This window comes from Micromonospora sediminicola, assembly GCF_900089585.1.
Classification (GTDB): Bacteria; Actinomycetota; Actinomycetes; order Mycobacteriales; family Micromonosporaceae; genus Micromonospora; species Micromonospora sediminicola.
Genome location: NZ_FLRH01000005.1, coordinates 1 through 42455 on the forward strand (window position 1 = coordinate 1; position 42455 = coordinate 42455).

Here is a 42455-nt window from a genome sequence, read left to right on the forward strand (position 1 = left end):
CCGAGGTACAGCGCCCCACGGGCCGCCTCTCGGGCACCGGTGGCGAAGGTCCGCAGTTTGGTGGCCAGTTCCCGGGCCTGCTCCGGGGTGTGCTGGGCGGTGTAGGGCTGCCAGAAGTCGGCGGCGGGGTCTTCGTCGCCTTCCACACCGGTGACGGCGACCCGGGTCGCGCCGTCGTGGTCGACCAGGTCCATCCACAGCGTCCCGGTGTCCCCGCCGGCCTCCCGCATCGCTGTGGTGGCCACGTGGCGGCGGGTCGCCGGTCCGGCGGCGGGCTGCTTGTCGCGCAGCAGCCCCAGGAGGTTCCGCACGGTGACCGGCAGCTCGTCGTCGACGACGGTCACCTTCTCCCGGGCCAGGTCGGCGTCGCCGGCGAGAAGGTGCTCCAGCCGGTCGGCGGCCCGGCTCCACTTGGTGGGCTTCGCCGGGAGGTGGCCGGCCTCGGCGAGGTCGGCCAGCTCGTCGAGGTGCGCGGCGGCGGTCTCCGCCTCGGCCGGGTCCAGGTGCGGGGCGGCGTAGCCCGTCGGCTGCCCGCTGTCGACGTCCTCGGCGTTGGTGACTGGGTTCCAGCGGTGTGGGGAGGTGCCGACCGCGACGTACCGGCCGCCGTCCCACGAGGCGCCGCCGTCGCCGTAGTCCATCAGGGCGAGGGTGGTGGCGGGGCCGGCCGCGGCGGGCACCTGGTCGGTGCCGTGGCAGGTGTCGCCGTCGGCGTAGCCGAGCAGGTCGCCCACGGCGGCCGGCGGGCCGTACGCCGTGGTGGTGTCCGGGCCGGTGGGGCTCGTCGACGCGGTCGGGGTGGAGCCGTCGCCCATCAGGATCTCCTTGCTCGCCAGGGTGCCGGCGTCAGTGACCGTGTCGGCCACCTGTCCGTCGTGGTTGTTGAAGTCGGCCAGGGCGGCGCGCAGCTGCTCGGCGGCGGTGGCCACGGCCGCCTGGGCGGTGCCGCAGGCCCGGCCCGCGTCGCGCAGGTGTTCCACGGTGGATGCCTGCATGTCCAGCGCCTCGTACCGGTCGGCGGCCTCGCCCAGGACGCCGGCGATACCGCCGATCTCGTCGACCCGCTCCCCGGCGGTGGCGATCGCCGCGGCGAACGCGGCCCGGATCTGCTCCGGGCCGCTCGCGTCGAGGATCATCGCCACTCCTCGCGGGGCGGGTCGACGAGCAGCACGTCGGCCTGCCGGTCGCGCGGGATCACCACCGTCTTCTCCACGCCGTCGTGGCTGCGGATGGTGATGGCGTCGCCGTCACGGTCAAGGACAGTCCAGGCAGTGCCCCGCGGCGGCCGGGTATGCCAACTGTGGTCCCAGCCGCGGACCCGGCCGTCCGGGCCGGCCGCCCACGTCGACCCGATCGCCGGGCTGACCCACGTGTCGCCGGCGGCGAGGTCGAGCATGGGCGCCTCGCGCAGCTGCTCCCAGCCGATGCCGTGACCCTGCTCGGCCATGTCAGCACTCCCCGGTCAGGTCGGCCACGTACTCAAGCGTCGCGCCGGCGGCGCGGGCGGTCCAGCCGTGGCAGACCACGTCGGCGTCGGCCAGCACCGCGCTGGCCCACCGGCACGCCTGCTCGACGCCGGCGGCGGTCAGCGCGTCGTGGTCGGCGTGGGGCTTGTCATCCGCGAGGAGCAGCCACGCGTCGTCGACCGGGTCGAACAGCAGCCGCCACTCCCCCACCGGCCCGGGTCCACCGGCCGCCGCGGTGGGGTCGCCGGCGTGCACGGCGAGGTACGCCGGCCGGCCGGGCAGGAGCTGCCCGTCGGTCCAGCCGGTCACCTCGATGCCGTGCCGGTCAGCCAGGACCTCGGCGGCCCACGCCTGGGCGGCGTCGACGGCGTCGGGGTCGGTGAGGGGCTCGGCGTACGCGGCGGCCTGGTCGACCTGCAGGTCGTAGTGCAGCAGCCAGCAGCACGCGTCGTCGCTGTCGAAGGACAGCGAGATCCGCTGCGGCACCGCATGCCGCTCCCCGACGTCGGGCTCGCCCGCGGCGGTGTCGTCGGCGGGCGGGTCGATGGCGGCCAGGCGGGCCTGCTCCCACTCGCTCGGGGTGTAGCCGGCCTCCGTGGTGAGGCGGTGCAGCCACGCCGCGTCGCTGTGCGTCCAGGACCGGTAGGTGGCGCGGGCCTGAACCTCGCGGCGAGCCAGGGCCAGGGCGTGCGCGGCGTGCACGCGGGTGTGCCAGCCGGCGCGGCGGACCTTCTCCCACCACGTGTAGTTGGGTAGGGCCGGATCCGGGCCGACCTCGGCGGCAAGCAGCCACTTGTGGGCGAGTTGCGCGCACTCGCTGCCCGGGGCGAACAGCCACGCGTCGACGATGTCTGCCGCCGCCGGCGGCAGCTTCGGCGCCCGGGCGGCCAGCACCGCGGCGGCCTCCGCGCGGGCGGTCATGGCCTTGCGGCGTTCCCGGTCGTCGGTGATCCGCTTCTGCTCGGACTCGCTGCGGTTGTCGGCCTTCTTCGGCTTGGCGGTGCTGTAGTAGACCAGGCCGCCGTCGGTGATGGTGGCGACCAGGGTGCCGGCGTCGCGGGCCTTCGCGATCGCCTTCTTGCCCTCCAGCCGGTGGTCCCAGTAGGCGCCGCCGAACGTCTTGTACGGGTCGTCGATCAGGGTGAGGCCCTGCTCGGTGGCCTTGCGGGTCAGCGCCTGGCGGGCGATGCCGCGCTCCCGTTCCCGGCGGACCTCGTTGGCCGCCTGCGGCACCGTCCAGGTCCGGCCCGGCGGCTTCGACCGGAACTCATAGGTCGCCAGCATCACCTCCTGGTCGCCGCGGGCCGCGTCGACGTAGGCCATCGCCTCGCCGACCTCCAACGTGCGCGCGTCCACCGCGGCCGCCATCGTCTCGGGCAGGTCCAGCAGCTTCAACCGCTTCGACACGTTGGCCTGCGAGCAGCCCATCCGCGCGGCGATCTCCCGCTGCGACCGGCCAGCGGCGCGCTGGGCGGCGAACGCGCGGGCTTCCTCCATCGGGGTCAGCGGCGAGCGGGCGGTGTTCTCCGCCGTCATCACGTCCAGCTGGCCGCCCGGGTCGTCGGCGATCGCGTCCTCGCGCAGCAGCACGTTCAGCGTCGCGTCCGGGTCGCCGGCCCAGACCCGGCCGGCGGCGGTACGCCGGCGGGCGCCCATCAGCACCACCCACTCGGCGCCGGCCAGCTCGGCCGCGTACTGCGGCCACGCGCCCGCGACCCGGGCCGCGGGCAGCACCACCGGCGGCTGCAACACGCCCAGCTCCCGGATCGACTCCTCCAGCTCGGTCAGGTCGCCCAGGTCGCGGCGCGGGTTCGCCGGATGGGTCACCACACTGGCCAGCGACACCTGGCGGGCCTGCATCGGCACCGCGGCCGCCGGTTCGGGCGGCGCGTAGTCGGTGGCCGCCGATTCCACGGAATCCGTCATGATGGTGCGAGCTCCTTCACGGGAGTTGAGGGCGTGGGGCGGTCCGGGCTTGGTCGTCAGGGGCCGCCCCCGTCGCTGGTGATCAGTCCAGGTGCTTGAGCACCCGACCGAGGGCGGTCTGCGTGCTCGCCAGCTTGGTCCGCAGCTCTTCCAGGGCCTGTTTGAGCGCCGCGGTGTCCCCCGGCGCCGACGGCAAGGCCGTGACGAAGGTGCCGCGCCCCTGAACCGGGTTGAGCAGCCCCTCCTCGGCGAGCAGACCCTGCGCCTGGCGGATCGTGTTCAGCCCGGCGACGTTGTACTCCTCCTGCAACTCACTGATCCCGGGCAACGTCGAACCGACCGGCCACTCACCGGCGGCGAGCCGCCGACGCAGGTCATCGGCGATCTCCTGGTAACGCGGACTCCTTGCCATGCCGACACTATAAGACCTCTGGAACTCATAGGCAATTCTGCGCCACCAAAACGGCCAGCCAATACGCCTATGGCCGGACGCGTCGTGGTTTTCGGCACGCGTACTTGCCTGCTCTCCTGCCAGCGGAAATGCTGTCGCCCAACAACCAGGAAGAAGGGTGGGTGCGAGGTGGACGTCTACGAGCTGCTGCGCGGCCTCAGCGAGAACGAGGTCGAACTGCGGTGGAAACCAACGCGCGGCGGCCCGGTGATCCTCGCGATCTTCAGCGAGAAGGGCGGCGTCGGGAAGACCGGCCTCACCAACGGTCTGGCCGCGGTGGCAGCCAAGCATGGGCTGCGGGTGCTGGTCATCGACCTCGACCCGCGCGCTACTGCCACCAGCGAGTTGGGCGTGGAGAAGCCGGAATACTCGATCAACGACCTGCTCTACATCGACGCCAGCGACCCCAACCCTGTCGATCCGCGCGGACTGGCCGCAGACGCCATCCTTCCCGCCGGCGAGGGCTGGCCGGATAACGTGCACGTGCTCGCCGCCGAGCGCGCCCTCGGCAACCGGGAGTTCGACAACACCTCCGGCATGGAACAGCGGCTCAGGCTGTCACTGGACGGCGTCGCCGAGAACTACGACCTGGTTCTGATCGACGTGCCGCCGCGCCCCGGCGGCAAGCTGATGACCGCGGCCGCGCTCACCGCCACGCACGCTCTCCTGCCGGCGACGCTCGACGAAGACGGCTACATCGGAGTACACGACGGCCTGATCTCCCTGCGACGCGCCCGGATGAACCACGGGCTGCCGCCGCTGATCGTCGTCGGCGTCCTACGCAACATCGTGGACCGCCGCCGCAGCGGCCTCGCGGAGACTTTTGACGAGAAACTCGCCCAGGAGTACCCGCCACACTCCCCCGACGGCCCGCGGCTCCTGGACGCCGCCGTCCCGAAGTACGTCATCCGCCAGGAGTCCCGCAGCGCCCGCGTGCCGTTCACGGTGGCGGGCACCACGGAGGCCACGCTGCTCGAACGCGCATACTGCCGGACCCTCAACTGCGTCGCGGAGGTGGCCTGACCATGAGCAAGCTCCTGGGACAAGCACGCGGGCGAGCCCTCCAGCGCGCCGGTGACGCGGAACGAGACCCCGCCGAAACTGCTGTCACCACCGCCAGCAAGCCGACAAGCACTACCGCAAGCCAAGTGGGCAGCGAACAGGCGAGCGTTAAGGCTGCCTCTAAGGCAAGCAACACAGAAGGCCAGTTAGACAGCAAAGAAGCCGGCGTTATAGACAGCGTCTCGGCAAGCTATAGCGCGAGCGTAAATACCAGCAATTTCGCTAGCGGGAAAGCTGGCAACAGTGCCAGCGATTCCGGCAGCAATGCCGCTGGCGTAGCCGCTGGCCAAGATGCAATACGTTCAGCAAGCACCACAGCTAGCGCATCCGCCAGCGCACCCGCCAGCGCCGATGCAAGCAGCGAACACTGGACCGCCCACACCGGAGCCAGCACCAGTGCAAGCCGCAGCGCTGGCAAAACCGCCAGCCTTTCCGCCAGCAGAAAGGAGCGGCCAGGGCGCCGACGTGGCCGCCCACGCGGCCCGCAACGGGTAGCTCTTTCCGTACGGATCCTGACCGAGGTTGACGACGCGCTAACTCTGGCAGTGGAACGCAGCGGCCTGGGACCGCAAGAGATCGTCGAATCCGCTCTCACTGAGTGGATGAGCCGCCACGGCTACAACCGGGCCGGCTAAGCGCGATCGAGGCCAGGCGGAAGGCCGGCGCCGGGCTGGGTGACCTCGGGCCAGTCGCACTCGGCCGCCGCGACGTCGAGTAGTGCGGCCCGCTCGACGCGGCGCAGGTGCCCGGAGGTGCGGGCGCGGATCGCGGCGAGCGCGGCCTCGGCGGCCGGGCTGCGCCGTCCTGGCCAGGCCGCCTCCCACGCGCGATCGTCGTCGCCGGCGCGGGCGGCGTCCTGGTGCTCGCGCTGCGCGGCGGCCTGCGCGGCGACCAGTGCCCGCCGGTGCTCGGCGTGCCGGCGGGCCGGGTACGGCGGCGCGGCCGGGCCGGTCAGCGTTTCCTCGAGCACCGCCCGCAGGTACGCCACCGGGTCACGCGGCTGGGCCAGCAACGGCCGCGACCGGACCTGGCGGACCCAGGCGTCGAACGCCTCGGCCGTCCAGTCGCGGCCGAGCGCGCCGCCCAGCGTCGCCGCGATCCGGGGCAGGGAAGCCGAGCGCAGCCAGACCCACCGGTCCTGGAAGGCCCGTGCGAGCTCGTACGCCCACCCGGCCCACTCTGGACGTGGCCGGGGCGGTCGTGACGCGCCACGCGCCCTCTCGGGCGGCCTAGGACGCCGCACAGAGCGCGGCCCGGCGAATCCGCGATCGACTCCGGTTCTCGTTGATGAGCGCGAAGCGCCGCCTTCCCTCCGGCTTTGCCGGCCGTTCGACGGGGCGAACGTGATCGACGGTGAGATCAGCAGACCCCGAGACAAGCTGGAGTAAACACTCATAGTTGAAGACACCGTGTGGGGGGTGCGGAAATTCGTGGCCTGGTCACGGGCGTGATCGCGGGCGGCGGCGACCGCTTGGCGCATCTGCTGGCGGCGTACCCGCTCGCGGTAGTCGACCCAGCCGCCGGCGCGAGCCTCGAGTGCGTCGACGCGCTCCTGGGCGGCGGCGAGCAGACCGCGGGCGTGCTCCAGCAGGTCGGCCAGGACGTCCAGGGCGTCGGCGAGGTGCGCGGTTTGGGCGGCCGGGTTGCCGCGGTGCAGCGGGGTGATGTCGAAGACGGCGCGCGCCTGGGCGCGGCCGGTGGCGCACCGCTCGGCGTAGGACAGCCGGCGGCCCTGCTCGGTGCGGGTGCACCAGCCGAGGGCCTCGGCGCGGCGCCAGGCGTCGGTGACCGGGCGGGTGGAGTCGCAGCCGGCCAGCTCCGCGGTCGCGGCGCGGCCGGGCATGGCGCGGCGCCCGGAGCGGCGGTCGGCGTTGACGGCCATGACGGCGGTGACCCGGCCCAGCGCGGAGCGGCGCCCGCGGCGGCTGACGCGGGCGGCGCTGTCGCGGGCAAGCAGGTCCGCCAGCAGCCACACCGGCCGGCCCCAGCTGTCGCCGGCGTGAAACGCGGCCAGGGTCTCGGTGAGCCGGTCAATCCAGGCGGTCAGCTCGTCGACGCGCTCGCGGGCCTCGGCCGTCTCGGCGAGCTGCGTGAACCGCACCGCGACGGCGGCGGCCTCCAGTACCTGGGCGTGCTCGTGGTCGATGCGGGGCTGCGCCAGCCACGAGTACCCGCACAACCAGCACGTCGGCACGGGCTCCGGCTCGCCGCACGCCGCGCACCCGTCCGGCTCGTCGACGTCCAGGCGCTCGCGCAGCTCGGCCACCAGCCGGCGGCGTCGCGCAGCCTCACCGCGGTCGGTGCGGGCTCGCCAGCACGACCAGCACAGCGCGTCGGAGTCCGCGCCCTCGCGGGGCAGGCCCTGCTTGTCGCGGCCGGCGGCGGCGCAGGACACGCACGGGGTCTGCACACCGGTGGGGTAGACGGGCCGGCGACGGGCACCGGGTGGGGCGGCCAGGCGGGTCTGCCCGGCGCGGGTGGTCTCCACGAGCAGCCGCTCGTCGACCAGGTGCGTGCGGCAGCGGCGCTGTCCGGCGACCACGAGCGCGACCGCGCCGGTGGCGTAGCAGTCGGGGCAGTACCCGAGCGCCGCCACCCGGTCGGCGGACAACGCGCTCTGGTGCGGTGCCGTGATCATCGCGGCACCGTCGCAGACCGGACGGGCTTACGCCCCGCGCCAAGATCAACGACAGCGGGTCGCCCCGCCGAACGGCGGAAAGGCAACCCTGTGTGTCGGGGTGAGGTGCGTAGGGTCACCGGACCACCGCCGGTGGTTGGTGACGTGGGGGGCCGGCTGGGCGCAAGCAGGCGCCGTCGCGACACGCGGTAAACGAGTCGAGAGACAAGAGTGCACCCAGCCCGAAGGTGGGTGCTATGGTGTCCTCCGAGCTTGGTAAGAGCCTCAGACCCTCCACTCGCGGCCAAACGAAAGAGGGGTTTGGGGCTCTCTTGCTGTCTGCAGTTAGGGGTTGAGCGCGGGCGCTCCCTCAAGATCGAATTCGGCGCGGTAGGCGCGTGACCCGTGGATCTTACGGTGACTTTCGCGCCGGCAGGGGTCCCAACACGCGTGGCCGCCGTTAGTCCTGTGTGGATCTCGAACAGGATTGGACACATATCGGGATGAGTCGGGCTACCTTGCTCGGAACGGGTTTTCGGGCACGGGCGTGGTGACGGGCGGCCCGGTGCGGCGGGCCGCCCGTACGCGTCGTGAAGGGCTCTCACGCGGGCAGGTGGATGGTGTCGCAGTGCACGGCGGTGCCGTCGCCGTCGTGGGCGTACAGCTCGCCGTAGCGGTCGGCGGGGCCGTCGACGGCGGCGAGCAGTCGGGCGGCCTGGTGGCAGGCGGCGTCGACGTCGGCGGCGGTGAAGTAGGTAACGGCCCGCGGGTTGTCGGGCTCGGGGTCGGTGACGACGTCGAGGCGGTACTCGTCGGTGGTGCCGGTGACGTAGGTGGTGAACGGGCGGCGGGTCATCGGGTCGCCGCCGGGGTGTGTGGGGCGTAGCCGGTGGTGAAGGGCCCGTCGGCGTGCGAGACGGTCCAGCGCAGTCGGCGGGCGGTGAGCCAGGAGCCGGTGCGGCTGGCGAGGTCGCGGTGCCAGCGCCGGGTGCCCGGGTCGCCGCCGTCGGTGGTGAAGGCGAGCAGGAGGTAGCCGCCGGGGATGCCGGCGTCGGGGTCGCCGGGGTGCCGGCCGCCGGTGAGCGGGAAGTGCACGGAGGCGAGCGCGCCGACGCCCTGCTCGGGCAGGGTTTGCAGCATGTGGACGCGGCCGTGGTCGACCAGGTGCCAGCGGCCGTCGCGGGGCAGGCCGAGCACGTCGCGGGCGACGGCGAACAGCTCGTAGGCGTCGACCGGGTCGTCGACGACGATCGTGGTGGTCACCATGGGCGCGCCTCACCGGCCCCAGATCGCGAGGGCGGCGGTGGCGGCCGCGCCGGCGTAGCCGGCGAGCAGCAGCGGCACCGCGCGGGCGATCGCGGTGTATTTGGCGCGGGTGGCGCGGGAGAGCCACCACAGTTCGCGGGCGCGGGTCAGCGGGGTCATCTGCGCGACCTGGTCGGTGTCGCCGCCGGCGACGCGGGCCAGGACGTCGGTGGGGGTGTCGGCGTCGGCGTAGGCGACGAAGCCGAAGTCCCCGCCCAGGCGGGGTCGGGAGGACAACATCAGCAGCACCACGGCGGCGAGGACCACCACGGCGGTCACCGCACCGGCGGCGAGGGCGGCGGCCGGGAGGCGGCCGTCGGCTGCGGCGCTGCCGAGCACGGCCAGGCCGGCGCCGAGCAGCACCCCGGCGGTCTGCAGGTAGCCGCCCGCCTTGGGGTCGATGCGCAGCAGCTCGCCGCGCACGGTGGTGACCTCGGCGTCCAGGGCGGCGGTGACGGTGCCCCGGCCGCAGGCGGCGGCGTGCGCGCCGGCGCGGGCGAGGATCTCCAGGTCGGAGAAGTCGCGGTCGGTGTGCCCGCAGCCGGTGCACCGGGAGGCGCTGTCGGCGAGGCTGGTGGAGATCTCCACGAGCACGGCGTGGGCTCCGGCGGTGGGGATCTGGAAGTGGCGGCGCTGGCGGCGGGGGTCGTGGTCGCTGGCGTAGGCCGCGCCGAGGTAGGTCGGGTCACCCGGATCGGGCACCATAGTGGGTAGCTCCTTCGTCTGATGCGGACAGGGGAGTGGCGGGCGGCCCGGCTTTGCAGAGCAGGGGGCCGCCCGCGCGGCGTTACTGGCTGGTCGAGTAGGTGGGGGAGTCCGGGCGCGGGTACGCCTCGGCCCGGCAGAAGTGGTCGTAGCCGCACCAGTCCCAGATCGCCATGCCGGGGCGCAGCGGCCGGGTGCGCTCGTCGGCGACGATCTGCTCGGCGTCGGCGGTCCAGTCGACGCCGGTGGCGATCGCGGCGACGGCGGCCTGGTCGACGTGCCGGGCGCACAGCCGGCGGGCGAGGGCCTGGCCGCTGGGCAGGTGGGTCAGGCTGTAGCGGCCGTCCAGGCGCTGCCCGTTGTCGTCGAGGGTGACGTTGATGGCCAGGCCCGGGGCGACGGGCCAGCCGGTGACCACGACGGACCGGATGTAGGGGTCTTCGGGGTCGTTGTCGCTGACGTACAGCCGCACCGGGACCGTCGAGACGGTGGCCTTGGTCGTCGGGGTGGTCGTGGTGGTCATAACTCCTCCTCAATGAGTGCTATCGGCGGGTCGGCGGAAAAGGGGGCGCGGCGGCCGGGTTCGGTCAGTACGTGGTGTCGGCGGCCGCGCGGCGGGCGCGGCGGTCGGTGAGGCTGTCCAGGACGTCGCCGAGGGAGACTCGGCGGGTGGCGGTGTAGGCGAGCAGGGACAGGGTCAGCCACACCACGGCGGTGAGCCCGGCCGCGGCGGGGCCGGCGCCGGCGGGGGCGCCGAGGTAGGCGGCGGTGCCGGTGAGGGCGCCGATGGCGGCCCAGCCGATGCGGCCGTAGGTGGATCCAGTCACGGCGGCGGCGTAGAGCACGCCGACGGCGACCAGCCAGGCGATCCAGGCGTCGCGGCCGCCGGCGGGCAGGCCGGTGGTGTGCGCGTCGAGGTAGGCGCGTACCGGGTCGGAGATCGATCGGGTGATCGGCCCGTCGGTGATCCAGCCGCCGAGGGCGGGGGCGGCGTCGCCGACGGCGGTGGCGGCCGCGCCGAGCCCGGCCAGCAGCCCGGCGATGACGACCCAGAGCAGCCACAGCAGGCCGCCGGTCACGGCCAGGGCGAGCAGCGCGGCCACGCCGAGCGGCCAGTTGTCGCGCACGAACAGCGCGGCGCGGTTGTCGCGCCACCAGTCGGTCAGCGCCCGCCAGCGGCCGGTGCCGGCCTCGGTGGCGCGGATGTGGTCGATGGGAGCGAGGTCGAGGTCCTGCTCGCCGGAGGTGGGGGTGTGCACTGAGGTCTCTCCTTCGTCGTGGTGGAACCGGTCAAGCGGGTCGGGTGGGGGTCGGGTCAGCGGCGGGCGCCGCCGCGGGGGAACGCCAGCACGGTCGCGCCGGCGTCGTCGTCGGTGTTGGCGGGTTGGTCGCCGAGGGCGGTAAGCAGGTCGGGCAACTCGTCGACGGTCACGAGGACGTCGCGGGCTTTGGAGCCTTCGGAGGGGCCGACCACGCGCAGCTCGTGGAGGGTGTCCATGAGGCGGCCGGCTTTGGCGAAGCCGATGCGCAGCTTGCGTTGCAGCATCGAGGTGGACCCGAACTGGCTGGTGACGATCAGGTCGGCGGCCTCGCGCAGCAGGGCCCGCTCGTCGTCGTCGAGCCCGTCGATGACCTCGGGGTCGACGGCCGGGTCGGCCGGGGCCTTGGCGGGCGGCGTCATGACGGCGGCCGGCGCGGCGGGTCGCGGCCCGGCGGTGGCCTGGGCGCGCCAGTGGTCGACGACGGCGCTGATTTCGGCTTCGGACACCCATGCGCCCTGGATGCGGGTGGGTCGGCCGGCGCCCATGGGCAGGAACAGGCCGTCGCCTTGGCCGAGGAGCTTCTCCGCGCCGGGCTGGTCGAGGATCACCCGGGAGTCGGGCAGGGAGGCGGTGGCGAACGCGAGCCGGGACGGCACGTTGGCCTTGATCAGCCCGGTGACCACGTCCACCGAGGGCCGCTGAGTCGCGAGGACGAGGTGGATGCCGGCGGCGCGGGCGAGCTGGGTGATCCGCACGACCGAGTCCTCGACGTCGCGGGGCGCGACCATCATCAGGTCGGCCAGCTCGTCGACGACGACCACCAGGTACGGGTACGGCTCGCACGTGCGCTGGCTGCCGGCGGGGGCGGTGATCTGCCCGGTGCGGACCTTGCGGTTGTACTCGTCGACGTGGCGCACGCCGTGGGCGGCCATGTCGTCGTAGCGCATGTCCATCTCCCGCACCACCCACTCCAGCGAGTCGGCCGCCTTGCGCGCGTTGGTGACGACGGGGGTGACCAGGTGGGGGATGCCCTCGTAGGCGGTCAGCTCGACGCGCTTGGGGTCGATCAGCAGCAGCCGCACCTCGGCCGGTGTCGCCCTCGTGAGCAGCGACACGAGCAGGGTGTTGAGGCAGCCGGACTTCCCGGATCCGGTGGCGCCGCCCAGGAGCAGGTGCGGCATGGTCGCGAGGTTCGCGGTGACCGGCTTGCCGTCGATGTCCTTGCCCAGGCCGACCAGCAGCCGGTGCCCGTCGCGGGCGGCGCGGGAGCGGATGACGTCGCCGAGGGTCACCGTCTCGCGGTGGGCGTTGGGCACCTCCACGCCGATGGCGCTCTTGCCCGGGACGGTGGCGACGATCGGCACGGTCTCGGTGCCCAGGGCGTAGCCGAAGTTGCGGGCTAGGCCGGTGATCCGCTCGACCTTCACGCCGGGGCCGATGGTGATGTCGTGGCGGGTCACGGCCGGGCCGCGGCGGTGGCCGCTGACGCGGGCGTTGAGTTTGAAGTCGGTCAGCACGCCCTGCAGGGCCGTGGCCGCCGCGGCCGTGGCCGCCGCGCCGTCGGCGGGCCGTACGCCGGCGGCGAGCAGGTCCAGCGGCGGCAGCTGGTAGCCGCCCGCCGTCACCGGCGACGCGGCGGCCGCGGCCTCGGGCGTGGTGGCCACGGTGGGCTGGCGGCGCGGCAGCGGCGGGCGGGCCGCGGATTCCGCGGAATCAGCCGCCGGGGCCGGGCCGGCCGCGGCGGCGGCGGGCGGGTGCGGGGCGGGCGGCGCGTCGAGTGCGTCGTCCTGGTCGACGTCGTCGGGCCCGTCGAGGTCTTCGTCGGCGGGCAGGGCGGGGCGGCGGCGGGCGGCGGCGATAGTGGTGACCACGGCGACCGGGGTGATGCCGGTGGCGGCGGTGAGCCCGGCGGCGACCAGGCCGAGCAGCACCGGGACCGCGCCCCATCCGCTGAGCACCGCGTCGAGTGCGCCGGTGAGCCGGCCGAGTAGGCCGCCCGCGCCGGTGGTGGCCAGGTCGAGCAGGCCGGCGAGGCCGGCGGCGGTGAGCAGGGTGCCGGCGGCCTGGGCGAGGATCCGCACGGTGTGGGTGCCGGCGGGGTGGCGCATCGCCTGCACGGCGAGCCAGATCAACGGCGCCGGCGCGGCGAGGGCGAGGTGACCGAGCAGCCCCTCGGCGATGCCGGCGGGGACGTCGAGGAGCTGGCCGGGCCAGCCGGCGGGGTGGGTCCACACGGCGGCCGCGGTGACCAGGCCGGTGATCAGCAGCGCGAGGCCGGCGGTGTCGTGCCCGGGCGCGTCGACGTCGGGGGTGCGGTGGGGGCTGGGCAGCTTGCGGGCGGCCCGGCCGGCGCCGCGGGCGGTGCCGTGCCAGGCCGTACGGGCGGCCAGGCCGGCACGGCGGGCGAACTCGGCGCCATGGTCGACCTCGGGCTGCTTTTTGCTGGGGCGGCGGCGGGCGGTGCTGGCCATCAGGGGTCTCCTTGTCCGGACCGGGCGTACGGCAGGGGGTCGGGGTGGGCTTGGCGGCCGCCGCGACAGCCGACCCTGTGGTCGGCTGTCACGGTGGCGGTCAGGCCGAGATGGTGAACGGGCCGCCGCGCTGCGCGGGCGGGGTGATCCGGCCGGTGTCCTTGAGCCGGCCGAGCAGGGCGTAGAGCTGCGACTGCTCGACGGGGCAGTCCGGCCGGTCGAGCAGCGCCTGCGCGGAGGCCGGGCCGCGGCGCAGGCACGCCAGGACCCACTCGGCGGGAGTCTGCGGGGCGATCTGCTCCACCACCGTGGTGGTCTTGCGGCCGGCGCCGAACGCGGCGCGCAGCTTGTCCACCGCGCTACCGCCACCGGTGACCGCGGTCGCCTTCGCGTCGGGGGAGCGCTGGCCGGGCAGCACGATCTTGCTGGCCGGGTCGATCTCGGGGACGTTCCAGCGCACCGGGACCCGGGGGGCGGCCGCGGCGGCGGCGGCCTCGTCGAGGTGCGGGACGCGGCAGAGCATGCCGACGCGGGCGCCGGTGCGCAGGTAGCCCATGCCGGCGGTGGTCTTGCCGTCGATCTCCGGCTGCAGGGCGAACGGGTTGCCGACGAAGTCGTCGGGCAGGATCGTCGAGCCCGACCCCCGGTTGGACAGGCGCAGCACGAGGGCGTTGCCCGCGACCAGGGCGTCACGCAGGCGGATCGACCCGCCGAGGGAGCGCATCTGCGGAAGCTGGGTGGCCAGCACGAAGAAGACGCCGGTCTTGCGCATCGTCTCGGCGGCCTGCTCGGCCAGGGCCACGATCGGGGTGTTCGGGATCAGCACGAGCTGGCACTCGTCGACGATGACCCCGAAGATGCGCAGGCCGAGGGCCTTCACGCGAGGGTCGTTCTCGTCGAAGGCCTCGACGCCGGCGTCAGCCAGGAGCTTCGAGCGGCGCATGATCTCGGCGTGCACCCGCCGGAACAGCAGCGCGGTCTTCTCCGCGCCGGAGTGGTACTCGACGGCGTCTTTCCACGCCGGCAGGGACTGCCCGTTCTGCGGGTCGCCCACGGCGACCTGAATGCCGGCGTCGAGCAGGTTCGCGATGAGCGCCCCCAGTGCCCGGGACTTGCCGGTGCCGATGGAGCCGACGACCAGACCACCAACCACCCCGGCGCCGGGTCGGGACACCACCCAGTGGCCGGGGGAGCCGTCGGTGAACCGGGCGAGCTCCAGACGGCCATTGGCGTAGGTGGGGCCGGTCCACGGCACGCCGTCGGCGATGTAGGACCGCTCGACCAGGACCACCCGCACCCACGCCCGCTTGCCGGTGGAGCGCCAGCCGACCGCGCCCTCGTTGAGGTCCAGGGCGACCTCCACGTCCGGGCCGGACTTGAACAGCGGGCCGGGCTTCGTGCCCGGCGTGAGACGCACCAGGGCCTCGGTGACCCCGGGGCGCGGCTCGACCACCTGAACGACGGTGGTGCCCTCGCACACCTTCGCCGCGATCACCTCGTACTCCCAGCGGCGCTGCCAGTGCGCGGTCAGCGGGTCGATCACCTCGGCGGCCGGTTCGGCGGCCAGCACCGGCGCCGGAGCCTGCTCGGGAGCGCGGTGGCGCAGGTGGTGCCACCACGGCCAGCCCAACACCACCCCGAGCAGGGTCGGCACCGCGATCGTGAGGGTGGGGTGCGCGGCCATCGCGGCCTGCCCGCCAGCGGCGACCGTCGCGACGGCGTACCCGCCGAGCACGATCGCGATCGCGGCCCGCCACGCCCGCACCGTGCGGGAACGGGCCCGCCACCCGGCCGCGGTGGCGGCGATCGCGAGGGCGAGGATCCCCACGGTCTGCCACGACAGTCCGAGCGGGCCGGCGACCCACGCCACGGCCAGCTCGGCGGCGACCCAGTAGAAGGGAAACAGCCGGCGCCAGCTGCGCTTGACCAGGGTGGCCACGGCGTAGGCGGTGACGGCGAACAGGGCGGTCAACGCGCGGCCGAGCTTGGCCAGGCGGTCCGCGCGGATCTCGTCAGCGGTCCGGGTCGACATCGCAGGGCTCCTTCACATCAGGGGGACGGGGGGTTCGTTCGGGTACTGGCGCTCTCCGCGGTCCGCCGACGCGCCTTCACGCGCCGACGGGCCACGGACGCCGTCAGACCTTTGGTCAGCCGACCAGGACTTCCTTGCTGGCGACGTTGCCGCCGGCGTCGGCGACCACGTCGGCGACCTGGCCGTCCTTGCTGTTGAAGTCGCCCAGGGCGGCCTGCAGCTCCTCCTGGGCGCTGTTGAGCGCCGCGTGCGCGGCGGCGAACTGCTCGGCGGCGTCCCGCAGGTGCCCGACCGTCGACGCGGCCATCTCCAGGCCCTCGTAGCGGTCGGCGGCCTCGGTCAGCACGCCGGCGATCCCGCCGATCTGCTCCGCCTGCTCCCCGGCGGACTCGGCCGCCTGGGTGAACGCCGCGCGGATCTCCTCCGGACCAGTGGCTTCCAGGTTCACGGTCAACTCCCTCAATCGTTCGGTGGTGCTGGACGTGGTGCCGGTCGCCGGGTCGGCGGCCGGGTGGTGCTGCTCATCCCCGGCGTCGCCGCCGGTGCTCGTGGTGTCCGCGTCGCTCGCGGAGTCGGTGGCGCACCGGTGGCCCACCGATGCCTCCTCCGCGGCCTCGAACGACGCGAAGCCCTCGGATCGCTCGCCGCAGCGGCCGCACCGCCACCCGAACCGCGGCCGGAGGCGGGGTGCCGTGCAGGTGGGGCCGCACGGGGTCAGGCAGTAGGGGTGCTGGTCGGTGTGGACCACCCCCGGCGCCGACTCCCCGCGGTCTCCGCCGGCCGGTTCGCCGGCGGCAGCCACGGGGGCCGGGTCGGTGGCGTCCTGGGCGCCGCCGGGGATCACCCGCAGCGCCGGCCGCCGCGGCCCCTGCTCGCCGTCGGTGGGGGTGGCGGCTGATTCGGCGGAATCGGTGTCGGCGGCCGGGGCCGGCTCGGCACCGGTGTACTGCTCGGGATGCTCGGTGCGGGTGTGCTCCCGGCCGGCGCCCTGGGCGTTGGCCTCGATCCGGTACGGCCGGCTCGCCCACCCGCACAGGTCGCAGTCGGCGTACCAGCGGCCGTCGTCGTCGACGTCGGTGACGACCCCGTCGACGGCCTGGGCGCCGCGCTTGCGAGCCAGCGCCCGGCGGCGGCGGGCGCGGGCCTTCTCGGTGGCGTCCTCGATCAGCCCGGCGAGGTAGCCGTCCGCGGCGGCCACCGCACCGCCACCGGCCCGGCCGGGGCCGGCCGAGGCGCTCGCCCCGGCCGACCCGTCGGCGGTGGCCTTCTGGGCGGCGGCCTGCTGGCGGGCGCGGGCCTGCCGGCGCGGGGACTGCTTGCCCCGCACCGCGTAGGCGGCGTCCTCGAACAACAGCACGGCGATCTTCGCCACCGCCAGGTAAACCAGAACGTCGAAGAAGATCACTGGACCACGTCCCGGATCGTCTCGCCGAGACCGCCGAGGACCATCGGCAGCAGCAGCGCGCAGGCCAGCGCGACGTGCGGCAGGTGCTTCTTGAAGCCGCCGCCGCCGCCACCGCCAGCGCCCTTGCCGCCGGCGGCGCCCTTACCGGCGCCGCCGGCCTTGCCGCCCTTGCCGCGCAGGAACACCACCACGACGATCCCGAGCGCGAGTGCCAGCGCGCTGGGGATGGCCACGGCGACCTGCTTGGTGTCCTGACCGATCCAGTCGCCGATCGGTCCGGAGATCTTCCCGATGCCGGCAGCGAGCCACTTGTTGATCTGCTTGACGATCGCGCCGGCGAGCAGGCCGCCGACCATCAGGCCCGCGAGAACTCGTAGGCGGGGGGTGAAGTGGAAGAACACCGCCAGGGCGATGTAGACGACGCCCAGGAGCACGAGGGCTGCGCTGGTCATGACAGGTGCCTCCTCTACAGGGTTGCGATGAACACGGCGGCCACCGCGGCGGCGGCCAGCGTGCGCAGGGGGTGGGCCAGGACCCACGAGGCCAGGTGCAGCAGCCCGCGGGGGATGAGGACCAGGACGGCCCAGCAGGCCATCGCGATCGCGTGGGCGTCGGAGCCCTCGCGGGCGCGGCCGGCCTGGCCGACGAGGTCGGCCAGCGGCTCCGGGGAGCCGGTCCAGACGGCGGTGACGCTGTCCCAGTCCCCCGGAATGTCACGCAGAGTTATTCCGGTGCCGGAGTTGGGGCCGGAAGAGGCCGGTTCGGTTCGTGTGGTTTCGTCCTGGTTGGATTCCGGTAGGGGAGGGGCCGGAAGGGCCTCCTGCCTCGGCGGAGCCAGAGAAATCACGTCCGCCTCGCGCCGGAATGGAATTCGCGGCATCGGTGACGGTCGGTAGTTTTCCTCGGCGGGTAGGGCGCTCACCAGATCACCTCCTGGGTGTGTCGGTCGGGTCGTTGACGGCTCGGTCGGGTCGGGGCCGGGGAGCGGCGGTGGGCGGCATCGCCGCTCCCGGGCGCGTCGGTTCGGCGGGCGGGTCAGACCGCCCGCAGTCCGGGTCGCCAGCCGGCGACCAGGGCGGCGGCCTTGGAGGCGCGGGCCTTGTCGCCCTTGCCGCCCATCACGTGCTTGTAGATCGCGTAGCCCGACGGGTCGGCGCTGAGCGCGCCGTCCTCGATGGCCGTCCGGACGTCGACCAGCAGCGTCCGGACGTCGTCCGGAAGACCGCCCGTGCCGGCCGGCGTCAGGCCGTGTTTTCCCCGGTTGATCGCCGTCCGGGCGTCACCGGAACCGGCCGCCGACGGCGGGGTGATGTTGAGGGTGGCCAGCCGCGGGGCGCCCTCCCACGGGCGGGCCGCGGTGACGTAGGAGTCGAACAGACCGATCAGGAACGCCGTCCCGGCGCAGCCGACCGGGCCGATGGAGTGCGGCAGCGCGGTCAGCAGACCCTCCCAGCCGCCGTGCCACCCGCCGACGATGTTCAGCGCCAGCGACAGGCCCAGCGCCGACCACTCGGCGACGCCTGCCTTCCAGTCGACCTCGCCGCCGGACGCGCGCAGCACCGCCCGACCGATGATGATCAGCCCGACGATCGTGATCAGCGCCGGCTCCACCGCCCAGGATGCCCACCACGCGGCGGAGCCGGCGTCGAGGTCGAGCAGCCGCACCACACCGGCCTGCACACCCGTGGTCGACCAGGCGGCGAACGCGGCCAGGACGGGAATGCCGGCCAGCAGCGCGACCTTGCGCACCTTGGCCACCCGCAGCGCCCGCATCTCCGCCGACCCGTCGATCTCCGCCCGGATCCGCGCCCGCTCCCCCGAGCGCTTCGCCCGCCGGTACAGCTCGGCCAGCGCCACGTCCTCGGCCGCGTCGCGGTCGTCCTCACGCCGCTCACGCGCCTCGGTACGCTCCCGCTCCTGGATCCGGGCCAGGGCGATGCGGTGCTCAACGTCGCTCTCGCGCCGCTCCCGCTCGTCCTCCCGCCGCACCTCGACGACCGCGCGGTCCTCCTCCAGCCGCGCCCGCAGCTCCTCGGCCGACCCGGCTCCCCGGCCCGGCTTGCGGCGGCGGGCCACCTCCACCGGCCGGTCCTCGCTCTCGGACTCCGGCTCGATCTCGGTCTCGGGCTGCCGCGCCACCGGCACCACAGCCGGGGCCGGGGCGGGCAGCGTCGCCGCGGGCGGCTCGATGGCGGCCGGCGTGGGCTGCGTGCCGGCCGGCACGAGCAGCTCGCCACGGCGCTCGAACTGCTCGCCCATGTCCAGCGCCCGCCACTGCGACGGCGCCGCGTACGTCAGGTCCACATCGACGCTCACCGCGCCACCTCCAGGTTTCGGGCCGGGGCGGGGATCCGCTCGTCGGCGATCAGCGCCTGCCCGGTGCCGAGCAGCTCCCGGGCGATCTCGTCCTCCGCGCACGACTGGTGGCACGCGGCACCGTTGGCGTCGCGCATCTTCGTGGCGGTGTCGCAGACCCGGCAGGGCAGCGACCGGTCGCGGTCGTAGTGACCCGGACCGGTCCAGTCCAGGTGCACCCGCACCACCAGCAGCCCGGCCATCAGCACACCTCCCCGCGCGCCTGCCGCGCCGCCCGCACCCGGGCCAGCAGTTCCACACCGAGGGGGTTGAGGTCGGCCTCGTCGACGTCCTCGGCGAGGGGGTGCCGGTGGTCGTCAACCCACCGGGCCACCCAGCTCCCGCCGACGGCGGCGGCCACCAGGCCGACCGCGACGGCCGGGGAGTAGAGCAGCACCTGCGGCACCTGCTCGGCGTACTGCGCGAGAGCCCGACCGGTCAGCGCCGCCGCCGGAGCCCCGGTCACCGCCGCACCGGCGGCGACCCGCAGCACCCGCGACCGGGCCGGCGGCGTCGCCGGCGGGGTCGCCGTGCGGCGGGACTCGCGCTCGGCGTCGACCAGACACCGCAGCTCGTCGGCGTACCAGCCCGGCAACGCCGCCACCTCCGCCGCCCGCCGCTGCAGCCCGGCGTCCGTCAGATCCTTCAAGCCCGCCCGGTACCGCGTCAGCGCGGCCGTCAGGTCCGGCAGCGTCATCACGGCCGGCTCGTTCACGGCGGTCATGCGATCGCCCCCAACGCCCTCGTCGCGGCGGCCAGCTCCCGCAGCCGCAGCAGCGGACGCTCCTCGACCTCCGGCAGCCCGCCCAAGGGGTTGTGCTCCACCAGGCCGTCACCACCGCGCAGCTTCGCCTCGTACACGGCGGCGTCGGCCGCGGCCATCACCCGCGCCCGATCCTCACCGGCGGTCGCGTGGATCGCCCCGACGCTGGCCGTCACCGAAACCGAGACGCCAGCGGCGACCTCGATCGGCTCCGCCAGGGCCTGAATGACCTCCGCGCCGAGCAGCCCAGCGATCGGCGCCGGCGACGGACACGCGAGCACGAACTCGTCACCACCGATCCGGGCGACCACCGCACCGTCAATGCCGTCCAGCGGCTCGCGCAGGCGGCGGGCGATCTCCACCAGCAGCCGGTCGCCGGCGGCGTGGCCGTAGGTGTCGTTAACCGGCTTGAACCGGTCCAGGTCTACCAGGACCAGGTCGATCGGCTCGCCGTCCAGCTCGTCGAGCGCCCGGGCCAGGCCAGCCCGGTTCGCCAGGCCGCTCAGTGGATCCGTGGTCGCCTCCCGGCGGGCCTGGACCAGTCGGGACCGCTGCGACCGGGCCACCTGAGCGGCCCACACGTGCCCCGCCAGCGACAGCACGGCAGCGGCCGGGAGCAGCATCTTCAGCGCCCTCACCGGGTCACCTCCGAGCCGGTCGCCGCCGCCCACGCCTGCAGCACATTCCGCGGAATCCGGCCGCGCTCGGCCACCTCGTAGCCGTTGGCCTGCGCCCACTGGCGGATCGCGGCGCGCTGGGCGGTGCCCTTCGGACCGGTGCCCATCTTCTGCCGCAGCGCCGCCAGCTCGGCGGCCAACTCGGCCTCCTTCTCCGCCAGGCGCAGCGTCGCGGCGGCCAGCTCGGCCTCCAGCCGGCCGGTCAGCTCCTCAACCAGGCCACTGATCTTCTCGGCGAGCTGACGGGTCCGGGCGGCCTCGCTGCCCTGAGCCAGGGTCAGCAACTGCTCCAGCGTGCGCGGCGGCCGGGCCGCCGGGCCGCTCGGAACCTCGGTACGTGCCGGAGCGGCGCCGGGACCAGCGATGACCCGGATGCCCATCGGCACCCGCTGCGTCGGAGCGGCCGGCTTGCCCTGGGCGGCGCGCAGCAGCGCTGCCCGGTCGGTGCCGTTGGTCGGCGTAATCGTCGGAGCGCTCATGCCGGCATCACCACCCCGACCGGGAGCAGGCCGCGCAGGGCCCGCAGGGCCTTGTGCTGGATGGCCTTGATCGCCGCCGGGGTCCTGCCCATCGCCTGGGCGGTCTCGTCGATCGACAGCTCCCGCAGGTACCGCAGGATGATGCACTGCCGCTGCGGGGCGCTGAGCTGGTCGACGCCGGCCAGGAGGGCTTCGTGGGTCAGGCGGTCCATCGCCGTCTTCGCCGGGTCGGGCACCTGGCCGGACTCGGCCTCGTCGCGGTGCTCGGCGACGGGCACCTCGAAACGGGACTCGTGGTGGTTGAGGATGAGGTTCCGGGCGATCGTGGTAATCCAGGCGCCGAAGTCGCCGCCCGGCCGGCGGAACGCGTCGAGGTTGCGCAGTGCTCGCAGGAATGTCTCCGAGGTCAGATCCTCGGCCGCCTGGCGATCGCGCACCCGCTGCGACACGAACTGGAACACCTGGTCGACGTACCGGTCGTAGACCAGGCCGAACGCCTCCGCGTCACCGGCCTGAGCCCGCGCCACCAGCGCCGACACCTCGCCGGCCGTCGATCTGAAGGGAGCCTGCGCCGGATCGGCCGGGGCAGGGCTTACCCTCGTTGATGGCATCTGTTCCTCCTTGCGAGTCGGGATGGATGCCGTCCCGGGGCTCGGTGGGGGGCAATCCCACCGAGCCCTCTTGCCTATGCAGGCGCACCGCAAGGTCTATTACGTACTCATTGACCAGACAATGCGCTTGGTGTTGATGGTGCTACTGAGCACCAAGAGACGTCAAGGGGTTCGAGCAACATTGACTAGACAATGTTCGGCCGCGTGAGCGAGACTCAGAACGTGGAGACCTTCAGGGGCAGGTCAGTGCCGGCATACCAACGGATCGCCACGGCGATCCGCGACAAGATCGTGTCGGGTGAGCTTGCCGGAGGCGAGCAGTTGCCGACCGAGCTTGAACTCGCCGAGCAGTGGGGCGTGGCCCGGCAGACAGTCCGCAACGGCATCGCCGTGCTGGTGTCCGAAGGGCTTGTGGTGGCGAAACGCCCCCTCGGGCACTTCGTACGCAAGCGGGAGAACATGCTGTATCGCCCACAGGGTGAGTCTCGCGATCAGCCGGTGAGCCCCGAGATGGACCGCTTCTACCAGCAGATCACCGAGGAGGGGAGGGTCCCCAGCCAGACGATCGACGTCTCCCTAGTTCAGGCAACACCGGACATCGCTCAGCGCCTCCGGGTCGATCCAGGGACCGTCGTGGTGGCTCGTCGGCGGGTCCGCTACATCAACGGTGAGCCGATCAACATCAACGACTCTCACTTCCCGCTGGACATCGTCAAGGACTCCGAGGTCATGTTGCCTGCCGACGTCGCACGGGGCACGAATCAGGTCCTCGCCGATCTTGGCTATCCGCAGGATCGCGCCATCGACGAGATCTACACCCGCATGCCCACACCTGAGCAGATCCACCGCTTGGGCCTAGGGCCAGGAACGCCGGTAGCGGTGCACTACGTGACTGGCTACGTGGCCGACGGCACGCCGGTGAGGTGCACCGTTAACGTGCTGCCGAGTGATCAACATGTCATTGTGTTCGAGCGTAAGTTCGAGCGGACCTGGAGCTGAGCCGACCTTGACCTTGACCATCCGGCCCGCTGAGGATCAGGACGAGTTCGAGATCGCCATGGGCCTGCTCACGCAGCGCATCCAGTGGTTACGCGATCGCGGCTCGGATCAGTGGGCGACGTGGGAGAGGTGGCGTACCAAGCTCGGCCCATCACTTTCCGCTGGCGACATCTGGATTCTCTGGGATGACGATGAGCCGATCGGCACAGTCACCCTTGAAATGACCGGCGACCCCGACTTCTGGACTCCTGAGGAGCTGGCCGAGCCGGCGGCCTACGTCTCAAAGCTGGCAGTGCGCCTCGACCGCGCCGGCCAAGAGCTCGGCGCTCTCCTGCTTGCGTGGGCAGGCGACTACGCCTTCCAACGCGGGTGTCGGTACGTCCGCTTGGACGCCTGGAAGACCAACGAACAGTTGCACGCCTATTACCTCTCGCGTGGATGGACGCACCTGCGTACATCCACGGATCCTCAAAGGCGCTCTGGAGCGCTGTTTCAGCGCACTGCCGCACCGATGGGCAAGCAGCCGGTAGAGCTGCGAACGGCTGCCTCAAGGCAAGGGTGAGCAGCTCCGACGATGACCAGGGGCCGAGAATCCGCAGGGGATACGGTGGCGGCGCAACAAGCGTTCTGATGACGCGACTGCCTGTCGGCGACGTGGATCGCTTCCATCTGCGTGTCGAGACGCGGGTGCCGACGCAGTCCGAGTCGCGTGATCTGGCCATGGAAGGCGGCACCACGGTGTTCGAGCTGTGGCGCGTGCTCTACCGAACTGGCGCACCGGCAGAGGTCGCGGTGGCGGTGGTGCCGGGAGATCGCGCGATCTTCGAGGCCGACCTCACTGGCTGGGCGGGGGCGGACTGACCGCGTCGACGGCGTCCAGGCCGTGCTCGACGTACTCACGGATCAGGTCGGGTGGTGTGATGCCGCGGCGTTGGGCTTCGGCGAACAGCCGCTCGGTGAGCTGCAGGGACATGCTGACTGTGTGCCCGACGGTGGCATCGTTTCGGGGCGGCGTGGTGTCGATCTCGGCGGTGGACCAGTCCCGGTTGTTCAGGGCGGCCTGCGCGTCGTCGAGTCTGCTCATGACGGATGCTCCGTAGGAAGTCGAAACCCCGGCGGCGTACCCGCGAGGGGCAGGGGCGACCGGGGTCTTCACGGGAAGCGTACCGAGTCAGGGAGGGTCTGGGCGGGCGGCTGTTGCTAGTCGGTGGCCTTGGGGTGTCCGGTGCCGGCGTGTTTGATCCAGCAGGTGCGGGTGTCGTGGTCGACCAGGTACCAGACGCGGCCGCCGGCGGTGACTTCGTACTGCCATTGCGGCAGCGTGTCGCCGTTGTGCACGCCGGCGGCGAGGGATCCTTTGAGCGGGTGTTGGCGGCTGGTGGGTGGGGCGGGGCAGGGGGTGGCTTCGATGGCGTCGAACGCGGCGCGGGTGTTGGCCGCGGCTTGGCGGCAGAGTTCTTCCCAGCCCTTGGCCGCGTCGTTGGTGGCGAAGCGCAGGGTGTAGCCGCCGGGGCGTGGTGGCGGTGCGGCCCGGTCGCCGCGCTTGGCGCTCACTCGCCGTCCGGGCGGGTGACCGGCCCGAAGTCGCCCGCGCTGGGTGCCGTCAGGACCCGGTGCAGGTCGGGGTCGGCGTGGACCTCGGCGGTGTGGCGCCACTCGGCGAGCAGCTGTGACAGCGCTGCGGTGCTGCCCACCGCGGCGGCGGCCTCGGCGGTGGCGATGAACTGGTCGGCCATCTGCTGGGCGTCGGCGGGCGGGAGGAACCGCACCCAGGGCAGCACGGTCGGCAGCGCCTCGCGCACCAGTGCGGGGTCACGGCGGACCAGGCTGGCCAGCAGCCGGGCGGTCAGGTCCACCACCTCGCCCTCGGCCTCGGCCCGGTCGGCGGACATCAGCACCAGGTCCGCGGCGTCACGGCGGCGCAGCCGCACCGCCCGGGCGCGGGCCAGCCGCTCGGCGGTCTCCGCCGGCTGGCGCAGCAGTTCGGAGAACGGCACGGACTCCAACGGCATCGACATGACATCAACACTACTTCAGAAGTAGGCGGTCGGGCCAGCAAACGTCGGAGAGTTCCCGGGGCTCCCCACACCCGCTGACCAGGCGAGAGGCGGTAGGCGCTTGTCGGTCGTTGAAGGGACATGATGAGCGATCGGCCGGCGAGTGAGTGGCATCAACCTCAGCGGTTCTACGAGGCGCTGGGCCGCACAATGGCGGCTCTGGACGTCAGCCGCGCGCTGGAGGGGGCCACCGAGCTGCGCTGGTGGAGCGCGGATCACACGTGGAAGATCGAGTGGCGGGAGGGGCCGTACCCGTATGAGGTGGCGGCTCGGCTGTGGCAGGACGCGTCCGCGGCCGAGAGCACGGTTGCTCTCGCGGTGGGCGGCCTGATCAGGCTCGACCCGCCAACGGGCAGCCCGAATTACACGTTGATGCGCGTCATGAACGTGCCGGTGCTGCTCAGGGCGCTGGAACCGACCGGTGCCGACGAGATAGCCCGCCGGATGAGACAGCAACTGGTCGAGCTGGTGTCGGCCATGCAGGACCGATCGCCGAGGCCAGGGCCGTCACCGCACCAGGCGAAGGCTGCGGCGGACCCCGTCAGCGGTTGATCAGGGCTACGACGCCGCCTGAGCGGGCGTGGGTAGCCACAGCTGGAAACGGGCGTGCTCGGCCAGGCCGGCGACGTCGTCGACGGGCCGGTCGTGACGTCGCAGCGTGGCCAGCCGCTGGCCGGCGAGGCGTTCCAGGGCGGCGCGGATCGCGGGTGCGGGGTGGCCGGTGCTCTCGGCGAGGCGGGTCAGCGTGGTGTCGGTGGTGGCGCCGCTGAAGGTGACGAGCAGGGCCACCGCGGCGGCGGATGTGGCGTCGTCGAGGGCGGCCTGGTGCGGGTCGTCAAACGTCGCCGGCGGGGTGTGGTGGCGCTCGGGGAGCGGTTCTTCGCCGAGGGCGAGCAGCACGCCGTTGAGGGCGGCGCGGATCCGGTGGCGGTCCCATGGGTGGCGGCCGGCGTACAGCTGGTCGGCGAGTTCGGCGAGGGTGGTCTCCCACTGCGCGGCGGTGCGGGGCGGGCGGGGCCGGATGGTCCGCTCGACGACGCGCTGCGCGGGTACGGTGCGGATCCGGCCGGCGTCGACGTCGGCCTGGTGGCGGCGCTGGGCGGTGCGCAGCTCGTAGGCGCGTTGCCGGCAGGACCGGTCGCAGTAACGCTTCTTGCGGCCCGTGGGCGGCTGGACGATCGTGTTGCCGCACCATCCGCACGGCGTTTCGATCTCTCGTTCGGTGTCAGCCGCCATCAGGCGGTGGCCTTGCGTCTGGCGTCGCGGAGGAACTGTTTCGCGTAGGAGGTCGACGCGCCGGTGAGCGCCGCCAGGAGGCCGCCCAGCTGCGGGCTGTGAAGTGGGACGCCCTGGGTCAGCAGCGCTGCCAGGGTCGTCTCCAGCCGGTCCCGTTTAGAGGTTGGCGGCCGTCCGGGCGGCGTCGGTAGCCACGCGGCCAGGTCGGGGTTCGTGGAGTACAGCGCCCGTTGCTCCACCGGCGGCGGGGTCTGCCGTGGCACCGGCGTCGGCACACCTTCGGCGGGCGGCAGCGTGCGGCCGGTGGCGGCCAGGGCCTCGGCGACCCGGTGGCCGAGCGCTTCGGGATCTTCCTGGGCGTGCGTGGTGATGGTGATGCCACCGACGGGCGGCAGGCCCTGTTCCCGGATCCGGATCACGAGGTACCCGGCGGTCTCCATCTGCTGGGTCAGCCGCCTGTCACGGTCGACCGAGAACTGGTGGGTCAGCTCGTCGTACTCCACGACGATGCGGTGCTCGGCGTCGACCAGGTCGCGCAGCCCGCGTACCGGTGGCGCCGCCGAGGGATGCCCGACGTAGCGCAGGCCGGTCACCGCGGCGACGGCGGCGAGCACGCTGCCCTCGCGGTCCCCGCGCGTCGCGTAGCAGGCCGGACACCCTCGGCCGCGCGTACGGTCGCAGACCTTCTGCTGCCAGGTGTGGCCCTGCGCGCAGCGCCACCACACCGTTCGGGCCGACCGCGCGGACAACGTCTGCGGGTCCAGGTCACCGTTGAGGTCCACCGCCCACTGCCGCATGAGCATCGGCGCGGCCTCGGACAGTCGCGGCGCCGGCCGCCGTCCACCCGCGCACGTCGGGCAGCCGCGTCCACGCAGCGCCCGCACATCGACCCGGGCATCCCACACGTGGCCGGCCCGGCACCGCCACCACACCCGCGCCGTTGCCCCACATCGCAGCTGCGCTGGGTCAAGCCCGGGGTTGAGATCGGCCGCCCACTCGGTCAGCAGATCGGGCCGGCCAACGCTCAGGACAGGATGACGGACGCGGGGACAGCGGCCACAACGGCCAGGAGCGGTGGCCTTGCTCGACACCATCGCCTGCCAGACATGCCCCGCCGAGCAGCGCCACCACACCCGCGCGCGAGAGCGGACCGAGACGGTCATCGGATCGAGGCCTGCGTTGAGATCGTGCGCCCACATGGCCAGCAACTCGGGCACACTCGCCACCGCCACGCGCAAGCCGCCACCGGTGCGGCCAGAGCTCACGAGAACGGCGGGGCGTTGAACGGAACTCACATTGCCAGCATGCCTGGTTGACCCGCCACGGCCCAACGGCGCAGCTGGCCGCCCGTCGCGCAGGGGCGGGGTGGCGGACGCCGGACACACCACGGCGGTCGACCCGGTCAGCGTCCGACACGGCCCGGAGCCGGGTCGAAAGTCTGCCTTTTCCTCCAACTTGCTCCGGCGGCCTGGCAGGGGAGTAGTGGCCCATCCTGGTCGGGCGTTACCACCCGTTGCCACCCGCTGCTGGCCTGGTCAGCGGCCGGGTTGGCGGCGTTGGTGTTGGTGGTCGTTGCGCCACTGGCCGAGCCGGATCCGCAGCACGGTGAGGAGTTCCTCGGCGTCGCCGCGGGTGACCACCGGCACCTTGGGTGGTGCGGCGAAGCCTTGCCGGGCGGTGGTGGCCGGATCCGGGCGGGTACGTTGCCGGCCGCCGTCGGGGAGGGTCTGGTCGTGGCGGCCATCGACGCGCTCGCCGTGCAGTTCGGCGCGGACACGCGGCCACGACAGCGCCCGGTCGACCTGGCTGGCCTTGAGCCACACCTGCTCGCCGCCGGCGTCGACCCAGCCGAGGAGGCTGACCCGGTATCCGATGACCGTGCCGTCGCGGGTCGTCGACGCGGCGAACAGCACGCCGCGGGCGGCGAGCTGGTGCTCCCATCCGGCGCGGCCGGCGCCGGCCGCGGCGGTGCGGGCGGCGTGCATGGCCTCGCGGAGCTGGACCCGCTGCGGCGTCTGGCCGAGCCGGGCCGCTCGGGCGCGTTCCCCGGCCGTGGTGGTGGCGTACCGGCCGGTGCGGCGGTCCTGCGTCAGCGCGGTGAGGTCGTGGTCGCGTTCGAGCTGGCGGCAGGAGCGCATCGAGCGGGCGTAGTCGTGGCTGTCGCGCCACAACCGGCCGTGTGCGTCGATGCGGCAGGCGACGATGTGGATGTGGTCGTCGCCGTGGCGTACCGCGACCCACGGGTGTCCGGCCAGGCCCATCGTCTCGATGTGCTGGGCGGCGATCGCGGCCCACTGGTTGTCGTCGAGCAGCGGGTCCTGCGGTGCGGTACGCAGGGAGCAGTGCCAGACCGGCCGGGTGATGTCGGGCCGGCGCGAGGCGTAGAACGTCATGTCGGCTGCCCAGGTGTGCCACTGGCGGGGGTCGTCGAGTAGCGCGCCGTCGCCGGTGATCGTGCGCGGGTCGGCGTGTTCCTCGCGGCGGCCCTGCCCGTAGAGGTAGCGGGCCAGGCCCGTGAAGTTCGCCCCCTTGCGGATCTTCCCGATCACCGTCAGCGCCGGCCGGTTCGCGACGCCGCGCGGATCTCGGCGACCGCCGCGCGGACCTCGGCGTACACCGCGGCGGCTTCCCGCTCGGCCGGGTACCGGCGCTGCGTGTTCGCCCACCGGGCAAGCTGGTTGAGGTTGTTCCCGGCCCGCACCAGCGCGGCGTAGGCGTCGACGTCGACCTGGCGCTGCGGCCCGGCCGCCGTCGACGCGCCGGGCGTACGGGCGAGCAGCTCGTTGACGACCGCGCGGACCCACGCGCCGAGTTCGCGGCGGCCGGTCGCCTCCCGCGCTGCCGTCCAGGTGGCGTGCTCGCCCGGGCTCAGCCGCACCCGCACGTCGCGGGTACGTCGTACCGGACCGCCACGCACCATGACCGTTGCACCCCGTTCCCGCCGGCCGTTCCTGACCGTTCCGGAACGATCAGGCTGTTCCCGCGAACGGTGCCCGGCGGGCGTTAGCGGCAGCGCTACCGCAACGGGGGTTGGCGGGAACGGCCCGCAGGGGAACGGGGCCGGGTTGTTCCGCGGCAGCGAGCGCAGCGAGCGGCCGGGAAAGCGGGGGAGGGCGCGGCGGCTGGCAGGCCGGCAAGCGTCCCTGCCGGCATAGCTCGCTGCCCCGGCTGAGCTGCCCCGGTGGCCAGGGAGGGCGTCCAGGCCGCGATGGGCAACGGTCCCGCCGGGAGCTTCCACTCGTCGTTCCGCAGGTCGTTCCGCGGAACGTTCCGCAGGTCATTCCGAAACTGGTTGCTGGCGGTGGTCGTGTTGGCGCAGGCCGGCCCGGGTGGCAACGGGGTTGGTGGCGGGTCGACACGTTCAGCGCGCTCCCGCCGGTCGCGGCGGCGGCGCGCTGACGATCGAGCGACCGTGGAGTTGGGCCAGGGCGGTTACCGGTCACGGGTGTGCCGCCCTGGCGACGATGTGACGCCTCTGCGCAGCGCGTGCGACCCGCTCGACCCGCCGCCGGTGGGTGACGCGAGCGCGGGCCGGCGGCTGGGCTGGGTGGCGTCACTGACGTTGCGCGGGGCCCGAGAATGCAAGGGGGTGTGTCCCGTGTAAGTGGACATCGAGGCCGGGGCGCGGTGTCCGTGATTCCGTGGAATGCCTCCGCGACGGTGGCGGTCGTCAGGTCGGTGATGCCTGGGTGTGTCGGGTGCTCGCCGTGCCGTGCAGCGGTGGGTGGTGGGTGACGGCGCCGCAGTGGCAGGTCCAGGTGTGGTGGCCGCGGTGGGTGTGCGGGGGCGGGCACGGACAGGGTGTCCAGCCGACCTGTCCGCCGGGCTCGCCGGCGGGGTGCCGGCCCGCTCCGGAGCAGCGCGCGGGGGCGGGGGCGACGAACCGGATGCCGCCGGCGCGGGTGACGCGGACATGGTGGGCGAGGTTGTCGCAGTGTGGGCAGGTCGGCGCCGGACCGCTGGTGGTGGGCCGGATCCGGCCGTGGTCGGGGCAGGTCCAGTCGCCGGCGAGCAGCGTCGGTGTCAGCCGGCCCCAGTCCACGCTCACGCGGGTTGACGTTAGCGGCCTGGTAGCGCCCTGGTAACGCCTCCGCTGGGCTGGTAGCGGCTCTCTGGTAGCGCCGGTCATCTAGTGGCCGGGCGGGGTGGGGGCACGGTGGCCTTGCTGCCGGCGGCGAGGCGGCCGCGGATGGCGCTCAGCCGCTGGCCGAGGGTCGGCACGCGGTCGCGGTCGGTGTACGGGATGGGGGTGCCGGCGTGGCAGTGGGGGCAGTGCTCGCCGGCGTACCAGTCGGGTCCGGTGGGGTCGGGGCGGGGGTAGGCGATCGCGCAGGTGCCGCAGATGATCAGGTGCTCGCGGTCGTGCTCGGCGCCGACCTGCGCGGGGTCGGTGCGGCGGCGGGCCCGCCAGCCCAGCCGGTCCCAGACGGCGGCGACGTGGTCGTCGCGCACGGCCCGGTAGTCCTCGATCGCCGCCTCCTGGACGCGCTCCTGGGTGTGCGCGGGTGGCTGGCGCAGCCGGTCGAGTTCGTAGTCGGCGAGCAGCCGGCCGGTCTGCAGGGCGGCCGCGGCGGCACGCAGCCTCGGATGGTCGTGGCCGGCGGCGGCGAGCAGCTGCTCGGCCTGCCGCGTCCACTCCGCGGCGTGCCGGTCGACCAGCACGGCGCGGGCGCGGGCGGTCAGGGTCGGGTCGTCGCGGTCGGCCCACCAGGCCAGGAGCGCGTCGACAACGTCCGCGTCGTCGTCGAGACGTTCGTGGCGGGTGGCCGGCGGCCAATGCTGTAGCAGCTGCCCGGCGGCGGGGTCGTCCAGGAGCCGGGCGACGTCGGCGGCGGCGTCGCAGATCTCGTGCAACGCGTCGACGCGGTCGCGGCGGGCCGCCTGCGCGGCGGCCTGGTCGTGGTGCTGTTGCGCGCGGGCCTGCGCGGCGATCCGCCCTGCCAGGAGCTCGGGCAGGCTGGCGCGGGTGGCGGCCTCCCCGGGCAGCAGCCACACCGGCGCGTCGACCACCGCGGCGGCCGGATCGCGGACCAGACCGCACGCGGCGACCACCAAGGCGCGGGCGTCGGCGATGTCCCGGCCGGCCTGCCCGCCGTAGACCAGGCCGGCGCTACGACTGGCGGCGGCGAGCTGCCGGCCGGCGGCGGCGAGGAACGTGGCGGCGCGGGCCTGCGTGGTGGTCAGCAGCAGCAGCGGCGGGCAGTGCGGCCACCGGCCCTCCCACGCCCGATCTTCGGCGTAGGCGAGGTAGCGGGTCACCTTTTCCCGCAGCACCACCTGCGACATGGTGGCGAGGTCGATCTCCACAAACGCGGCTGCGGTGCCGACCACGCCGGCGTGGTCGGCGTCGACGAGCAGCACCGCGTCCGGGGTCAGCCGCCGCAGCCGCGCGCCCCAGCTCGGTCGGGTGCTCTCCCACTCCTGCCAGCCCGCCCGGTCCGACCACCACTCCCGCAGCGCCAGGCCGGCGGCCGGGCCGTGGTCGCGCACCGCGAGCCACGCCTCGCCGATCGCCGCGGCGTGCGCGACGTGCAGCCCGGAGGGCTTCTGCCGGCCGGGCGCGGCCGCGGTCCCGGCCACGAGGCGGGCGCCGGCGATGCGCAGCCACCAGTGCCGCGGCGCGGACCCGGCTTCCCGGCCGGGGCGCACGGCGTCGACCAGGCCGGCGCCGCGTAGCCGGTCCAGGCGGTGGCGGACCGTGCGGACCGGCGCGCCGGTGGCCCGGGCCAGCTGGTCGGTGGTCAGCACGCGGTGGGCGTCGAGCAGGACCAGCAGTTCGTGCGACGGGCCGCCGGAGGTCCGCAGCCGCTGCACGAACGCCCGATCTGACACGGCTGCGCTTGCCTCCCCCGCGATATCGCTGCCTATGGCCCGCTTCCGGTGACACAGACAGTGTCAGTCGCCTGTCGAGTCGAATCTGTCACAGGCGGCCTGACCAGCGCTGTGAGCGGGGCCGGGGTTGCCGTTCGGGTCCGAAGCAAACGGCAACCCGACAGTCTGGCCGGCGGGCGATGAGGCCGCCCGGATTAGCGACTCCCCGTGTCTATGCCTGCACGCAAAGCATCGGGCATCATGCATGCCCATGGGACTTCTGGACTCGCTGCGTAAACGCCGTGCCGTCAAGGAACTCGAACTGAACCGATGGGCCAACCACACCGCGTTGATGGAGATCGCCGCGGGGCTCTCCGTTGCGGTGATGCGGTGTCACGACGACACCTGGCAGTTCGTTGAGCGTTACGCCTCCGGCCGTGATCACTGGAGGTCTCCTGACCCGGTGAGGATGTCGGATCGCGAGGATTCGATGGTGGAGGTACGGCTGTCTGGACCTCAACTGGCCATGGCCATTGAAGCGCTGGCCCACGTCGCCGACATCCCGTACATGCGGGGTTACCACACGGCGGAGTCCCGAGCTATCGCCAAGAGGCTGTACGTCGAGATCCGCGACGTCCTGACGCAGTACGACGCGGCTGACCCTGGCGCCGCCGTTGCGGCCATCGTCCTCGATGACCAGATCGGCACGGCGCCCAGTGGCGGTGGCCGGTGACGGCGGCGGCCGATGAGGAGCGGCCCCGGTACGGCTACGGCCGGGGCGGGCGGCCGTTGTGGTCGTCGCGGGACCGTGACGCGGAGGCGCTGCGGCGCGTACTGCGTCGGGCGGGTCTGCGGGACGTCGACGAGCGGCACCTGGACGGCTTCGCCGTCGAGGGTGCCAACGCCAGCATGGACGGGCCGGAGCCGTTCAGCGTCGCCTACTGCGGCACCTCCGACGTGCCGCAGACGGTGACCGGCTACCGGACGGTGTTGGAGCGGGCCGGCTACCATGTCGACGCGGATCCGCTCGGCGAGCACGTGCTGCTGGTGCCGCGACAACCCGCCCAGGCGGCGGCGCCGTCGGAGCGGCGGCTGATGGCGGCGGCCGTGGTGTGCGCGGTGGTGGCCGCCGTGGCGCTGCTCGCCTCCTGGATCGGATCCGGAGCGGTGCGCCTGGCCGGCGGCGTCGGCTCGGCCGTGCTCGGCGTGGCCACGGTGCTCCTGGCCGCCCAGTGGTACCGGCGGCGGGCGAACCTGGACTGAGCGACTGGCCGTCGTCCTTCGCCGGGAGGTGAGGATTTCCGGGGTAGATGTGAGGATCTGTGGTCCGCGGCGTTCTGCCACCCCACAGGCTTCGCGCGCGCGTTTTTGTGGTGCGTACGTGCACACCGCCGCCGTGCGCTACCAAGCGGCGGTGCCGCACAGCGGTGTCTGCGCAGCTCAGAGCACGCCTCGCGGTTTTCATTCTGAGATTCGGTGCGCGTGGCTACCGTCGTCGGTGCCGCCGGTAGCCGACGCCGCGATCCGGACTTCCTCTACCCCTGCGTGAGGGTGAGGGCTGCCCAGACCTGGCTGGTGCCGATCGGGTCGATGGCGCGCAGGTTCACCGGTACGTCGAGCACGACCAGGTGCGCGCGCTGGTGCCCGCCCGGACCGGGCGAGATCAGGCCGCGCACCGCGTGGTCGCCGTGGTCGTCGTCGACGCTGGGCTCCTGCGCCCCCAGCAGCCGCGCGGCGACCTCGGCCGGGAAGGGGCCACCCTGCCACTCGATCTCCCAGGTCCGGCCGCTGTTGCCGGGCCACCAGTCGAGATGAGTGGAGCCGTTGAGCGCGCTGCTCTCGCGCAGAGCCGTCAAGACCCGTCCCAGCACCTCGTAGTAGCGCGCCGGGTTCTCCCGCAGGGGGTGCACTTCCGTCATGGCCTGCTCAACGACTCGGGCCGGGGTCAGGTCCGGCCCTGACACCCGGTGATCCTGCCGATGATCGTGGCGGCCACCGGCTGATCCGCACGGTCACCAGCTGGCGCTCCCCCACGCCCTGGGGAGAGTTTCCGTCGCCTGGGCGTGGGGGCGACCGTTCAGTGACAGCCTGAAGAACGCAGGTCAGCGCACTGAGAGTGACGGTCCGCCGTGGGGTCGGATCTCCCAGACCCGTACGCCGGAAACTTCACCTCCCCGGCGGTCCCGCCCGGTCGGGGCCGTGGGGGTCACCCCCCTGCCCCCGCGTACGGCGTGTGCGGAAACTCGTCAGCGTGTGAGCTGCCCTACCGCTGCGTCTCGGCCCCCTGAGCTTGCAGGGATTGGACCGGCCCTCCCCGTGGGAGGGGCCCAGGGGGTGGATCAGCAACAGCCGCGTACCCCGACCCTACCCGGCACCCTTCCCGAGCTACCGCGACGGCTGTTCGTGCTGGTGATCGCCGTTTCGCGGGCACACCTGTCCCGTGGTGACGTCGATCGGATCAGCATCACGATCACCTGATCGAACAGTGATGCGATCAGTGATCCGATCAGCGTCATGTTGCTGTTTCGTCGGTGATTCGTCGGTGATCAGTCGCTGTTTCGTCGGTGATCGGCGGGCGGGCACGAGCAGACTCCGGGCGGGGCGGGCAGTCCTCTGTTGCCCGTCCCGCCCCGGAAATCCGAATCCTGCAGTCAGCGGATTGGCCAGTCGCCGTCGGAGCGGCGCGATGTGCTGGTCGCGCGGGGTCCAGCTGGCAGCTGAGTCGCGTAGCGCGGGATCCAACCGGTTGCTAGGTCGCGCTGGCGCTCGCCGTGACCTCAGGTCGTGCGCGGCGGCGAGCAACGGGGTCTCCCTCACGTGGTGCTGGCGGCGCGGTGTCCGGCTGGCGGCCGGGTCGCGCTGGGTGCGGCGGTCCGGCTGGCGGCCGGTCGCGCATGGTGGCCCGATCATGCACGGCGGCCGGCGGGCCTGCAAGCAGGCGTAACGGTGCGGCGTTTCCCCTGCCCGACCCGTTCCCGTCCCGACCCGGGGATCTGACTTCCGAAGGCTGCCTACCTGCCGGACCGGCCGGTTTCCGGCCGGTCCCGATAGGAGACCGGCCGGGGCAAGGTTGTCTTGCCCCGCCCGGACTGCGGTTCGCACGTCTTCTGGGTTCGCACGTTACTTGGCGCCGGATTCGCGGCCAGTGGTCCTCGCGGACCGGGTCGACTTGCCCGGCCGCGTTATCAGCTTCACACAGCGAAGCCTCCGCGCTACTTTCTGCTGATCGTTGGTGGTCGATGGGGAGGTCTGTGATGTCGGCGAAGAGCAACCCGGGTGACGGCACCCACGGGCGGGGCACCAAGGGCAGCAAGGCCCTGGCCGGTGAGACCGCCCGGGGGCCGGTGGGGTTCCTGGCGGACCTGGCGCGGGGGCTGCGGGGCCTGCTGCGCGGGTGAGGCAGCTTCGCCCCGCGTTCCGGGGCCCGTCAGGCCGGGTGGACGTCGACCCCCTGGTCGTGGCGGACCCGGACGCGCGGGTGGCCTGCGGCGAGCTGGCCCGGTTGTTCACCGGAGTCGGGGTGACCGGCGAGTTCCCGACCGGGAGCTGGTGGCAGGGCGTGGAGTTGGTGTGGCCCGCGCCGACGGCCCGCCCGGCCGGCGGGCCGCTGCGCGAGGTGTTCACCCGGGCGGTGGCCGAGATGTGCGGTGACGCGACGGTGGTCGGGGTGAACTTCTCCGGCGGTCTGGACTCCCTCGCGGTGCTGGTGGCGGTGTGCCGGCTGGTCCCGGCGCGACCGGTGGTGGCGTTCACCGTGGACCTGGTCGACGACGACGGCGCGAGCACCGCGGCGGTGGCCGCCGCGCTGATCGCCGCCCTGCGGCTGCCGGCCCGCTTGGTGGTGGTCGACCCTGATGCGGCTGGTCCCGCACCGCCGTGGTCGCCGCTGGGCCCGAGGTTCGACGCGCTGCCGCACCTGAACGCCCGGGTCAACGCCGCGGCGGCGGACGCCGGTTGTGGGGTGCTGCTGTCGGGCAACGGCGCCGACGAGCTGCTGGCGGCCGGGTCGTTCGCCTCGGCCGAGGTCACCGGCCGGTGGGGTATACGCGGGGCCCGCCGCTATGTGGTCGACCTGGCGCGCACCGAGGCGGGTTGGCCCGGTGAGGTGGCGGCGGTCGCGGCCCGGGCGCTGCCGGCCGGGTGGTCGGCGGCGGCGTACTGGGCGGCGAACTGGCCGCGGCTGTGCCGGCCAACCGTGTCGCCGGTGCTGGCGGCCGGCCACCGGACCCAGGCGCGGGCCTGGGCGGCGGGGTGGGTACGCGAGCAGGTCGCTGGCCATGCGCGGGCAGGCAGGTCGTGGGCGCAGGCCGATCGGGTCGACACGTTCTGGCCGCGCGGGTTCAGCCCCGCCGCCGGGGTCGTGCCGGAGGGCTCGCCGTTTCTGCATCCGGATCTGGTCGCCGCCGGCCTGGCGGTGCCGGTCGCTTCGCGCTACGACCCTCACCCCGCGCACGCCTACCACCGGATCAAGCCCCTGGTCGTCAGGTTGTTCCCGGCCGAGATGCGGGCCGGGTTGCCGACGGTGAAGCGGTACTACGCCGCCGCGCTGGCCCGCGCGGTCGCCGGTCCGCTGGCCGCGCCAACGGCCGTGCGAGCGGGGTTGCTCGACGCCGCTGCGGTCACGTCCTGCACGGACACGGCGACCCGACTGACGGTGGCGGCGGTGGAGACCTGGCTCGCCGGCGCGGTCGCGCGCGGCTATCGGGTCAGCGGGTGAGCTGGTAGGACCACAGCCGGTCCACCTCGACGAACCCGACCCGCTTGTACAGGGCGTTCGCGGCAACCCGGGACCGCTCCGGATCGTCGTCGGGGGCGTCGTCGTCGACGTAGAGGATGACCTCCCGGGCGCCGAGTCCGGCCAGCAGGTCCAGGGCCGACCCGAGCAGCCGCAGCCCCAGCCCCTCGCCCCGGGCCACGGGCTGCACGCCGATCCACCAGAGCACGCCGATCCCGTCGACCGGTTCGCCGATGGTCGCCTCGGCCACCACCTGGCCGTCCCGCTGGACCTGCAGCACGCGGCGGTCCTCGTCGCAGCTGGTCCGGTACGAGCAGGTCGGCAGGCTGGGGGCGGGCAGGTCCCGGCGCATGTACCGCCACAGGTCGCTGCCGGTGAAACCCCGGTCGAGCAGGGCGGCGTGGGTGGCCGACCGGTGCCGTACCGGCAGGGCCTCCAGGCCCAGGCCCAGCGCCGTGGCGAAGGAGAACGCCTCCACCGTCGGGCAGCCGGCCAGGCCGGCGAGCGCGTGGTCGAGCAGCCGCCGCACGGCCGAGGGATCCTCCCGGGCGTGCAGCCACAGGATCACTCCGGCGCCGTCGCGCGACCGCCGGGCGTAGGCGACCGCGCCGGCCGGCGCTCCGTCGGCGTCGCGCAGCACCTCGGTGCGCAGGTCGGTCAACTCGGCCCACCACGCCGAGTCCACCGGTGACGTGCCGTCGATCGCGGCCTGCAGGCGCCCCACGGTGCACGCCGGTTGACCGGGCAGCCGGTCGGCGTTGACCAGGTCGACCAGCTCCGGCGTGGCGGTGGTGACGGGTGTCAGCAGCGACGTGGCCACGGGTGACCTCCTTCTCTGGGTGCCCGTTGGGTCAACGACCATCATCGGTCCAGCGGCGGGCCGCCGGCGCTGTCACGGGTGGAGTCGGCGCAGCAGCGTGCCGCCGTCGGTGTGCTCGCGCAGGTAGTCAGCGAGCGCCGCCAGGGCGGCGCCGGGCCGCGGCGGTTGCTCGGGTCGCCGCCGGGTGAGGACGGTCCCGCGGCGCTTCGGCGCGGGGCCCCGGCGCTTCAGGGGTGCGCCGACGGCGGTGGCGTGCAGCTTCTTCACGGTGGCGTCGATGGCGTGGATGCCGGTCTCCCCGCGCAGGGTCAATGGTGGCTCGTCCCAGGCGTCGGTGTCGCTGGGCGGTTGCAGGCCGGTCAGCGGGTCGGCCTTGGTGATGGCGGCGTGGTAGACGCCCAGCGCGGCGGCGGCGTAGGCGCGGGCGGCCCGCTCGGCGCGTCCGGCAAGGTCGGTGACGTGGGCGTGGGCGAGCTTGGCGCGTTGCCGGCCGGTTTCCTGCCACAGCTCGTGCACGGCGGCGGTCTGCTCGACCACCGCGGCCGGCAGGACAGCCGAGGGCGTCGGCGGCTCGGCGGTGGCCTCGCTCTCGGCCGTCAGGTGCAGTTCGCGCGCGGCGGCCCAGGCTTTGACCAGCGCCTGGTAGAGCCTCCAGTGCTGGTGGAGGAGTTCGTCGGCGCGCGCCGGCCACGGTTCGGCGTCGACGCCGTCGGGGTGCGGGGCGACGACGGTGGGGTACGCGGCGGTGTGGGCGGCGTGCTGGTTGCGGTAGAAGTCGCGGCCCCGCTCGGTGATGCGGTAGCCGTCCGGGCATTCCTCGGCCAGCGGCGGTATGTGCCGCTCGATCAGCACGTGCTCGATCGTCGTGGAGTAGTTCCAGGTCAACGGCTTGCCGCGTTGGTCGGCGGTCCACAGCAGCGCCAGGACCTCCCACGCGCGCAGGCTGAGCCCGACCTTGGGTTTTGCCCCGGTGGTCAGGGAGGTGCCGGCGCGGGCGGCGGCCCGGCCGGCCCGGGTCAGCGCGACGGTGTGCATCACCCCGAGCGCGGTGCCGCGGGTGTTGCGGGTGATCAGTCCTCGGCTGGCCAGGGCGGCCATGGTGGAGCCGTTGCCCTGGTTGTCCCACCCGAACAGCTCCAGCTGCTGCTGCAGGGTGGTGATGCCGACCAGCCGGCGGTCGGAGGGCTCGTGCGCGAAGTCGATGCGCCGCCACTCGACCGCCGGGGTGCCGTCGAACTTGCCGAGGGACGCGTCGCGGCGCCGGATGGCCTCCTTCTGCTGGTCGAGCAGGTAGATCGCGCGCAGGGTGCCCTGCTGGCGGTCGTTGAGTTCCGTCCAGGCGGTCAGCGCCACCGGGGTGCGCGCCTTGGCGGTCATGCCGTCTCCTCGTCGGGTGATTCCGGGGAATGCTCGTCGCCGGCGGCGGTGAGGTACGCGGCGAGGGTGTAGGCCGGCGCCCGGTCGAGGCGCTGCCCGCCGTGGTCGTAGCGGCGGGTGGTGCGGGCGTCGGCGTGCCCGAGTTGCTCCTGGACGTCTTCCAGGCGGGCGCCGGCGTCGCGGGCCAGGGTGGCGCAGGTGTGGCGCAGCACGTGGGGGCTCATCTTGACCGGGATCTTCGCCGTGGTGGCCAGGCGGCGCAGCAGCCGCCACACCGCGCCCCGGTCGACCCGGGCGCCGCTGGCCGTGGCCACCAGGGGCCGGCGTGGCCGGGCCCCGGCCTGCCCGGGGAGCACCGGCATCCGGGCCTCGGTCAGGTCGGGTCGGCCGGCGAGGTAGGCGTCCAGTCGGCGGGTGACCGGGGCCGGCAACGCGACCAGGTGCTCACCGCCGCCCTTGGCGGTGAAGCGCAGGACGCGGTGGTTGCGGTTGTGGCCGAGCTGCTCGACGTCGGCCCCGACGAGCTCTCCCACGCGCAGCCCGCCATAGAGCAGCAGAGCGACGATCGCCGCGGTGCGGGCGGCCTGGGGGCCGGTGTCGGCGTCGGCGGCGGCGAGCAGCGCCTCGGCCTGGGCGCGGGACAGCCCGGGAGTGCTCGGCCGGGTCGGGTCGGTCTTCGGCTTCTGCTTGGGGTTGATCGCGGCGGGGTTGGCCCGGTCGGTGCGGTCCTCGGCGATCAACCAGGAGTAGAACGCCGACACGGCGGCGAGGCGACGGGCCCGGGTCGCCGCCGACGCGCGGCCGGTGGCCTCCTGGGCGCGAAGCCAGGCGTTGGTGTGCACCCGGCGGGCCTCGGTGAGCGGGTCGACGCCGGAGACGGCGAGGAAGGTCAGCCAGTGCCGCAGGTCCCGCTGGTAGGCGTCGCGGGTGTGCGGCGAGGCGTAGGAGACCAGCCACTCGCGCAGCAGCTCCTCCAGGACGTCGCCGGCGGCACCCCCCACGGTGGGGAGCCCACCGTGGGGGGCCGGGACGGCGGGCAGCACCTCGCCGGACAGGACGGTCACCGGATCCTCCGGTCGCGTTGCTCGGCGCGCAGGCACGCCGGGTGCCAGCGGGCGTACCGGAAGCCGCCGTCGTCGACGGTCGGCACCGGCAACGCGTCGTGCAGCGGCACGTACTGGCCGCAGCCGGCCCGCCCGCACCGGTTGGCCGGGTCGGCCCGGTCCGCGGCGTCGACGTCGTCGTCGACGGGCGGCAGCTCGGCGTCGAGGTAGACGGTGACGCCGTTACCGGAGCGGCGCGGCCGGGCCGGGCTCTCCCGCGTGACGGTGAGCGCCCGGCCGATAGCGAGGGTGGCGGCGTCAGCCTGGTCGACGTCGTCGGCGACGATCCGCACCCTGATCACGGTCCGGCCACCAAGTCGACGAACGCCTCCGTTCGCGCGTACTTCACGGTGGTGCTGTGCCCGTCCCAGCCGACCGGGTGGGCGGGCAGGTGCCACGACACCTGGCCGGTGGGCAGCTCCAGGTAGACCACTACCGGGCGGGGGTCGGTCGGGTCGTGGCCGACGCCGGCCGGGACGCCGGCCTCGTGGGCCAGCGCGAGGGCGGTCCAGATCAGGGCGTTGCGCCGCGCGTAGGCGGCGGTGATCTCCGGGGTGTCCGGTCCGGTGTGGCCACGCCGAGACGGGTCGAGCGCGGCGATCGCGGCCAGGGTGCTGGCGAGGCGGGCCCGGGCTTCGCGGGCCAGCCTGGTGCTGGCGTCGACGGGAGCGCTCACTTCGGGTCGTCCTCGGCGAGCTGGGCGGCCTCTCGGTCGGTGAGGTCGTTGCGCAGGTTCGTGAGCCGCTCGGCGCTGTAGTTCAGCCGCATCGCCTCGATGCCCAGCCGTGCCCGGATGCCGGCGTCGGTGACCCATTGCGCCACCGTCTCCGGCGTACCGTCCTCTCGCGCTGGGGTGTCGGGCAGTAGGTCGGCCATCCACCGCAGCAGCTCCACCAGCGCGGTCAGGGTGGTCTCGACGTCGCCGGCGCCCAGGGCGTTCTGGGCTCGCTCGTACGGCTGGTAGGCCACGGTCCAGGCCGGCGCGGGCTGGCCCTCGGCGACGACGACCGCGGCAAGCTGGACGCCGGGCGTCAGCCGACCGTACGAGCGGACCTGGCCGTCGCCGTCGACGACGTCGACCGGATCGGGGTCCAGCAGGGTGACGCCGGCGGCGGTGTGCGCGGTGTGCGTCGGGCCGGCCGGCAGGTTCGGATCGACGTGCACGGTCCAGGCGACACTGACCGGGGTGTCGGCCGGCAGCGCCGCCATCAGTGCGGCCAACTCTCCCGCCGTTTCGAACTCGCGAGGCATGCGGGCCAGCACGTCGGTCACCGCCCTGGCTGCGGCCTGCTGCTGGTCGGCGAGGGTCTGCCTGTCGATGGTCATGCGGTGCGTCCTCCTGTGCGCTGAGAGATGATCGGGTGCGCGGGCCGGGACCATTACCGGTGGTCCCGGCCCGCGCCAACCCCGGGCGAGCTGCGGGGCGGTCAGTCCCGCAGCCCGGTCGCGGCGGCCCGGACCGTGGCCAGCCACCCGGCGGGGTCGCGGGGCGGGGTGGACATGCCCGAGGTGATCCGTCGGATCGCCTCCTGGTGGCTGGGGTACCCGACCGCGGCGAGCTGCTCGTCGTCGCGCAGGACCAGGGCGACGGCGAGGGTCTCGCTGGTCGACCATGCCTGGTATCGGCCGCCGTGCGACTGCACGTACCGGACCCGCGCCACGGTCTCCTTGCCGAACGTGTCGGTGACCTTGGGCAGCGCCTCGTCCATCACCTGGTCGCGGTGCTCTCGCTCGTCCTGCGCCCGCCGGTACGCCTCGACCTCGGCGGCCAGCCGCCGGCAGCCCTCGGCGTGCCCGTCCTCGTTGTCCGACGGGTAGCCGTTGTACGGGCCGCGGTCGGTGATGCTCTGCCCGCAGCCACGGGGGCCGCCGCAGGTGAAGAACACGTACCGGTCGTAGCTGTAGCTGGAGACGGGTCCGGCGACCAGCTCGAACGCCCGCTCCCGCTGGACGTAGTCCTCGGACCACTCGATCTCCAGCAGGTCGGCGATCTCGTCCCACGAGGAACCCTCGCCGCGCAGTCCCTTGGCGAACGTGTACGCCTGCTGCTGCGCCAGGCGGGCCACGGACAGCGCGGCCTGCAGGCCGGCGAGGGGCTGCGGCTCGGGAAAGCCGTAGTCCGACTCCGGCCGGATCTTGCGGGTGGTCATCTGCCCGGCCGGGACCGCCGCCTTGACCGCGCGGTCGACGAACTGCCGGACGGCCGCCATGTCCACCGTCTTCTCGGTGGTGCTGGTGTTGGTGCTCACACGTGCCTCCTGGGGTTGGTAACGGGCCTGACGGTACGGATCGGGTGTGACGTTTTCGTGCCTCGATAAGATCACTTATGGAGGCATCATCTGTTGATCTTGCGGAAGGCGATTCCGCGGAATGACGCCGGCTACTCGGCGAGGTCGGCGGCGAGCCGGTCCCGCCACGCCTGCAACTGCTTCATGCTCAGGGTGAGGCTCACCGTGCGGGTGCCGTCGCCGACTTCCAGGCTGAAGCCGCGCTCGTACTCGAAGTCGGACCAGTCGATGTACCGCTCGTCGTTCTCCTGGGCCAGTAGGCGCCGGGCGCGTCGGCGAAGTCGTCAGCGGTGATGGTGGCGGTCAGCGCGTCGTACAGCTCCGCATCTGGGTGGGGTTGAGGTCGAAGCTCACCGCGTCGGCGCCGTCGCCGATCTCCAGGTTCCGGCCGCCGTCGGAGGTCCGCAGCGACCAGTCCAGGTATCCGGCCTCGTCGCCGTCA

The 42455-nt window shown here is 73.6% G+C and carries 46 protein-coding genes and 2 pseudogenes; 9 read left to right on the forward strand and 39 right to left on the reverse strand.

Annotated elements, in window-relative coordinates:
• The 4 genes and pseudogenes from GA0070622_RS31670 to GA0070622_RS32785 form a co-directional block, all read right to left on the reverse strand.
• Positions 1-1136, reverse strand: a pseudogene (locus GA0070622_RS31670) (hypothetical protein); the annotation flags it as partial.
• Positions 1133-1447 carry a hypothetical protein gene (locus GA0070622_RS31675; RefSeq protein WP_091584372.1) on the reverse strand — a complete coding sequence of 105 codons (315 nt, stop codon included), beginning with the start codon at positions 1445-1447 and terminating at the stop codon, positions 1133-1135. The gene GA0070622_RS31675 and the pseudogene GA0070622_RS31670, both read right to left, overlap by 4 nt.
• Position 1448: 1 nt before the next feature.
• A complete protein-coding gene (locus GA0070622_RS31680) occupies positions 1449-3392 on the reverse strand; it encodes a ParB/RepB/Spo0J family partition protein (protein WP_141684656.1) in 1944 nt (647 codons plus the stop codon).
• An 82-nt stretch (positions 3393-3474) separates the two neighbouring features.
• Entirely contained in the window at positions 3475-3804 is a 330-nt protein-coding gene (locus GA0070622_RS32785; RefSeq protein WP_176710620.1) for a GntR family transcriptional regulator, read from the reverse strand.
• 168 nt (positions 3805-3972) lie between these two features.
• On the opposite strand from GA0070622_RS32785, the gene GA0070622_RS32790 reads away from it, so the two are divergent.
• Positions 3973-4866 (forward strand): ParA family protein, encoded by an 894-nt coding sequence (locus tag GA0070622_RS32790; protein WP_176710621.1) that lies wholly within the window; start codon positions 3973-3975, stop codon positions 4864-4866.
• Positions 4867-5536: 670 nt separating this feature from the next.
• Here GA0070622_RS32790 and GA0070622_RS33540 read toward each other — a convergent pair.
• From GA0070622_RS33540 to GA0070622_RS31775, 17 genes are all read right to left on the reverse strand, one after another.
• Entirely contained in the window at positions 5537-7543 is a 2007-nt protein-coding gene (locus tag GA0070622_RS33540; protein ID WP_281187074.1) for a hypothetical protein, read from the reverse strand.
• Positions 7544-8123: 580 nt separating this feature from the next.
• Positions 8124-8378, reverse strand: a complete 255-nt coding sequence (locus GA0070622_RS31700; RefSeq protein ID WP_091584381.1) for a hypothetical protein — start codon at positions 8376-8378, stop codon at positions 8124-8126.
• On the reverse strand, positions 8375-8788 hold the full coding sequence (locus tag GA0070622_RS31705) for a hypothetical protein (RefSeq protein WP_091584385.1): 414 nt from the start codon (positions 8786-8788) through the stop codon (positions 8375-8377). The genes GA0070622_RS31700 and GA0070622_RS31705 overlap by 4 nt, the downstream gene beginning before the upstream one ends.
• Before the next feature lie 9 nt (positions 8789-8797).
• Entirely contained in the window at positions 8798-9532 is a 735-nt protein-coding gene (locus GA0070622_RS31710) for a Pycsar system effector family protein (protein WP_091584389.1), read from the reverse strand.
• Between the two features lie 82 nt (positions 9533-9614).
• Positions 9615-10055, reverse strand: a complete 441-nt coding sequence (locus tag GA0070622_RS31715) for a hypothetical protein (protein WP_091584392.1) — start codon at positions 10053-10055, stop codon at positions 9615-9617.
• A 64-nt stretch (positions 10056-10119) separates the two neighbouring features.
• Positions 10120-10791, reverse strand: a complete 672-nt coding sequence (locus GA0070622_RS31720; RefSeq protein WP_091584396.1) for a hypothetical protein — start codon at positions 10789-10791, stop codon at positions 10120-10122.
• A gap of 56 nt (positions 10792-10847) precedes the next feature.
• Positions 10848-13265, reverse strand: a complete 2418-nt coding sequence (locus GA0070622_RS31725; RefSeq protein ID WP_091584400.1) for an FtsK/SpoIIIE family DNA translocase — start codon at positions 13263-13265, stop codon at positions 10848-10850.
• A gap of 100 nt (positions 13266-13365) precedes the next feature.
• Positions 13366-15297, reverse strand: coding sequence for an ATP-binding protein (locus GA0070622_RS31730; protein WP_091584405.1), 1932 nt, complete (start codon positions 15295-15297; stop codon positions 13366-13368).
• 115 nt (positions 15298-15412) lie between these two features.
• Positions 15413-16702, reverse strand: coding sequence for a hypothetical protein (locus GA0070622_RS31735; RefSeq protein ID WP_091584409.1), 1290 nt, complete (start codon positions 16700-16702; stop codon positions 15413-15415).
• Entirely contained in the window at positions 16699-17154 is a 456-nt protein-coding gene (locus GA0070622_RS31740) for a hypothetical protein (RefSeq protein ID WP_091584413.1), read from the reverse strand. Before GA0070622_RS31740 ends, GA0070622_RS31735 begins: the two co-directional genes overlap by 4 nt.
• A gap of 14 nt (positions 17155-17168) precedes the next feature.
• Complete coding sequence (locus GA0070622_RS33385) at positions 17169-17624, reverse strand: hypothetical protein (protein ID WP_245667049.1); 456 nt, start codon at positions 17622-17624, stop codon at positions 17169-17171.
• A gap of 113 nt (positions 17625-17737) precedes the next feature.
• On the reverse strand, positions 17738-19018 hold the full coding sequence (locus GA0070622_RS31750) for a hypothetical protein (RefSeq protein WP_176710622.1): 1281 nt from the start codon (positions 19016-19018) through the stop codon (positions 17738-17740).
• Complete coding sequence (locus GA0070622_RS31755) at positions 19015-19260, reverse strand: hypothetical protein (RefSeq protein ID WP_091584416.1); 246 nt, start codon at positions 19258-19260, stop codon at positions 19015-19017. The genes GA0070622_RS31750 and GA0070622_RS31755 overlap by 4 nt, the downstream gene beginning before the upstream one ends.
• The gene (locus GA0070622_RS31760; RefSeq protein ID WP_245667050.1) at positions 19260-19781 is read right to left on the reverse strand and encodes a hypothetical protein; all 522 of its coding nucleotides are present in this window, start codon (positions 19779-19781) and stop codon (positions 19260-19262) included. The genes GA0070622_RS31755 and GA0070622_RS31760 overlap by 1 nt, the downstream gene beginning before the upstream one ends.
• Positions 19778-20458 carry a GGDEF domain-containing protein gene (locus GA0070622_RS31765; RefSeq protein WP_245667052.1) on the reverse strand — a complete coding sequence of 227 codons (681 nt, stop codon included), beginning with the start codon at positions 20456-20458 and terminating at the stop codon, positions 19778-19780. Before GA0070622_RS31765 ends, GA0070622_RS31760 begins: the two co-directional genes overlap by 4 nt.
• Complete coding sequence (locus GA0070622_RS31770; protein WP_091584421.1) at positions 20455-20976, reverse strand: Lsr2 family DNA-binding protein; 522 nt, start codon at positions 20974-20976, stop codon at positions 20455-20457. The genes GA0070622_RS31765 and GA0070622_RS31770 overlap by 4 nt, the downstream gene beginning before the upstream one ends.
• Positions 20973-21503: a sigma-70 family RNA polymerase sigma factor gene (locus tag GA0070622_RS31775; RefSeq protein WP_245667054.1), complete on the reverse strand. Its 531-nt coding sequence runs from the start codon at positions 21501-21503 to the stop codon at positions 20973-20975. The genes GA0070622_RS31770 and GA0070622_RS31775 overlap by 4 nt, the downstream gene beginning before the upstream one ends.
• A gap of 288 nt (positions 21504-21791) precedes the next feature.
• On the opposite strand from GA0070622_RS31775, the gene GA0070622_RS31780 reads away from it, so the two are divergent.
• The 3 genes from GA0070622_RS31780 to GA0070622_RS31790 all read left to right on the forward strand — a co-directional run bounded on the left by GA0070622_RS31780 (position 21792) and on the right by GA0070622_RS31790 (position 23447).
• Positions 21792-22586, forward strand: a complete 795-nt coding sequence (locus GA0070622_RS31780; RefSeq protein ID WP_245667056.1) for a GntR family transcriptional regulator — start codon at positions 21792-21794, stop codon at positions 22584-22586.
• Positions 22587-22593: 7 nt separating this feature from the next.
• Positions 22594-23148 (forward strand): GNAT family N-acetyltransferase, encoded by a 555-nt coding sequence (locus GA0070622_RS31785; protein ID WP_176710623.1) that lies wholly within the window; start codon positions 22594-22596, stop codon positions 23146-23148.
• A 68-nt stretch (positions 23149-23216) separates the two neighbouring features.
• Complete coding sequence (locus GA0070622_RS31790; protein WP_141684659.1) at positions 23217-23447, forward strand: hypothetical protein; 231 nt, start codon at positions 23217-23219, stop codon at positions 23445-23447.
• Here GA0070622_RS31790 and GA0070622_RS31795 read toward each other — a convergent pair.
• The 3 genes from GA0070622_RS31795 to GA0070622_RS31805 form a co-directional block, all read right to left on the reverse strand.
• On the reverse strand, positions 23422-23670 hold the full coding sequence (locus GA0070622_RS31795) for a hypothetical protein (RefSeq protein WP_091584438.1): 249 nt from the start codon (positions 23668-23670) through the stop codon (positions 23422-23424). The genes GA0070622_RS31790 and GA0070622_RS31795 overlap by 26 nt on opposite strands.
• A gap of 116 nt (positions 23671-23786) precedes the next feature.
• Entirely contained in the window at positions 23787-24140 is a 354-nt protein-coding gene (locus GA0070622_RS31800; protein WP_091584441.1) for a hypothetical protein, read from the reverse strand.
• On the reverse strand, positions 24137-24604 hold the full coding sequence (locus tag GA0070622_RS31805; protein WP_245667058.1) for a hypothetical protein: 468 nt from the start codon (positions 24602-24604) through the stop codon (positions 24137-24139). Before GA0070622_RS31805 ends, GA0070622_RS31800 begins: the two co-directional genes overlap by 4 nt.
• 123 nt (positions 24605-24727) lie before the next feature.
• On the opposite strand from GA0070622_RS31805, the gene GA0070622_RS31810 reads away from it, so the two are divergent.
• Positions 24728-25195, forward strand: a complete 468-nt coding sequence (locus GA0070622_RS31810; RefSeq protein WP_141684660.1) for a hypothetical protein — start codon at positions 24728-24730, stop codon at positions 25193-25195.
• A 6-nt stretch (positions 25196-25201) separates the two neighbouring features.
• Here GA0070622_RS31810 and GA0070622_RS32270 read toward each other — a convergent pair whose 3' ends face one another.
• The 7 genes and pseudogenes from GA0070622_RS32270 to GA0070622_RS31840 form a co-directional block, all read right to left on the reverse strand.
• Positions 25202-25879, reverse strand: coding sequence for a hypothetical protein (locus GA0070622_RS32270; protein WP_141684661.1), 678 nt, complete (start codon positions 25877-25879; stop codon positions 25202-25204).
• Positions 25879-26682: a zinc-ribbon domain-containing protein gene (locus GA0070622_RS31820; RefSeq protein ID WP_245667060.1), complete on the reverse strand. Its 804-nt coding sequence runs from the start codon at positions 26680-26682 to the stop codon at positions 25879-25881. The genes GA0070622_RS32270 and GA0070622_RS31820 overlap by 1 nt, the downstream gene beginning before the upstream one ends.
• 51 nt (positions 26683-26733) lie before the next feature.
• Positions 26734-27078 (reverse strand): annotated as a pseudogene (locus GA0070622_RS33755) (zinc-ribbon domain-containing protein); the annotation flags it as partial.
• Positions 27079-27414: 336 nt separating this feature from the next.
• Positions 27415-28428: a relaxase/mobilization nuclease domain-containing protein gene (locus GA0070622_RS31825; RefSeq protein WP_176710624.1), complete on the reverse strand. Its 1014-nt coding sequence runs from the start codon at positions 28426-28428 to the stop codon at positions 27415-27417.
• A gap of 2 nt (positions 28429-28430) precedes the next feature.
• A complete protein-coding gene (gene mobC / locus GA0070622_RS31830) occupies positions 28431-28799 on the reverse strand; it encodes a plasmid mobilization relaxosome protein MobC (RefSeq protein ID WP_091584455.1) in 369 nt (122 codons plus the stop codon).
• Positions 28800-29549: 750 nt separating this feature from the next.
• Complete coding sequence (locus GA0070622_RS31835) at positions 29550-29927, reverse strand: hypothetical protein (RefSeq protein ID WP_091584459.1); 378 nt, start codon at positions 29925-29927, stop codon at positions 29550-29552.
• A 77-nt stretch (positions 29928-30004) separates the two neighbouring features.
• Positions 30005-31711 (reverse strand): replication-relaxation family protein, encoded by a 1707-nt coding sequence (locus tag GA0070622_RS31840; RefSeq protein WP_091584462.1) that lies wholly within the window; start codon positions 31709-31711, stop codon positions 30005-30007.
• 250 nt (positions 31712-31961) lie between these two features.
• Between GA0070622_RS31840 and GA0070622_RS31845 the strand changes: the two genes are divergently transcribed.
• Together GA0070622_RS31845 and GA0070622_RS31850 are read left to right on the forward strand one after the other, a co-directional pair.
• A complete protein-coding gene (locus GA0070622_RS31845; protein ID WP_141684663.1) occupies positions 31962-32423 on the forward strand; it encodes a hypothetical protein in 462 nt (153 codons plus the stop codon).
• Positions 32420-32953 carry a hypothetical protein gene (locus GA0070622_RS31850; protein WP_091584468.1) on the forward strand — a complete coding sequence of 178 codons (534 nt, stop codon included), beginning with the start codon at positions 32420-32422 and terminating at the stop codon, positions 32951-32953. The genes GA0070622_RS31845 and GA0070622_RS31850 overlap by 4 nt, the downstream gene beginning before the upstream one ends.
• Positions 32954-33225: 272 nt before the next feature.
• Here the strand turns inward: GA0070622_RS31850 and GA0070622_RS31855 are convergent, their stop codons facing one another.
• Positions 33226-33609 carry a hypothetical protein gene (locus GA0070622_RS31855; protein WP_141684664.1) on the reverse strand — a complete coding sequence of 128 codons (384 nt, stop codon included), beginning with the start codon at positions 33607-33609 and terminating at the stop codon, positions 33226-33228.
• Positions 33610-34944: 1335 nt separating this feature from the next.
• Here GA0070622_RS31855 and GA0070622_RS32795 point away from each other — a divergent pair.
• On the forward strand, positions 34945-35088 hold the full coding sequence (locus GA0070622_RS32795) for a hypothetical protein (RefSeq protein WP_176710625.1): 144 nt from the start codon (positions 34945-34947) through the stop codon (positions 35086-35088).
• Between the two features lie 38 nt (positions 35089-35126).
• The gene (locus GA0070622_RS31860) at positions 35127-36407 is read left to right on the forward strand and encodes an asparagine synthase-related protein (RefSeq protein ID WP_218060653.1); all 1281 of its coding nucleotides are present in this window, start codon (positions 35127-35129) and stop codon (positions 36405-36407) included.
• On the opposite strand, the gene GA0070622_RS31865 is transcribed toward GA0070622_RS31860, so the two are convergent.
• The 7 genes from GA0070622_RS31865 to GA0070622_RS31890 all read right to left on the reverse strand — a co-directional run bounded on the left by GA0070622_RS31865 (position 36397) and on the right by GA0070622_RS31890 (position 41974).
• On the reverse strand, positions 36397-37245 hold the full coding sequence (locus GA0070622_RS31865; RefSeq protein WP_091584476.1) for a GNAT family N-acetyltransferase: 849 nt from the start codon (positions 37243-37245) through the stop codon (positions 36397-36399). The two genes, GA0070622_RS31860 and GA0070622_RS31865, sit on opposite strands and share 11 nt — an antisense overlap.
• A 72-nt stretch (positions 37246-37317) precedes the next feature.
• Positions 37318-38622, reverse strand: a complete 1305-nt coding sequence (locus tag GA0070622_RS32800; RefSeq protein WP_091584481.1) for a hypothetical protein — start codon at positions 38620-38622, stop codon at positions 37318-37320.
• Positions 38619-39686 carry a tyrosine-type recombinase/integrase gene (locus GA0070622_RS31875; RefSeq protein WP_176710626.1) on the reverse strand — a complete coding sequence of 356 codons (1068 nt, stop codon included), beginning with the start codon at positions 39684-39686 and terminating at the stop codon, positions 38619-38621. Before GA0070622_RS31875 ends, GA0070622_RS32800 begins: the two co-directional genes overlap by 4 nt.
• On the reverse strand, positions 39683-40027 hold the full coding sequence (locus tag GA0070622_RS32805; RefSeq protein WP_176710627.1) for a hypothetical protein: 345 nt from the start codon (positions 40025-40027) through the stop codon (positions 39683-39685). Before GA0070622_RS32805 ends, GA0070622_RS31875 begins: the two co-directional genes overlap by 4 nt.
• On the reverse strand, positions 40024-40401 hold the full coding sequence (locus GA0070622_RS31880) for a hypothetical protein (RefSeq protein WP_091584489.1): 378 nt from the start codon (positions 40399-40401) through the stop codon (positions 40024-40026). Before GA0070622_RS31880 ends, GA0070622_RS32805 begins: the two co-directional genes overlap by 4 nt.
• The gene (locus tag GA0070622_RS31885; protein WP_091584492.1) at positions 40398-41051 is read right to left on the reverse strand and encodes a hypothetical protein; all 654 of its coding nucleotides are present in this window, start codon (positions 41049-41051) and stop codon (positions 40398-40400) included. Before GA0070622_RS31885 ends, GA0070622_RS31880 begins: the two co-directional genes overlap by 4 nt.
• 101 nt (positions 41052-41152) lie before the next feature.
• Complete coding sequence (locus tag GA0070622_RS31890) at positions 41153-41974, reverse strand: hypothetical protein (RefSeq protein ID WP_091584495.1); 822 nt, start codon at positions 41972-41974, stop codon at positions 41153-41155.
• Positions 41975-42455 lie beyond the last annotated feature (481 nt).

Bases quoted from the DNA above. Each gene is read 5' to 3' on its own strand.
- GA0070622_RS31675 (WP_091584372.1), bottom strand. From the start codon at position 1,447: ATGGCCGAGCAGGGTCACGGCATCGGCTGGGAGCAGCTGCGCGAGGCG.
- GA0070622_RS31680 (WP_141684656.1), bottom strand. From the start codon at position 3,392: ATGACGGATTCCGTGGAATCGGCGGCCACCGACTACGCGCCGCCCGAA.
- GA0070622_RS32785 (WP_176710620.1), bottom strand. From the start codon at position 3,804: ATGGCAAGGAGTCCGCGTTACCAGGAGATCGCCGATGACCTGCGTCGG.
- GA0070622_RS33540 (WP_281187074.1), bottom strand. From the start codon at position 7,543: ATGATCACGGCACCGCACCAGAGCGCGTTGTCCGCCGACCGGGTGGCG.
- GA0070622_RS31700 (WP_091584381.1), bottom strand. From the start codon at position 8,378: ATGACCCGCCGCCCGTTCACCACCTACGTCACCGGCACCACCGACGAG.
- GA0070622_RS31705 (WP_091584385.1), bottom strand. From the start codon at position 8,788: ATGGTGACCACCACGATCGTCGTCGACGACCCGGTCGACGCCTACGAG.
- GA0070622_RS31710 (WP_091584389.1), bottom strand. From the start codon at position 9,532: ATGGTGCCCGATCCGGGTGACCCGACCTACCTCGGCGCGGCCTACGCC.
- GA0070622_RS31715 (WP_091584392.1), bottom strand. From the start codon at position 10,055: ATGACCACCACGACCACCCCGACGACCAAGGCCACCGTCTCGACGGTC.
- GA0070622_RS31725 (WP_091584400.1), bottom strand. From the start codon at position 13,265: ATGGCCAGCACCGCCCGCCGCCGCCCCAGCAAAAAGCAGCCCGAGGTC.
- GA0070622_RS31730 (WP_091584405.1), bottom strand. From the start codon at position 15,297: ATGTCGACCCGGACCGCTGACGAGATCCGCGCGGACCGCCTGGCCAAG.
- GA0070622_RS31740 (WP_091584413.1), bottom strand. From the start codon at position 17,154: ATGACCAGCGCAGCCCTCGTGCTCCTGGGCGTCGTCTACATCGCCCTG.
- GA0070622_RS31755 (WP_091584416.1), bottom strand. From the start codon at position 19,260: ATGGCCGGGCTGCTGGTGGTGCGGGTGCACCTGGACTGGACCGGTCCG.
- GA0070622_RS31760 (WP_245667050.1), bottom strand. From the start codon at position 19,781: ATGACCGCCGTGAACGAGCCGGCCGTGATGACGCTGCCGGACCTGACG.
- GA0070622_RS31770 (WP_091584421.1), bottom strand. From the start codon at position 20,976: ATGAGCGCTCCGACGATTACGCCGACCAACGGCACCGACCGGGCAGCG.
- GA0070622_RS31790 (WP_141684659.1), top strand. From the start codon at position 23,217: ATGACGCGACTGCCTGTCGGCGACGTGGATCGCTTCCATCTGCGTGTC.
- GA0070622_RS31795 (WP_091584438.1), bottom strand. From the start codon at position 23,670: ATGAGCAGACTCGACGACGCGCAGGCCGCCCTGAACAACCGGGACTGG.
- GA0070622_RS31805 (WP_245667058.1), bottom strand. From the start codon at position 24,604: ATGTCGATGCCGTTGGAGTCCGTGCCGTTCTCCGAACTGCTGCGCCAG.
- GA0070622_RS31810 (WP_141684660.1), top strand. From the start codon at position 24,728: ATGAGCGATCGGCCGGCGAGTGAGTGGCATCAACCTCAGCGGTTCTAC.
- GA0070622_RS32270 (WP_141684661.1), bottom strand. From the start codon at position 25,879: ATGGCGGCTGACACCGAACGAGAGATCGAAACGCCGTGCGGATGGTGC.
- GA0070622_RS31820 (WP_245667060.1), bottom strand. From the start codon at position 26,682: ATGCTCATGCGGCAGTGGGCGGTGGACCTCAACGGTGACCTGGACCCG.
- mobC (WP_091584455.1), bottom strand. From the start codon at position 28,799: ATGGTGCGTGGCGGTCCGGTACGACGTACCCGCGACGTGCGGGTGCGG.
- GA0070622_RS31845 (WP_141684663.1), top strand. From the start codon at position 31,962: ATGGGACTTCTGGACTCGCTGCGTAAACGCCGTGCCGTCAAGGAACTC.
- GA0070622_RS31855 (WP_141684664.1), bottom strand. From the start codon at position 33,609: ATGACGGAAGTGCACCCCCTGCGGGAGAACCCGGCGCGCTACTACGAG.
- GA0070622_RS32795 (WP_176710625.1), top strand. From the start codon at position 34,945: ATGTCGGCGAAGAGCAACCCGGGTGACGGCACCCACGGGCGGGGCACC.
- GA0070622_RS32800 (WP_091584481.1), bottom strand. From the start codon at position 38,622: ATGACCGCCAAGGCGCGCACCCCGGTGGCGCTGACCGCCTGGACGGAA.
- GA0070622_RS31885 (WP_091584492.1), bottom strand. From the start codon at position 41,051: ATGACCATCGACAGGCAGACCCTCGCCGACCAGCAGCAGGCCGCAGCC.